At 43.3% G+C, this 57,671-nt stretch carries 38 protein-coding genes, 10 tRNA genes, 3 rRNA genes and 1 riboswitch; of the genes, 16 read left to right on the top strand and 35 right to left on the bottom strand.

All coding sequences use genetic code 11. The annotated features are described in order from the left end of the window. Positions 1 to 26 precede the first annotated feature (26 nt). Positions 27 to 2,360 (top strand): hypothetical protein, encoded by a 2,334-nt coding sequence (locus OCU78_RS00255; RefSeq protein WP_137373890.1) that lies wholly within the window; start codon positions 27 to 29, stop codon positions 2,358 to 2,360. 97 nt (positions 2,361 to 2,457) lie between these two features. Here the strand turns inward: OCU78_RS00255 and OCU78_RS00250 are convergent, their stop codons facing one another. From OCU78_RS00250 to OCU78_RS00205, 10 genes are all read right to left on the bottom strand, one after another. After that, a complete protein-coding gene (locus tag OCU78_RS00250; protein WP_373367628.1) occupies positions 2,458 to 3,450 on the bottom strand; it encodes an SPOR domain-containing protein in 993 nt (330 codons plus the stop codon). Positions 3,451 to 3,644: 194 nt separating this feature from the next. Beyond that, a complete protein-coding gene (locus OCU78_RS00245; protein ID WP_137373888.1) occupies positions 3,645 to 4,583 on the bottom strand; it encodes an ABC transporter permease in 939 nt (312 codons plus the stop codon). Positions 4,584 to 4,585: 2 nt separating this feature from the next. Continuing rightward, positions 4,586 to 5,563, bottom strand: coding sequence for an ABC transporter permease (locus tag OCU78_RS00240; protein ID WP_137373887.1), 978 nt, complete (start codon positions 5,561 to 5,563; stop codon positions 4,586 to 4,588). Between the two features lie 181 nt (positions 5,564 to 5,744). Then, positions 5,745 to 7,298, bottom strand: coding sequence for an ABC transporter substrate-binding protein (locus OCU78_RS00235; protein ID WP_137373886.1), 1,554 nt, complete (start codon positions 7,296 to 7,298; stop codon positions 5,745 to 5,747). A 103-nt stretch (positions 7,299 to 7,401) separates the two neighbouring features. Next, positions 7,402 to 9,129 carry a dipeptide ABC transporter ATP-binding protein gene (locus tag OCU78_RS00230; protein ID WP_137373885.1) on the bottom strand — a complete coding sequence of 576 codons (1,728 nt, stop codon included), beginning with the start codon at positions 9,127 to 9,129 and terminating at the stop codon, positions 7,402 to 7,404. Positions 9,130 to 9,903: 774 nt separating this feature from the next. Continuing rightward, positions 9,904 to 9,980, bottom strand: a tRNA-Pro gene (locus tag OCU78_RS00225). Between the two features lie 54 nt (positions 9,981 to 10,034). Beyond that, a tRNA-His gene (locus OCU78_RS00220) sits at positions 10,035 to 10,110 on the bottom strand. 45 nt (positions 10,111 to 10,155) lie between these two features. Next, positions 10,156 to 10,232 (bottom strand) — tRNA-Pro (locus OCU78_RS00215). A 76-nt stretch (positions 10,233 to 10,308) separates the two neighbouring features. Further along, positions 10,309 to 10,384: transfer RNA gene (locus OCU78_RS00210), tRNA-His, on the bottom strand. 50 nt (positions 10,385 to 10,434) lie between these two features. Then, a tRNA-Arg gene (locus tag OCU78_RS00205) sits at positions 10,435 to 10,511 on the bottom strand. A gap of 297 nt (positions 10,512 to 10,808) precedes the next feature. On the opposite strand from OCU78_RS00205, the gene OCU78_RS00200 reads away from it, so the two are divergent. Continuing rightward, positions 10,809 to 11,222 carry a c-type cytochrome gene (locus OCU78_RS00200; protein ID WP_137374121.1) on the top strand — a complete coding sequence of 138 codons (414 nt, stop codon included), beginning with the start codon at positions 10,809 to 10,811 and terminating at the stop codon, positions 11,220 to 11,222. Between the two features lie 97 nt (positions 11,223 to 11,319). Here the strand turns inward: OCU78_RS00200 and rep are convergent, their stop codons facing one another. Then, positions 11,320 to 13,338, bottom strand: a complete 2,019-nt coding sequence (gene rep, locus OCU78_RS00195; RefSeq protein WP_137373884.1) for a DNA helicase Rep — start codon at positions 13,336 to 13,338, stop codon at positions 11,320 to 11,322. 179 nt (positions 13,339 to 13,517) lie between these two features. Here rep and OCU78_RS00190 point away from each other — a divergent pair, with 179 nt between their 5' ends. The 4 genes from OCU78_RS00190 to ubiK all read left to right on the top strand — a co-directional run bounded on the left by OCU78_RS00190 (position 13,518) and on the right by ubiK (position 18,727). Continuing rightward, positions 13,518 to 14,099 carry a TetR/AcrR family transcriptional regulator gene (locus OCU78_RS00190; RefSeq protein ID WP_137373883.1) on the top strand — a complete coding sequence of 194 codons (582 nt, stop codon included), beginning with the start codon at positions 13,518 to 13,520 and terminating at the stop codon, positions 14,097 to 14,099. Positions 14,100 to 14,117: 18 nt separating this feature from the next. Beyond that, complete coding sequence (locus tag OCU78_RS00185; RefSeq protein ID WP_137373882.1) at positions 14,118 to 15,221, top strand: efflux RND transporter periplasmic adaptor subunit; 1,104 nt, start codon at positions 14,118 to 14,120, stop codon at positions 15,219 to 15,221. An 11-nt stretch (positions 15,222 to 15,232) separates the two neighbouring features. Beyond that, complete coding sequence (locus OCU78_RS00180) at positions 15,233 to 18,355, top strand: multidrug efflux RND transporter permease subunit (protein WP_137373881.1); 3,123 nt, start codon at positions 15,233 to 15,235, stop codon at positions 18,353 to 18,355. A gap of 120 nt (positions 18,356 to 18,475) precedes the next feature. Then, the gene (ubiK, locus tag OCU78_RS00175) at positions 18,476 to 18,727 is read left to right on the top strand and encodes a ubiquinone biosynthesis accessory factor UbiK (RefSeq protein WP_009848085.1); all 252 of its coding nucleotides are present in this window, start codon (positions 18,476 to 18,478) and stop codon (positions 18,725 to 18,727) included. 277 nt (positions 18,728 to 19,004) lie between these two features. On the opposite strand, the gene ilvC is transcribed toward ubiK, so the two are convergent. Continuing rightward, complete coding sequence (gene ilvC / locus OCU78_RS00170; protein ID WP_137373880.1) at positions 19,005 to 20,489, bottom strand: ketol-acid reductoisomerase; 1,485 nt, start codon at positions 20,487 to 20,489, stop codon at positions 19,005 to 19,007. Positions 20,490 to 20,635: 146 nt separating this feature from the next. Here ilvC and ilvY point away from each other — a divergent pair, with 146 nt between their 5' ends. Beyond that, complete coding sequence (ilvY, locus tag OCU78_RS00165; protein ID WP_137373879.1) at positions 20,636 to 21,526, top strand: HTH-type transcriptional activator IlvY; 891 nt, start codon at positions 20,636 to 20,638, stop codon at positions 21,524 to 21,526. Positions 21,527 to 21,642: 116 nt separating this feature from the next. Here ilvY and OCU78_RS00160 read toward each other — a convergent pair. The 11 genes from OCU78_RS00160 to OCU78_RS00110 all read right to left on the bottom strand — a co-directional run bounded on the left by OCU78_RS00160 (position 21,643) and on the right by OCU78_RS00110 (position 30,445). Continuing rightward, positions 21,643 to 21,733: transfer RNA gene (locus OCU78_RS00160), tRNA-Ser, on the bottom strand. 71 nt (positions 21,734 to 21,804) lie between these two features. Further along, positions 21,805 to 21,920 (bottom strand): 5S ribosomal RNA (gene rrf, locus OCU78_RS00155). Positions 21,921 to 22,046: 126 nt separating this feature from the next. Beyond that, a 23S ribosomal RNA gene (locus OCU78_RS00150) occupies positions 22,047 to 24,940 on the bottom strand. 312 nt (positions 24,941 to 25,252) lie between these two features. Next, positions 25,253 to 25,328: transfer RNA gene (locus OCU78_RS00145), tRNA-Val, on the bottom strand. Positions 25,329 to 25,359: 31 nt separating this feature from the next. Further along, positions 25,360 to 25,435, bottom strand: a tRNA-Ala gene (locus OCU78_RS00140). Positions 25,436 to 25,460: 25 nt separating this feature from the next. Then, a tRNA-Lys gene (locus tag OCU78_RS00135) sits at positions 25,461 to 25,536 on the bottom strand. Positions 25,537 to 25,538: 2 nt separating this feature from the next. After that, positions 25,539 to 25,614: transfer RNA gene (locus tag OCU78_RS00130), tRNA-Glu, on the bottom strand. Between the two features lie 91 nt (positions 25,615 to 25,705). Next, positions 25,706 to 27,260 (bottom strand): 16S ribosomal RNA (locus OCU78_RS00125). The 16S, 23S and 5S rRNA genes sit together here with 5 tRNA genes alongside, the layout of an rRNA operon. 532 nt (positions 27,261 to 27,792) lie before the next feature. Further along, entirely contained in the window at positions 27,793 to 28,320 is a 528-nt protein-coding gene (gene hemG, locus OCU78_RS00120) for a menaquinone-dependent protoporphyrinogen IX dehydrogenase (protein WP_137375455.1), read from the bottom strand. A gap of 9 nt (positions 28,321 to 28,329) precedes the next feature. Continuing rightward, positions 28,330 to 29,787, bottom strand: a complete 1,458-nt coding sequence (locus OCU78_RS00115) for a TrkH family potassium uptake protein (RefSeq protein ID WP_137375454.1) — start codon at positions 29,785 to 29,787, stop codon at positions 28,330 to 28,332. Positions 29,788 to 29,821: 34 nt separating this feature from the next. Next, entirely contained in the window at positions 29,822 to 30,445 is a 624-nt protein-coding gene (locus OCU78_RS00110) for a YigZ family protein (protein WP_137375453.1), read from the bottom strand. Between the two features lie 227 nt (positions 30,446 to 30,672). Between OCU78_RS00110 and fadB the strand changes: the two genes are divergently transcribed. The 3 genes from fadB to acuI all read left to right on the top strand — a co-directional run bounded on the left by fadB (position 30,673) and on the right by acuI (position 35,273). Further along, positions 30,673 to 32,844, top strand: coding sequence for a fatty acid oxidation complex subunit alpha FadB (gene fadB / locus OCU78_RS00105; RefSeq protein ID WP_137375452.1), 2,172 nt, complete (start codon positions 30,673 to 30,675; stop codon positions 32,842 to 32,844). Positions 32,845 to 32,870: 26 nt separating this feature from the next. Next, entirely contained in the window at positions 32,871 to 34,034 is a 1,164-nt protein-coding gene (gene fadA, locus OCU78_RS00100) for an acetyl-CoA C-acyltransferase FadA (RefSeq protein ID WP_137375451.1), read from the top strand. A gap of 258 nt (positions 34,035 to 34,292) precedes the next feature. Then, positions 34,293 to 35,273, top strand: coding sequence for an acrylyl-CoA reductase (NADPH) (acuI, locus tag OCU78_RS00095; RefSeq protein ID WP_137375450.1), 981 nt, complete (start codon positions 34,293 to 34,295; stop codon positions 35,271 to 35,273). 126 nt (positions 35,274 to 35,399) lie between these two features. On the opposite strand, the gene yiaA is transcribed toward acuI, so the two are convergent. The 3 genes from yiaA to OCU78_RS00080 form a co-directional block, all read right to left on the bottom strand. After that, positions 35,400 to 35,858 carry an inner membrane protein YiaA gene (gene yiaA / locus OCU78_RS00090; RefSeq protein WP_137375449.1) on the bottom strand — a complete coding sequence of 153 codons (459 nt, stop codon included), beginning with the start codon at positions 35,856 to 35,858 and terminating at the stop codon, positions 35,400 to 35,402. 121 nt (positions 35,859 to 35,979) lie between these two features. Next, positions 35,980 to 36,930, bottom strand: a complete 951-nt coding sequence (locus OCU78_RS00085; protein ID WP_137375448.1) for a LysR family transcriptional regulator — start codon at positions 36,928 to 36,930, stop codon at positions 35,980 to 35,982. 232 nt (positions 36,931 to 37,162) lie between these two features. Then, on the bottom strand, positions 37,163 to 37,348 hold the full coding sequence (locus OCU78_RS00080) for a hypothetical protein (RefSeq protein ID WP_137375447.1): 186 nt from the start codon (positions 37,346 to 37,348) through the stop codon (positions 37,163 to 37,165). Positions 37,349 to 37,497: 149 nt separating this feature from the next. Here OCU78_RS00080 and tusA point away from each other — a divergent pair, with 149 nt between their 5' ends. Next, positions 37,498 to 37,746, top strand: coding sequence for a sulfurtransferase TusA (gene tusA / locus OCU78_RS00075; protein WP_137375446.1), 249 nt, complete (start codon positions 37,498 to 37,500; stop codon positions 37,744 to 37,746). A gap of 97 nt (positions 37,747 to 37,843) precedes the next feature. Then, entirely contained in the window at positions 37,844 to 38,953 is a 1,110-nt protein-coding gene (opgC, locus tag OCU78_RS00070) for an OpgC domain-containing protein (RefSeq protein ID WP_137375445.1), read from the top strand. Positions 38,954 to 38,984: 31 nt separating this feature from the next. Here the strand turns inward: opgC and OCU78_RS00065 are convergent, their stop codons facing one another. The 4 genes from OCU78_RS00065 to OCU78_RS00050 all read right to left on the bottom strand — a co-directional run bounded on the left by OCU78_RS00065 (position 38,985) and on the right by OCU78_RS00050 (position 43,381). Beyond that, positions 38,985 to 40,319 carry a helix-turn-helix domain-containing protein gene (locus OCU78_RS00065; protein WP_137375444.1) on the bottom strand — a complete coding sequence of 445 codons (1,335 nt, stop codon included), beginning with the start codon at positions 40,317 to 40,319 and terminating at the stop codon, positions 38,985 to 38,987. A 106-nt stretch (positions 40,320 to 40,425) separates the two neighbouring features. Further along, complete coding sequence (locus OCU78_RS00060; protein ID WP_137375443.1) at positions 40,426 to 40,686, bottom strand: hypothetical protein; 261 nt, start codon at positions 40,684 to 40,686, stop codon at positions 40,426 to 40,428. Between the two features lie 201 nt (positions 40,687 to 40,887). Further along, complete coding sequence (locus OCU78_RS00055; RefSeq protein ID WP_137375442.1) at positions 40,888 to 42,555, bottom strand: ABC transporter substrate-binding protein; 1,668 nt, start codon at positions 42,553 to 42,555, stop codon at positions 40,888 to 40,890. Positions 42,556 to 42,826: 271 nt separating this feature from the next. Beyond that, the gene (locus OCU78_RS00050; protein WP_137375441.1) at positions 42,827 to 43,381 is read right to left on the bottom strand and encodes a TMEM165/GDT1 family protein; all 555 of its coding nucleotides are present in this window, start codon (positions 43,379 to 43,381) and stop codon (positions 42,827 to 42,829) included. 20 nt (positions 43,382 to 43,401) lie between these two features. Further along, positions 43,402 to 43,611: riboswitch (yybP-ykoY riboswitch) on the bottom strand. 209 nt (positions 43,612 to 43,820) lie between these two features. Between OCU78_RS00050 and glyQ the strand changes: the two genes are divergently transcribed. The 4 genes from glyQ (at position 43,821) to OCU78_RS00030 (ending at position 50,594) form a co-directional block, all read left to right on the top strand. Continuing rightward, on the top strand, positions 43,821 to 44,735 hold the full coding sequence (gene glyQ / locus OCU78_RS00045) for a glycine--tRNA ligase subunit alpha (protein WP_137375440.1): 915 nt from the start codon (positions 43,821 to 43,823) through the stop codon (positions 44,733 to 44,735). A 2-nt stretch (positions 44,736 to 44,737) separates the two neighbouring features. Continuing rightward, entirely contained in the window at positions 44,738 to 46,804 is a 2,067-nt protein-coding gene (gene glyS / locus OCU78_RS00040; RefSeq protein WP_137375439.1) for a glycine--tRNA ligase subunit beta, read from the top strand. A gap of 201 nt (positions 46,805 to 47,005) precedes the next feature. Next, a complete protein-coding gene (locus OCU78_RS00035; RefSeq protein ID WP_137375438.1) occupies positions 47,006 to 49,093 on the top strand; it encodes an alpha-amylase in 2,088 nt (695 codons plus the stop codon). Positions 49,094 to 49,343: 250 nt separating this feature from the next. After that, positions 49,344 to 50,594 carry a valine--pyruvate transaminase gene (locus tag OCU78_RS00030; RefSeq protein WP_137375437.1) on the top strand — a complete coding sequence of 417 codons (1,251 nt, stop codon included), beginning with the start codon at positions 49,344 to 49,346 and terminating at the stop codon, positions 50,592 to 50,594. Positions 50,595 to 50,713: 119 nt separating this feature from the next. Here the strand turns inward: OCU78_RS00030 and OCU78_RS00025 are convergent, their stop codons facing one another. The 5 genes from OCU78_RS00025 to dnaA form a co-directional block, all read right to left on the bottom strand. Continuing rightward, a complete protein-coding gene (locus OCU78_RS00025) occupies positions 50,714 to 51,148 on the bottom strand; it encodes an Hsp20 family protein (RefSeq protein ID WP_137375436.1) in 435 nt (144 codons plus the stop codon). Positions 51,149 to 51,551: 403 nt separating this feature from the next. Beyond that, positions 51,552 to 53,969, bottom strand: a complete 2,418-nt coding sequence (gene gyrB / locus OCU78_RS00020; protein ID WP_137375435.1) for a DNA topoisomerase (ATP-hydrolyzing) subunit B — start codon at positions 53,967 to 53,969, stop codon at positions 51,552 to 51,554. 17 nt (positions 53,970 to 53,986) lie between these two features. Then, positions 53,987 to 55,066 (bottom strand): DNA replication/repair protein RecF, encoded by a 1,080-nt coding sequence (gene recF, locus OCU78_RS00015; protein ID WP_137375434.1) that lies wholly within the window; start codon positions 55,064 to 55,066, stop codon positions 53,987 to 53,989. A 26-nt stretch (positions 55,067 to 55,092) separates the two neighbouring features. Then, positions 55,093 to 56,193, bottom strand: a complete 1,101-nt coding sequence (gene dnaN / locus OCU78_RS00010) for a DNA polymerase III subunit beta (protein WP_137375433.1) — start codon at positions 56,191 to 56,193, stop codon at positions 55,093 to 55,095. Between the two features lie 56 nt (positions 56,194 to 56,249). After that, positions 56,250 to 57,671, bottom strand: coding sequence for a chromosomal replication initiator protein DnaA (gene dnaA / locus OCU78_RS00005; RefSeq protein WP_137375432.1), 1,422 nt, complete (start codon positions 57,669 to 57,671; stop codon positions 56,250 to 56,252).

The raw sequence follows: 57,671 nt of genomic DNA, 5'->3' as shown, positions 1-57,671 counted from the left end.
TTTATAAACTCAAATAAAGGTATCTCATGAAAAAGGTTAGTTTATTAACAGCGTCAGTGGCTTTAGCGTTAACAGGTTGTGGTGGCGGTTCTGATGGTGGTTCAGGCACTCCAACTCCAGGTGGCGTAATCATTACAGGCTTTGATGGCTACTTTAATCAAGCGGTCGTTTTTGACGATAAAAACAACAATGGTGTTCTAGACATTGGCTCTGACGTTATTTTCGGTCTTACCAACGACCAAGGTCAAATTGAGATATCTGGCGACGTTTCAGGTGCACTAGCACTTCAAACATTAACACCTGGTGGCACAGTACAAACTGCACTAGTTAATCACGATAGCAGCAAATACGCAGGTAAATACACAATCGATATGGATCACCCAGCTCAAGCAATGGCTCATGAGCTTGTGTTCCGTGCACCAACTTCATCAGAAGTTATTTCACCAATTACTGATTTAGTTGCAATCGAAATGGCTAAAGGTACTGAAGCAGTGCCTGTTACTGAAGAAGAAGCGGTAGCGATTGTTAGCACTGCTCTAGGTGGTACAGAAGAAGCGCCTATCGACCCTTACTCAGATTTCGTTTCAGGTGCTGATGCAAATGCTGAACTACACAAAACAGCACAAATCCTAACGGAATCGAAAGCGGCTAACCCAGCTACTTATGTAGAAAAGTCCGATCAATTTGCAAAAGAAGCCGATGCGATTGTTGATACGCTAACTCCTGAAGAACTAGCAAACAACGATTTAAAACCTGTTATTGAAGATAACGCGGCTCCTGGTGAAGATCTTGACCCTGTTGTTGTAACCAACAATAAGCTGGTTGTAACTGCAAACGTTTTAGAAACAGAGCAAGGTAAAATCCCAACACTAGAAGAGAATGGTAGCTCATCAAATATCGTTCTTGATATTGCAGGCTTATTTGTTGATAAAGACCAGACTCTAATCACGCCAACTCTAACTCACAACATCCCTGCAGAAAGCGGTATTGCTGTGACTCTCAATGGCGACACATTAACTCTAGTTGCATCAGATTACATTGGTGCTTCTGGTGAGTTTACAGTGACTTTAACGGCAGAAGATAAGAACTCAACTCCAGAAGTAGTTGGCTCTGCGATCGCGACGTTCAAGGTTAAAATTGAAGCTGCGAATTCAATCCCTACTGTTGACTACACTGAATATGACGTTTTACAAGCTGAAATCAACAACTGGCAGCTAGAGGTGGGTGTTCCATTCGAGCAAACCATCAATATTGAAAACCTATTCACTGACAAAGATGGGGACATTGTTTCTTACCGCACTGGTGACATGACAATTCCAGGTTTAACTGTATCGCCACAAGAAGGTACAAACCCAATCATCACCGTTTCAGGTACACCTACAAAAGCAACAGCAGCCGGCGCTTCAGAAGCGTTCATGGTTGGTGGTGTTGATAACGAAGGCGCTGCAGCTTACCAAGAAATGTTAATGCCTAGCGTAGCAGAAGGTGCCTTACCAGAACCTGATCTTCACCCTCTTGAAGGTAAGACTTGGTACATGCTAGAGCACGGCAGTTCAAACGGTGAAAGCGAGCAAAACTACGCAAGCATCTGGTGTGATTCGATTAAGTTTGAAAATGGCATCGTTCTAGGTAATGTAAGAAGCATCGCGAATAAGACAACATGTTCTGCAGCTGATACTCAAACTGAAAACGCAACTTATGACGTTATCGACGGTAAGCTTTTTGCAACATTTGAATTTGTAGAAGATGGTCAAAACCTAGTTGAAACCTTCCAAGTAGAAGTGTTTGAAGACGCTGATGATATTTCTAGCGGTGCTAAAACTATCATTCACCGCATGAAAGACGCTACAGAAGATTCAGCAGAACGTTACACATACTTCAGCAACAAAGCAGACATCGAAAAGCGTATCAATGTGACTTCTGAAATGGGTCCCGATGCACGTTATTTCGCTGCTTACTTACCAGCAGAACAAGATCTAACGTATAACTTAGGTACTATTGGTTTGGCGTTGAATGAAAATTCTAACCCGAATGACAGTAACGCAATGGATGCAGGTTTATCCTTTGATGTTCCAAATAATGATTTTACCTGTGCGACTATTAATGAGTTTTTCTCAGGCTTTTACTTCACTGGTGAAGATATCGGTAGAATTAAATCTGAAGAATTCAATGGCTCTGCGATTGAGTGCTACACAAATGAAGAAAACGGCGTCAACTATGCGTCTGTTGACTTTGACTTACCAGCACTAACTGTTAACAACGTATACAGCATTATTGGTAAGGTAAAAGACAGCAATGGCGAATACCTAGAAGCTGTTAAGTTCAACATTGAATGGACAGGTACAGGTAACAACGAATAATTCGTTCAATAAACTGATTTAATAATGTAATACCTATAAAAAACCCCGCAATTGCGGGGTTTTCTTTTATCTGAAGGAATTACTAAATGATTAAAGCTTATTTCACACACAGCACATTCAATAATGATGAACCTTTCAATTGAGTGATATTACCATTGGTAAATAAACCTTTTTTCAACAAGCCCCAATAAGGTAAATGCATTGGCCAGTCTTCTTTTTCCATGACTTTCGATTCAAGTAGCCTCTGCCATTGCTCTTCCGTAGCCAGGCCCATTCCCAGTTCATAACACACTAATTTAGCACCATCATAATCTAAACGGCTCCACGGCTTACCTTGCTCCATATAGAACTGGTGTTCGTTATCGTTTAAGTAAGGGACTGAGTATGTTTTACCTGAGATATTGGTTTGCAGGCGAATTTGAACATTGATGTTTCCATCACCCTGTTTAGGCATTTGGGCCTTAAGTGTCGGTGTAGCAGAGATAGAAGCAACTGAGTTGGCAGCTTTAGGTTCTACTTTAGGTTTCATTGCCTCTTTCGAGTCTGTATACACTTTAGGAGAAGCTGTAGCCGTTACTACTGGTGCTTTTACCTTAGGCTTTGCTGATGATTTAGGCTGAGCTTGAGATTTTTTAGGAGCGGATTTATCAACCATTCGGATAAATGCTTCTTCATAACCTTCAACTTTACGAACACCCATTAACTCTTTTTTTGCATCAGAATAGGTTTGATACGGACCAATTAAACAGCGAAAACCTTTTGCTTCAGGTTTCATCCATACATTGGTCGAAATATTCTTATAGATAGGTTTGGCTTTTTCTAATGATAATGGTTTCGCCAACAAACCACACTGCACCCAAAATAAGTCATTTTGAGTATGCCCTTTAGGCTCAGAGCTTCCCCACAAACCTTTACCAATTGGACAAGCTTGTTCTAATACTGGCAGTTGGTTTTCACTTGCTTGAGTAGCATCACATAAAAAAGACTCTGCGTTCGCTTGGCTTGAAAGCAACATTGCAAAAGCGAACACGCCAAAGTGATAGTGTTTTCTAAACCCACATTCTATCGCTGCTGTAGTTGTCATCTTTATTCCCATCACTCTGAACCTTCAAGAGTTAAATTATTATCGATGGAGTGTCGATAAAAAATGAATTCCATTTTCTCGTCACAACTCTATTTACTATAAACTAATAAGTACTATTAACTTATAAGCAAAAAAAGAGCCGTAATTGCTTACGACTCTTAGTTTAGTGAGTTTTTTGATTAAAAATCAATTGGATCTGATCACCCTTTATAAATTTTAGGGTTAAATACGTCACGTAACCAGTCACCAAGTAGGTTGATGACCAGAACTAACGTTACCAGTAGCACACCAGGGAAAGCTGTGATCCACCATGCTCCAGAGAAAATGTAGTTAAATCCAGTACTGATTAACGCACCCAACGAAGGTTGATCAACAGGTAAACCTAAACCAAGGAAAGAAAGTGCCGCTTCCGACATAATGGCATTTGCCACTTGTACCGTAGAGATAACCAAGATAGGCGATAGACAATTAGGCAAGATATGACGGAACATAATTCGTGGAGCTTTGAAGCCCATCACTCGCGCAGCTTCCACATACTCTTTTTTCTTTTCAGCTAATACTGATGCTCGAATAGTACGTGCATATTGTGGCCATTCTGCCACACCTATGATCACCACCAGCATGACAACTGCATATTGAGCGTAAAAATCACTACCAAAACTCGCTTTGAATATGGCAGAAACAATGATCGCTACCATCATAGTCGAGAATGAAAGTTGAACGTCAGCAAAACGCATCAAGAAGCTATCAATACGACCACCGAAGTAACCCGCAGATAAACCAATGATAATACCTAGCGTTAACTGTAAGCCTACCGCTAAGAAACCAATCGTCAGAGATAAACGAGAGCCATAAAGCATAGTCGATAAAATATCACGACCTTGTTCATCAGTGCCTAAAAGAAAACGTTCTTCACCATCTTCCATCCACGACGGTGGAAGTTCAGAGTCCATAATATCAATAGACGTCACGTCATATGGATCCGTTGGTGCTACAAGAGGAGCTGCTAAAGCCATCACCAAAAAGACGGAAAAAATAGCAAAGCTCACCATCGCGACTTTATCACGTAAGAAATAGTACAGAATATCTGACTGCTTGAATCGCTCCCAGCGAGATGGCACTGTCGATGTTTGTTCCATGATTATGCTCCTTTCCCTGTGATGTTCACTGTTGGGTTAATTACGCCGTAAAGTAAATCAACAATGGTGTTAGTCACAACGAAAATCAGACCAACAAAAATAACGTATGCCGTGATAAGTGGGGTATCCACACGGTTTATTGCTTCAAGGAAAAGGAAGCCAGTACCTGGCCACTGGAAAACGGTTTCAGTAAGAATGGTGTATGCGACCATAGTACCAATTTGAACACCACCAACTGTCAATACAGGTAGCATGGTATTTTTTAAAGCGTGCTGGTAATAAATTTTATTTAACGCTAGGCCTTTTGCCTTGCCGAATTTGATGTATTCCGAGCTCAACACTTCCAACATTTCAGAACGTACAAGACGAATAAATAAAGGCAGCATGATTGAAGCTAAAGCAATACTTGGAAGCACTAGATGCGCTAAGCCATCTAGCGTTAAGAAGCCAGATTCCCAACCAAACCAGTTTGCAGTTTCACCTCGACCAAAAGAGGGTAACCAGCCTAATTCAATAGAGAATACATACATCAACATAATTGCCGTTAAGAATACTGGTACCGAAATACCTACACTACTACCGGCCATGATTAATTTAGTAAAAAAGCTTTTAGGGTGAATTGCGGAGTAAACACCTAAAGGAATAGACAAACAAACGATAATAATCGAAGCACCTAGTACAAGCTCAAGCGTTGCGACTAATTTGTCTAAGATTACATCCACAGCGGGACGTTTGAAGAAGTACGAAGTACCAAGATCACCCTGTATAGCAGCGCCTACAAAGCGAGTGTATTTTGTAACGAAGGGATCATTTAAGCCGAGTTCATCACGCAGTGCTTGACGCTCTGCCTCTGAAACAGATTGACCGACTAACTCACGTAACGGGTCGCCCAGGTTATCCTGAATGGCAAACGCCACCAAACTGATCACAAACATCACTATCAGTGCCTGAAACAGGCGCTTGACCAGAAACGTAACCATTCCTTGCCCCTTTTCTATCCATGATAATCCAACAAAACAACATAGTTGGATTCAATATTTCAGTCTTAAAAAAGGTATCTAGCCAGACTGAAAGGAAGACTAAATACCGAAACTTAATGATTTACTTATTAAAGTAATTAGAGAGCCTGAACCGACAGGCTCTCTATTCTAGCAAGCTAGATTATTTTACAACTAGGTCGCCGAAGTAAGGCATAACCATAGGGTTTACAACGTCTGCAGCACCTACGTTAGACTTTGCGCCCCACGCTTCACTTTGCCAATGTAGCGGTACGAATACAGCGTCGTTGTAAAGTGTAGCTTCAACACCTTTCAGCATTTTCGCACGCTTAGCTGGGTCAGTTTCAACGTTAGATGCTTCTACAATCGCATCCATTTCTGGATTTGAGTAACCAGAACAGTTGTATTGACCACGACCCGTTTCTTCGTTACGAGTCATTGTTAAGAACTCATTGAAGTTCGCTGAATCTTCAGTATCTGCGTGCCAACCAATCATCATCATATCAGCAGAACATAGGTCAAATTCAGGCCAGTATTGCGCTTTAGGCATCGTCTTAAGATCAACTTTGATACCAATCTTAGACAACATTGAAGCAGAAGCTTGTGCTACTTTCGCATCGTTCACGTAACGGTTGTTTGGCGCAGCCATTGTTAATGTAAAGCCTTTCTCATAGCCCGCTTCTTTCATCAGCTTCTTAGCTGCTTTAAGATCGTAGCGTGGCACTAGCTCTTCATTATGACCAGCGTAACCTGTTGGACTTTGTTGACCAGCAGCCGTTGCGAAGCCCTTCATGATCTTCTTAACAATACCTTCATTGTTAATTGCATGAACGATAGCTTGACGAACACGTACATCTTTAAGTGCTTCGTTACTATTTTGGTTCATTTGGAACGTAATGATACGAGTACCAGGCAGAGTCACTAGATCAATGTTTTTCGCTTTCTTAACACGTTTGTGATCGTTTGGCGCAACAGGGTGAATCATATCTACATCGCCAGAAAGTAGAGCAGCAACACGAGTCGCGTCTTCTTTAATTGGCACAAGTGTTAGCTTGTCTACGTTACCTTCAGTTTCTGTATCCCAGTAATCACCGAAACGCTCAAATGTCACCTTAACGCCTTGTTCACGTTGAGTCACAATGAATGGACCAGTACCAGATACGTTCGTAGATGCGAATGAATTACCGTGTTTTACAAGTTCAGACTTGTCTGCACCAGCCGCTGTTTTACCCGAGTAAAACTTGCTGTCCATTGGGAAAATGTACGTTGCTGTTTGCAATACAAGTGGGTAAGCCGCTTTTGATACTAGCTCAACCGTATAGTCATCCACTTTTACCATTTTTTCGTATGGAGAGAAGATTGACTTAAAGTCTGGAGAAGCTTGTAGACGTTCAAAAGTCCACACAACATCATCAGCTGTTAGTTCATTACCAGAGTGAAATTTAACACCCTGACGTAGATTGAAGCGGAACGTAGTGTCATCAACACGTTCCCAGCTTGATGCTAGGCGGCCTTCAAAGTCCATTTCTTGTGTGAAACGTACTAGAGGGTCAAACACCATGTGAGACATTTGCAGTGTGCCACCAGATAGCTGCTCGTGCGGGTCAAGTGATACTGGGTCAGCTGCGTAGCCAACGGTAATATCTGCTGCTGCTGCACTAAAACTTAGGCCAGCTGCCATCAAAGCTACTGCTAATTTGCTTTTCATGGTTTTCATTGCATAACTCCTTCATGCGGGAATCCAGATCCCTAGTTGTTGTATTTGCGTCTGTTATTGTTTTTCAAGTACAGCCTTGTACTTCTTGACCGCTTGAAACTTTTTATATTGCGGCTTTCGCCACTGCTTTTTCTTCTCGTAAGCCTGTAAATTCAGGCATCAAAGAAATCAGGTGTTGACTGTATTCATGCTGTGGTGAGTTGAATAACTGCTCAGTAGGGGCTACTTCCAGTAACGTCCCCATTTGCATCACACCAACACGATCACACATCTGACGAATAACCGGTAAGTCATGGCTGATAAACAACATGGTGAGATTTAGTTCGTCTTGTAGATCTTTTAATAAGTTAAGAATTTGCGCTTGTACTGATACATCCAACGCCGATGTTGGCTCATCACAAATCAATAAACGAGGACGTGTAGCCAAAGCACGAGCGATAGAAATACGCTGACGCTGACCACCAGAAAATTCGTGCGGATATTTCACACCAGCCATCACTCCAAGACCTACGTGCTCCAACAGATCATGAACAATCTGACGAGTTTCATTCTCGTTACGAGTCAGCTTATGGAAGCGAATTGGCTCTGCGACAATATCAAAAATCTTCATACGTGGATTCATTGACGTGTACGGGTTTTGGAATACCATCTGCATTTGGCGGCGCATCGGACGACGCTCTTTTTCAGATTTCAGCCCAGTAAGGTCAATACCTTCGAAGGTTACCTTGCCTGAGTTAGGTGCATATAAACCAGCAATAACACGTGCGATGGTGGATTTACCTGAACCAGACTCGCCAACTAAACCAAAAGTTTCACCTTCATGCACTTCAAAACTCACGTTGTTTGACGCCTGAACGTACTCACGACGACTCTCAAAGAAAGAGTCCTTGGTGGTAAAGCGTAAGTTTACGTTTTCAACATTCAGTAGTGGGCCAGTGTAGTCACGGTGGTCCTGACTTTGACCTAACCAGTGGTTTTTCACATCAAGAGGTTCCATCTCATGCGCTTCTTCGATGTAGCTCACAAGAGGGAAACGATCGAGTTTACGATCTGAACGGGGAACCGCTGAAATTAAGCTGTGTGTGTACGGGTGCTCAGGAGTACCCAATACTTGCTTAGTTGGACCAAATTCAACTAAATCACCACGGTACATAACCGCAACACGGTCAGTCACGTTAGAGACAACACCCATGTCGTGCGTTACCAACATGCAGCCTACGTTTTTCTTAATACATAGATCACGGATCAAACCGAGAATTTGGTCTTGAATCGATACATCTAGAGCCGTGGTTGGTTCATCAGCAATGATCAAATCCGGCTCGCCGGCTAGCGCAATCGCAATAACGACTCGCTGACGCATACCACCAGAGAATTGGTGCGGATACTGCTTTAGACGGTTTTCTGGTTGTGGGATACCCACTTGGTTCATTAAATCTAATGAACGTTGATAAGCTTCAGCGTCCGATACCTTCATATTGGCATGGATCGTTTCTTTTAATTGCTGCTCAACGGTGAATAGTGGGTTAAGCGACGTCATTGGGTCTTGGAAGATAAATCCAATTTTAGAGCCACGTACTTTCCGCATTTGTTCAGGAGATAGCCCTGATACTTTTTCACCATCAAGGAAAACTTCACCACTCGCGATGCGACCAGGAGGGCTTAATAAATCAATAACAGCGTTACCAACTGTCGATTTACCCGCTCCAGACTCGCCAACAACGCCGACAATCTCTCCACGTTCAATATTGAACGACAACGATTTAACGGCGGCATGAACTCCATGACGAGATGGGTATTCGATTCGAAGGTTTTTAACTTCTAAAAGTGACATTACCAGACCTCTACTGCTATGGCAGCTTTCTGCCCTGTCTGCAAAATTGAATCCATTCATATCAGAATATTGTTCTGATATTTTATACGGCAAACAATTTGGCAAATAATTCACACAAAAGCAACAAAATTAGGATAAAAAGTCGATATTCGACGATTTGAAAGCAAAAGCTACGCATAACTATTCAAAAGACAAACATATAATATAATTTTAGAACGACATTCCATATGCAACAAAGACTAAAGCTCAAACTATAACTGAGGCTAAACAAGTCAAATCATCGGGAAATATAAATCAGCCATCACCATTCCAATAATAAATATTCACTAACCTAAAATTTAACACAACGGAAACATCAACCACTAAACAAACACCATACGAACATAAAAACCATAAACTTGAGATTAAGCAGTTATTAAATTCATAAATATAGGTAAAAATCGGCATTTTAATTCACAGATGATTTCATGCAATAAACACCCACAATAGAGACTAGTAGGAAATGGCGATCGCGTTGAGGTATTTATCTAAAGTGTGAAATTAATCATTGGAAAGAAGAAAGAAGGAAGAAGGAATTATCAAGGAAACGAGTTGGATCTTGAAATAAATATTTGTCTCTAGAAATGAAAAAAGCCTCGTCATTTCTGACGAGGCTTCTGTAAGTGATCGGTTAAGAGACATTCTTTGAACATCAGGCGAACCCCGCTTGGGTTCCAATCTAGTGATCTATAGATGAAAAAAAAGCTCATCATTTCTGATGAGCTTTCTTAAAAGTGGTCGGTGAAGAGGGATTCGAACCCCCGACCCTCTGGTCCCAAACCAGATGCGCTACCAAGCTGCGCTATTCACCGAGATGTTTCGTTTGATTTATCAAACAGGGAACTTAAAAAAGTTACCAAAATTAATGGGGTGGCTAACGAGATTCGAACTCGCGACCACCGGAATCACAATCCAGGGCTCTACCAACTGAGCTATAGCCACCACTAATTTTTTATATAACCGCTTTAAAAGCGATTATTGAAATAGTGGTCGGTGAAGAGGGATTCGAACCCCCGACCCTCTGGTCCCAAACCAGATGCGCTACCAAGCTGCGCTATTCACCGACTAATTTTGTATTAACTCTTGGGATAGTGAGTCAACACTGGAAGCCTAAGCTACCGATATTTTGTAAAGAAAGAATGGGGTGGCTAACGAGATTCGAACTCGCGACCACCGGAATCACAATCCAGGGCTCTACCAACTGAGCTATAGCCACCATTATTTCTTTTGTTGCCAATTTCTCACTTATCGAAATAAGTAACCGGATGGCGCGCCTGAAAGGATTCGAACCTTCGACCTTTGGCTCCGGAGGCCAACGCTCTATCCAGCTGAGCTACAGGCGCATGCCCTGTCGGCGGAGTGGAATAATACGTATATCACCCTATGTCGTCTAGTACTTTTTTTACTTTTTTTATCGTTTGGTCTATTTTTCAACAGTTAATATGTGATAAACCCCTAGTTTGAGCGTGACAAAGCGCTGAAGCGTATAAGTTGTTGTTTATTGCAACAACTTATCAGGATATAATCACCCATTATTTACATTGATTTAACAGCAGCTCATGCGCAGTTGGATCAAGATGCCGCTATAACACTATAAATTGGTAAGCATGTACTTACCTTGGGAATGTAAAGTGAGTTTAATGGATATGTCTCGTCGAATTTTAACCGTTGTCATCGCAGCTTTAACTTTTTCTACTGCAGCTATGGCTTCAAACTTGAGCCAAGCTGAGCAAGATGCAATTGCTGAACGCATCAAACCAGTAGGTCAGGTCTATTTAGTTGGTAGTGAGCCTGTTAAGGCAGAGCCTACAGGCCCTAGAGATGGTGCAACGGTATACGGAACGTTCTGTATTGCTTGTCACTCTTCTGGAGTAAGCGGAGCACCTAAAACAGGTGACGCTGCAGACTGGGCTCCTCGTATTGCTCAAGGTAAAGACATCCTAAAAGACCATGCGATCAACGGCTTTAATGCAATGCCTGCTAAAGGTTCTTGTATGGATTGTTCAGATGACGAAATCGTAGATGCTATTGAGCATATGATTGCGGGTCTGTAATCCAATAAGCAAACCGCTTCTAACATAAACAGAAAAGGTGACCACAAGGTCACCTTTTTAGTATTTCACTTTTCAGCAGCACAACAGGATAAGCGCCTTACTTCTTGTTAAACATCGCCCTTATATTAGCAATATGCGCCTGCCCTTTTTCCATACGCTCTTCTGCAGTTTGCGGCTTCTTCATATTTTCCCACTCTACATCCTCAAAAGGCAGCTCATCTAAAAAACGGCTCTGCGTAGGCTTGATTAGCTCACCATATTGTCGACGCTCACGGCATTTAGTAAATGTCAGCTCTTTTTGAGCTCGAGTAATACCGACATACATAAGGCGACGTTCTTCTTCTACATTGCCTTCATCCACACTCGTTTGATGAGGTAAAATACCTTCTTCCGCCCCCATTAAATAAACATAAGGGAACTCTAGACCTTTAGAGGCATGCAGTGTCATTAATTGAACCTGATCAGAATCTTCATCATCTTCACCGCGCTCCATCATGTCCCGCAGGGTTAAGCGCTGAACCACTTCTCTTAATGTTTTCTCTTCTTTATCGTAATTGTCACCCTCTAAATCAGCGACAATCCAGCTATATAGATCCGACACGTTTTTCATTCGCATCTCAGCCGCTTTCGGGCTAGCTGAAGTTTCATATAACCAGTCTTCATAGTTGATGTCTCGAACCAAAGAGCGTACTGCATCAACAGTATTGCCGCGTTCAGCATTATCGGATATACGAACAATCCAATCAGTAAAGCGGCGCAGATTTTCTAACCCTCGACCAGTCAGTGTTTGTTCCAATCCCATTTCAAAGCTGGCTTCAAATAAGCTTTTACCACGCATATTGGCGTAACTGCCCAACTTCTCTAACGTAACAGGGCCAATCTCGCGACGCGGGGTGTTCACAATACGTAGGAAGGCATTGTCATCATCCGGATTCACCAATACTCTCAGGTAAGCCATGATGTCTTTAATCTCAGCACGAGCAAAAAATGAAGTACCACCGGAGATTTTGTAAGGAACCCTATTTTGCATTAAGGCCTTTTCAATCAAACGGGATTGATGATTTCCACGGTAAAGCACGGCATAAGCCTTGTAATCCGTTCGATTTAAGAACTTATGTGCGATGATTTCACCGGTAATACGTTCGGCTTCGTGCTCTTCATTCTTGGCGTTAAGTACTTTGAGTTTTTCGCCATCCGGGATCTCAGAGAACAGTGACTTTTCATAAACGTGCGGGTTATTAGCGATCAAGATATTCGCAGCTCGTAAGATCCTGCTGGTTGAACGGTAGTTTTGTTCTAGCTTGATCAATCGAAGATTTGGGTAATCCTCACCGAGTAACACTAAGTTTTGAGGCTTTGCGCCACGCCAGGAGTAAATGGATTGATCATCATCGCCTACTACCGTCAAGCGACCACGCTCTCCCACAAGTAAACGAACCAGTTCATATTGGCTTGTGTTGGTATCTTGGTATTCATCAACCAGCAAATAGCGAATACGTGACTGCCAACGTTCACGTACTTCCTGATTTGTTTTCAGCAGTAATACAGGCATCGCGATCAGATCATCAAAATCTAGAGCATTATAAGCTTTCATCTGTTTTTGATACATCTCAAAGCAAAATGCGAACAACTGTTCTTGTTCACCTTGAGCACGTGCTTTCGCCTGATCTGGCGTCAACATGTCATTTTTCCAGTTAGAGATGGTGCTCATTAATGCGCGAAGCAGATCTTTATCGCCATCAATTTGTGTTTCAGTCAGTTCTTTCAATAGTGCTAACTGATCTTGGTCATCAAACAATGAGAAGCCAGCTTTCAACCCAAGTGCCTTGTACTCTTTTCGAATAATGGTTAAGCCCATTGTATGAAAGGTAGACACTATCAAACCTTTAGCTTCATTTTTGCCAAGAGTTTGCCCTACCCGCTCTTTCATTTCGCGAGCGGCTTTATTGGTAAAGGTTACCGCGGCTATATTTCGAGCTTTATACCCACACTGCTGAACCAAGTAAGCTATTTTATTAGTGATTACACGTGTTTTACCTGAGCCAGCGCCCGCTAGAACGAGGCAGGGACCAGAAACGTATTTCACGGCTTCATCTTGTCTTGGATTCAGTTTCATTGAGTTCTCAACATAATTTAACGAGGTCTTATTGGGTACATTCCTATAATAATGCTGCAACACAGGGAATGCTATGTTCTCTTTTACAAGTTTTTTACGAATATTATGAAAAACTATGTTGCATGAATGTATGGTTCTTAAGCTATAATGAATGAACGTTCATTCACTGGTGATGCTTTATGACCATTAATACATCTCAGGATAAACGTCTTCAGATACTCTCTGCTGCTGAAGCTCTTATTGCAGAAGTAGGCTTTCAAGGCTTATCCATGCATAAACTAGCGAAAGAAGCAGGAGTCGCCGCAGGTACTATTTATCGCTATTTTGATGATAAAGAACACCTAATTGAAGAAGTTCGAGTACAAGTTACTCAACGAGTAGCGAATGCTGTACAAGAAGGCGTTGATGATTCACAACCAATAAAACAACGCTACCGAACCATGTGGTTAAACATATGGGACTTAGCTGGGACTAACCTTGCTGCAATCAAAAATCGAATTCAATACGATTCTTTACCAACAACACATTGCACTCAATTTAGGGAATTAGAACGAATCATGTTTTCCCAGGTCGAACTGCTATTCAATGAAGGTAAGGAGCAAGGACTTTTTAAACCACTTGATAATGAAGTTTTAAGTGGTCTGAGCTTAGCCGCTAGTGTTTCACTAGCACGTAAGCATTCTTTAGGCTTTTACCAATTGGATGATGCTGCATTAGATGCCGCTATTGAAGCCAGTTGGGATGCAATAATTAAACACTAACTTGGAGTTCAAATAAGAATGAAAAAGTGGATTATCATGCTATCAATTGTACTTGTACTATTCGGTAGCGTTTTTGGATATCGAATGCACGATATCCAACAAAAAATGGCAGCGTTCGCAAATATGCCAGAACCTGCTTTTCCAGTAACCGCTATGGAAGTGGACACCGTTGACTGGGTTCCAGTTATTGAGGCAATAGGTTTTATTGAACCAAACCAAGGTGTGACTCTTGCAAATGAAACTGCTGGTATCATTGACCAAATTTCTTTTGAATCTGGTACTGACGTTAAAAAAGACCAACAACTTGTACGTTTAGATTCAGAAGTAGAAAAAGCGAACCTGAAAAGTACTCAAGCTCGTTTACCTGCAGCTGAAGCTAAATACAAGCGATACAAAGGTCTATTCAAGAAAGGCTCTATTTCTAAAGAAGCTTACGATGATGCAGAAGCTAACTTTTTCTCATTATCAGCTGATATTGAGAGTTTAAAAGCCTCTATTGAACGCCGCCAAATTCGTGCACCTTTTGATGGCAAAGTGGGTATTCGTAATGTTTACCTAGGTCAATACCTACAATCTGGCACTGATATCGTTCGTTTAGAAGATACAACCGTGATGCGCTTACGCTTTACTGTTTCTCAAAATGACATCTCTCGAATCAACGTTGGTCAGGCAATTGATATTTATGTTGATGCTTACCCTGAACGCCCATTCCAAGGTTCTATCAGCGCAATTGAACCAGCCGTAAGTGTTCAAAGTGGTCTTATTGAAGTTCAAGCCGACATTCCAAACAATGACGGTAAACTTCGTAGCGGTATGTTCGCTCGTGCCAACATCATCCTACCGAAGCTTGAGAACCAAGTAACACTTCCTCAAACTGCAATCACATTCACTCTCTACGGCGATAATGTTTACATTATTTCAGATGTGGACGGCGAAATGCGTGTTAAACAACATGTAGTTAAAGTAGGTGAAAGAGCAAAAGATAAAGCGCACATCCTTGAAGGAGTGAAGCCGGGCGATATCGTCGTGACTTCAGGTCAAGTTCGCTTAAGTAATGACGCAAAAGTTAAGATCGTTGAAAGCGACTCTCTAACTCCACCGTCTGAAACACCAATGCTGTAATTGGAGGCACAATGCGCTTTACTGATGTTTTCATAAAACGTCCAGTTCTAGCGGTATCCATCAGCTTTTTGATTGCATTACTTGGTTTACAAGCAATCTTCAAAATGCAGGTGCGAGAATACCCTGAAATGACGAATACCGTAGTAACAGTCTCAACTGGTTACTACGGTGCAAGTGCCGATCTTATCCAAGGCTTTATCACTCAACCTCTCGAGCAGGCAGTGGCACAAGCAGATAATATCGACTATATGACTTCTTCTTCTGTATTAGGTACTTCTACTATTACGGTAAATATGAAGTTGAACACCGACCCCAATGCAGCTCTGTCGGACATATTGGCTAAAACTAACTCTGTACGATCTCAGCTTCCTAAAGAATCTGAAGATCCAACAGTAACCATGTCAACAGGTTCGACTACGGCTGTACTCTACATTGGTTTTACCAGTGATGAATTGGTTTCAAGCCAAATTACCGATTACCTAGAACGAGTAATTAACCCGCAGCTATTTACGGTTAATGGTGTGTCTAAGGTTGACCTTTATGGTGGCATGAAATACGCGCTTCGCGTATGGCTAGATCCAGCAAAAATGGCAGCTTTAAACTTGACTGCTTCGGATGTTATGACGGTCTTAAATGCCAATAACTACCAATCAGCAACAGGTCAAGCAACGGGTGAGTTTGTTCTTTATAACGGCAGTGCCGATACTCAGGTATCAAACACTGAAGAATTAGAGAACTTAGTAGTAAAGAGTGGCGAAGGTGAAATCATTCGTCTCTCTGACATAGCTAAGGTTTCTTTAGAGAAAAGCCACGACGTTTATCGAGCAAGTGCGAATGGTCAGGAAGCCGTTGTTGCTGCAATTAATGCAGCCCCGAGTGCAAACCCAATCAACATCGCAGCCGACGTTCTTGAGCTTCTTCCTCAACTAGAGAAGAACTTACCAAGCAACATATCGATGAATGTCATGTATGACTCGACTATTGCCATTAATGAATCTATTCAAGAGGTTATTAAAACTATTCTTGAAGCAGCGTTAATTGTATTAATCGTAATTACCTTGTTCCTTGGTTCATTCCGAGCAGTACTTATCCCTATCGTAACTATCCCACTATCTCTGATTGGTGTGGCAATGGTAATGCAAGCGATGGGCTTCTCATGGAACTTGATGACACTACTGGCGATGGTACTGGCTATCGGCTTGGTGGTTGATGATGCAATCGTTGTACTTGAAAACGTCGACCGGCATATAAAGCTCGGAGAGTCCCCTTTCCGCGCCGCAATTATCGGTACCCGTGAAATTGCCGTACCAGTTATCGCAATGACACTGACACTAGGCGCAGTTTATGCCCCAATTGCTTTAATGGGTGGCATCACCGGTTCGCTATTTAAAGAGTTTGCTCTTACATTAGCGGGAGCCGTTTTCGTATCAGGTATTGTCGCATTAACACTATCACCTATGATGTGTTCAAAAATGCTTAAGGCTAACGCGAAACCAAGTAAGTTCGAGCAAAAGGTCCATAACGGCCTAGATGCAATGGCTAATGGCTATGTGAAGATACTTGGTGGCATCATGAAGAGCCGACCAGTGGTTATTGTTTTTTCACTGATCGTGTTCGGCACACTACCGTTGCTGTTTAAGTTTATCCCAAGTGAACTCGCACCTTCAGAAGATAAAGGTGTAATCATGCTGATGGGTACTGCGCCTTCTAACGCCAACTTAGATTTCATGCAGAACACCATGAATGATGTGAATGCGATTCTTTCAGATCAACCTGAAGTAAAGTATGCACAAGTATTTACAGGTGTGCCTAGTTCAAACCAAGCCTTTGGTATTGCATCAATGGTTCCTTGGAGTGAGCGAGAAGCAAGCCAATCTGAAGTAGCAAACCGTGTTACTGGTCTCGTAAGTGGTGTACCTGGAATGGCAGTGACTGCATTCCAAATGCCAGAGTTACCTGGTGCAGGTTCAGGTTTACCAATTCAGTTCGTTATCACAACTCCGAACTCGTTTGAGAGCTTGTTTACGATCACCACTGATATTCTTGCCGACGTGAAATCGAGTCCTCAGTTTGTCTACTCTGACCTCGATTTAAACTATGACTCTGCCACGATGAAAATTAACATCGACAAAGACAAAGCAGGGGCATATGGAGTGACGATGCAAGACATTGGTATCACTCTTGGCACAATGATGTCTGATGGCTACGTAAACCGCATTGACTTAAACGGTCGTTCATATGAGGTAATTCCTCAGGTTGAGCGTAAATACCGTCTAAACCCAGAATCAATGAACAATTACTATGTTCGTGCAGCTGATGGTAATGCAGTACCACTTGGCAGCTTAATCACTATTGATGTTGTTGCTGAGCCACGCTCATTACCACACTTCAATCAGCTGAATTCAGCTACCATTGGTGCCGTTCCAACACCTGGAGTGGCGATGGGTGATGCTATTGCTTGGTTTGAGAATATTGCAAATACCAAATTACCAAGTGGTTACAACCACGATTATATGGGTGAAGCACGCCAATACGTAACAGAAGGCAGCGCTTTGTATGCTACTTTTGGTCTCGCATTAGCGATCATTTTCTTGGTTCTAGCCATTCAGTTTGAATCATTAAAAGATCCGTTGGTTATCATGGTGTCCGTTCCACTGGCTATTTGTGGAGCCCTTGTCGCACTGGCATGGGGAACCGCATCGATGAACATTTACTCTCAGGTAGGATTAATCACGTTGGTTGGTCTCATTACTAAACACGGTATTTTGATTTGTGAAGTAGCGAAAGAAGAACAGCTTCACAATAACAAATCGCGTATTGATGCAGTAATGGAAGCGGCTAAAGTTCGTCTTCGTCCAATTCTAATGACAACAGCAGCAATGATTGCAGGTCTTATCCCACTAATGTACGCAACAGGTGCGGGTGCAGCTCAGCGTTTCAGTATTGGTATAGTAATTGTGGCTGGTCTTGCGATTGGTACGCTATTTACTTTGTTTGTTCTGCCTGTAATCTACAGCTACTTGGCAGAGAAGCATAAGCCTCTACCAGTGTTCGTTGAAGATAAAGACCTAGAAAAACTAGCTCGCGTCGATGAAGCAAAAGCGGCTCACAGAGAATTAGCTGATAATAAGTAATCTCTAAGTCGTATTAACAATTAAAAAGGCTACTTCGGTGGCTTTTTTTTATACGCCAGAGGCGACTTCTTCTGTGTGATTAAATAGAATAGTAGGAAATATTCAGGAGTTTTAATTGATATGTTTGATCCAAAAAAACTAGAGCAAATTGCTAAGCAGATCCACGACTCAATGCCTCAACCAGTTAAAGAGCTGGGTTCAGACGTAGACCAAAAAGTTCGCCAAGTTATCCAAGGTCAACTAAACAAGCTCGACGTTGTGAGCCGCGAAGAGTTTGATGTTCAAACACAGGTACTTCTACGCACTCGTCAAAAGCTGACAGAGATGGAACAAAAGCTAGCGGATTTAGAAGCAAAGATTGCTGATAAGTAAGCCTCAAAGCAAGAAAACTGAAAGGGTTGGTGTGAAAGCACCAATCCTTTTATTTTTCTGAGACTCAATAAAAACTGAAAATCAACGGCGGCGATGTCCTAACAATTAATGTTCATTTTCAAGTTATAAGACTTAGGTCCTAAAAGCAAAAAGGCTTGGTCAACGGCGACCAAGCCTTTTATTAAATGTTGTGTTGCTTGTTCATAACTCCAGCCTATAAGGAGCTAGTGATACTGCTTTGCTTTTTCTACAAATTTATCAGTATCTAAGCGACTAATTAACCGCCAACAGCGATACGCTTCATGTCACTCATGTAGCTACGTAGCTCTTCACCAATGTACTCTACAGGGTGGTTACGGATAGCTTCGTTTACTTCAATTAGCTTCGCGTTATCTACGTGGTTAGATGCTTCACCTAGACCGCGACCAATTACATCAGTTGCAACTGAAGGCATGAACTGCTCGCGTAGTAGCGGTGTTGCTACGTTAGCGAATAGGTAGTTACCGTACTCAGCTGTATCAGAGATTACAACGTTCATTTCGTAAAGACGTTTACGAGCAACTGTGTTTGCGATTAGCGGAAGCTCATGTAGAGACTCGTAGTAAGCAGACTCATCGATGATGCCAGATGCTGTCATTGCTTCGAATGCTAGCTCAACACCCGCACGAACCATAGCAACCATAAGGATACCGTTATCGAAGTACTCTTGCTCTGAGATTTCTACGTCAGAAGTTGGGTAGTTTTCGAATGCAGTTTCGCCAGTCTCTTCACGCCAACCCAGTAGGTTCACGTCATCGTTCGCCCAGTCAGCCATCATAGTGCTAGAGAAGTGACCAGAAATGATGTCATCCATGTGTTTGTTGTAAAGCGGACGCATTAAGTCTTTTAGCTCTTCAGAAAGCTCAAACGCTTTAACTTTAGCTGGGTTAGATAGACGGTCCATCATGTGAGTTACGCCACCGAACTTAAGTGCTTCAGTAATCGTTTCCCAACCGTATTGCAGAAGTTTACCTGCGTAGCCTGGTTCGATGCCATCAGCAATCATCTTCTCGTAAGATACGATAGAACCGGCTTGTAGCATGCCACATAGAATTGTTTGCTCACCCATAAGGTCAGATTTAACTTCAGCTACGAATGAAGACTCTAGGCAACCTGCACGGTGACCACCAGTACCTGCAGCCCAAGCTTTAGCGATATCCCAGCCTTCACCTTTAGGGTCATTTTCTGGATGAACAGCGATCAGTGTTGGAACACCGAAACCACGCTTGTACTCTTCACGAACTTCAGACCCTGGACACTTAGGTGCAACCATTACAACGGTAAGGTCAGCACGTAATTGCATGCCTTCTTCAACAACGTTGAAACCATGAGAGTAACCAAGAGCAGCACCTTCTTTCATTAGAGGCATTACTGTCTCAACAACATTGGTGTGTTGCTTATCTGGAGTAAGGTTAATAACTAGGTCTGCTTGAGGAATTAGCGTTTCATAGCTACCCACAACAAAGCCGTTTTCGTCAGCGTTCTTGAATGATTGACGCTTCTCATCAATTGCAGCTTGGCGTAGAGCGTAAGATACGTCTAGACCAGAATCACGCATGTTCAGACCTTGGTTTAGGCCTTGAGCACCACAACCAACAATAACGATTTTCTTGCCTTCAAGATATTCAGCTTCTGTCGCGAATTCTTCACGATCCATGAAACGGCAGCGACCTAATTGGTCTAGTTGCTCACGAAGGTTTAATGTATTGAAATAGTTAGCCATTGTAGGGCACTCCTTTAAAAATAAGTCCGTAAGGTCGATATCTCTCTATCGAATGACTTCATACTAAAACAGACACTCCGTTGCTGAAAGTGATATATTCACAATTAGTTATTGCAATAAATGCAACATGGAAACGCTCACAGAACATGAACATAAAATCTCTACAATTATTTATACATTTATGTGATAGCAAGAGTTTCAGCAAAACAGCTGCTGCTATGCACGTCAGTCCTTCTGCTCTTAGTCGTCAGATACAAAAGCTTGAAGAAGAAACAGGGCAAGAACTGCTTATCAGGGATAATCGAAGTGTTGACCTCACACCGGCAGGGAAACATCTGTTGCCTGTGGCATTGAGCATCGTTGGCGAGTGGCAGCAATATAATCTTCATCTAAAAGGCGGAGAACAGGAGCTCAAGGGTGAGATCCGTATTTTCTGTTCTGTAACAGCAAGCTACAGTCATCTTCCTGAACTCATTACCGAATTCAGAGCAATTCATCCGTATATTGAATTTAAGCTCTCTACCGGTGACCCGGCTCAATCTATCGACAAGATTCTAAATGATGAAGCGGATATTGCTATCTCAGCGAAGCCAGACATCCTTCCTTCAAGATTAGAATTCGAAACCATCAGCGATATACCACTATCAGTCATCATCCCGTCAGGGGTCAGCAGTTTTAGTCAGCAACTGCAATCAGATAAGCCAAATTGGAATAAAGTGCCTTTTATCATCCCAGAAGCAGGGACTGCTCGAGAACGTGCGAACGCATGGTTCAAAAAGATGAAGATAAAGCCCAACATTTACGCTCAGGTATCAGGTCATGAAGCGATCGTAAGTATGGTAGCACTGGGGTGTGGGGTAGGTATTGCTCCGGATGTTGTGATTAATAACAGTCCAGTAAGGGATAACGTCGACCGCTTAAAGATAGAACCAATCAAGCCCTTTGAATTAGGTGTTTGCTGTAAGCGATCTCAACTGGAGAACCCATTGATTAGAGCTTTTTGGCAAGTAGCCGAAGGAAAGTATCTCCCTGACTAGTTAACTTTAGATATGCTGGTTAAGAAAATAATAGAGAGCACATTAGTGCTCTTTTTTGTTTTTCTAAATAGCAGATATGAAAAAGCCCGCTGATTTCTCAGCGGGCTTTTCAATGGTGGTGGAGGGATAGGGATTTGAACCCTAGAACCGCTATTAACGGTTGCCGGTTTTCAAGACCGGTGCTTTCGACCACTCAGCCATCCCTCCAACAAATTGTCATCAATAGATTAGTACACTAATGATGTTGTTAATTGCTAATGCAAGTAACGATATTTAAAGCCTGGCGATGTCCTACTCTCACATGGGGAAGCCCCACACTACCATCGGCGCTATTGTGTTTCACTTCTGAGTTCGGCATGGGATCAGGTGGGTCCACAATGCTATGGTCGCCAAGCAAATTTTGCTTTTACTTTCAGTTTAAAAACTGAAGGCAAAATAATCTGGAAAGCTGTTTTTGTTCTCTTCAAACTCATTCAAGGTCTGGTATTTCTATGAGTCCACAAAACCCCTTGGGTGTTGTATGGTTAAGCCTCACGGGCAATTAGTACAGGTTAGCTCAATGCCTCGCAGCACTTACACACCCTGCCTATCAACGTCGTAGTCTACGACAACCCTTAAGGACGCTTAAAGCGTCAGGGAAAACTCATCTCAAGGCTCGCTTCGCGCTTAGATGCTTTCAGCGCTTATCGATTCCGAACTTAGCTACCGGGCAATGCCATTGGCATGACAACCCGAACACCAGAGGTTCGTCCACTCCGGTCCTCTCGTACTAGGAGCAGCCCCTTTCAATTTTCCAACGCCCACGGCAGATAGGGACCGAACTGTCTCACGACGTTCTAAACCCAGCTCGCGTACCACTTTAAATGGCGAACAGCCATACCCTTGGGACCGACTTCAGCCCCAGGATGTGATGAGCCGACATCGAGGTGCCAAACACCGCCGTCGATATGAACTCTTGGGCGGTATCAGCCTGTTATCCCCGGAGTACCTTTTATCCGTTGAGCGATGGCCCTTCCATTCAGAACCACCGGATCACTATGACCTGCTTTCGCACCTGCTCGAATTGTCATTCTCGCAGTCAAGCGGGCTTATGCCATTGCACTAACCACACGATGTCCAACCGTGTTTAGCCCACCTTCGTGCTCCTCCGTTACTCTTTGGGAGGAGACCGCCCCAGTCAAACTACCCACCAGGCACTGTCCGTAATCCCGATTCAGGGACCGACGTTAGAACATCAAGCATACAAGGGTGGTATTTCAAGGACGACTCCATCACATCTAGCGACGCAATTTCATAGTCTCCCACCTATCCTACACATGTAGGGTCAATGTTCAGTGCCAAGCTGTAGTAAAGGTTCACGGGGTCTTTCCGTCTAGCCGCGGGTACACTGCATCTTCACAGCGATTTCAATTTCACTGAGTCTCGGGTGGAGACAGCGTGGCCATCATTACGCCATTCGTGCAGGTCGGAACTTACCCGACAAGGAATTTCGCTACCTTAGGACCGTTATAGTTACGGCCGCCGTTTACCGGGGCTTCGATCAAGAGCTTCGACCGAAGTCTAACCCCATCAATTAACCTTCCGGCACCGGGCAGGCGTCACACCGTATACGTCATCTTACGATTTTGCACAGTGCTGTGTTTTTAATAAACAGTTGCAGCCACCTGGTATCTGCGACTCTCGTCTGCTCCATCCGCAAGGGACTTCACTGATAAGAGCGTACCTTCTCCCGAAGTTACGGTACCATTTTGCCTAGTTCCTTCACCCGAGTTCTCTCAAGCGCCTTGGTATTCTCTACCCGACCACCTGTGTCGGTTTGGGGTACGATTTCTTATAATCTGAAGCTTAGAGGCTTTTCCTGGAAGTATGGCATCAATGACTTCACTACCGTAGTAGCTCGACATCGTATCTCAGCGTTAATGAAAGTCCGGATTTACCTAAACTTTCCGCCTACGTACTTGGACCTGGACAACCGTCGCCAGGCTCACCTAGCCTTCTCCGTCCCCCCATCGCAATTATAAGAAGTACAGGAATATTAACCTGTTTCCCATCGACTACGCCTTTCGGCCTCGCCTTAGGAGTCGACTTACCCTGCCCCGATTAACGTTGGACAGGAACCCTTGGTCTTCCGGCGAGGGAGTTTTTCACTCCCTTTATCGTTACTCATGTCAGCATTCGCACTTCTGATACCTCCAGCAGCCCTTACAGACCACCTTCAACGGCTTACAGAACGCTCCCCTACCCCACATACCCTAAGGTACGTAGCCGCAGCTTCGGTGTATAGCTTAGCCCCGTTACATCTTCCGCGCAGGCCGACTCGACCAGTGAGCTATTACGCTTTCTTTAAATGATGGCTGCTTCTAAGCCAACATCCTGGCTGTCTGAGCCTTCCCACATCGTTTCCCACTTAGCTATACTTTGGGACCTTAGCTGGCGGTCTGGGTTGTTTCCCTCTCCACGACGGACGTTAGCACCCGCCGTGTGTCTCCCGGATAGTACTTACTGGTATTCGGAGTTTGCAAAGGGTTGGTAAGTCGGGATGACCCCCTAGCCTTAACAGTGCTCTACCCCCAGTAGTATTCGTCCGAGGCGCTACCTAAATAGCTTTCGGGGAGAACCAGCTATCTCCAGGTTTGATTGGCCTTTCACCCCTAGCCACAAGTCATCCGCTAATTTTTCAACATTAGTCGGTTCGGTCCTCCAGTTGATGTTACTCAACCTTCAACCTGCCCATGGCTAGATCACCTGGTTTCGGGTCTAATCCTAGCAACTGTACGCCCAGTTAAGACTCGGTTTCCCTACGGCTCCCCTAAACGGTTAACCTTGCTACTAAAATTAAGTCGCTGACCCATTATACAAAAGGTACGCAGTCACACCACGAAGGTGCTCCTACTGCTTGTACGTACACGGTTTCAGGTTCTATTTCACTCCCCTCACAGGGGTTCTTTTCGCCTTTCCCTCACGGTACTGGTTCACTATCGGTCAGTCAGTAGTATTTAGCCTTGGAGGATGGTCCCCCCATATTCAGACAGGATATCACGTGTCCCGCCCTACTCGATTTCACTGATTATGATGCGTCGGTTACGGGGCTATCACCCTTTGTTGCGACACTTTCCAGAGTCTTCACCTGCATCATTAAAAGCTTAAGGGCTAATCCAATTTCGCTCGCCGCTACTTTCGGAATCTCGGTTGATTTCTCTTCCTCGGGGTACTTAGATGTTTCAGTTCCCCCGGTTTGCCTCCTGTTGCTATGTATTCACAACAGGATACTTACTTATGTAAGTGGGTTTCCCCATTCAGGAATCCCAGACTCAAAAGGTTATTACTACCTAATCTGGGCTTATCGCAAGTTATTACGCCTTTCATCGCCTCTGACTGCCAAGGCATCCACCGTGTACGCTTAGTCACTTAACCATACAACCCGAAAGGGTCTTAGTGTATGGCAACTAACCAAGGTTTTGGTTGTCATCAAGAAGGGTTAATTCTTGATAACTGTTTGCCGGACTCAATTGTGAATCAAACTAAAGTTTGATTCGAATACAAGACACTTGAATGTGTTTGTTGTGTTTATCTAGTTAAAGATAAACATTGAGAACTTTTAAATTTGATTGAATTACTCGTAAGTAATCAATCAGTCAGCTTTCCAAATTGTTAAAGAGCAAGAGTTTTTAAGCGTTAAACTTTCAAAACCATTTTTAAAAATTCTTAAGGAAGAACTCTTAAAGATGGTGGGCGATACCGGGCTCGAACCAGTGACCCCCTGCTTGTAAGGCAGGTGCTCTCCCAACTGAGCTAATCGCCCACGAAAGTTTTAATTCCTTCGTGAGAAAGAATGGTGGAGCTATGCGGGATCGAACCGCAGACCTCCTGCGTGCAAGGCAGGCGCTCTCCCAGCTGAGCTATAGCCCCATATTTTTATTTCCTTGGGAGGAAATGGTGGGTCGTGCAGGATTCGAACCTGCGACCAATTGATTAAAAGTCAACTGCTCTACCAACTGAGCTAACGACCCAATGGTATCCCGTAGGGGAGTCGAACCCCTGTTACCGCCGTGAAAGGGCGGTGTCCTAGGCCTCTAGACGAACGGGACACTGGATATTGAAGAACTTGGGAGTTCTTCGTCTCTTTTACTTTCTAAACCTAATCAATCTGTGTGGGTACTCATCAACGATATCTTCGTATAAGGAGGTGATCCAGCCCCAGGTTCCCCTAGGGCTACCTTGTTACGACTTCACCCCAGTCATGAACCACAAAGTGGTGAGCGTCCTCCCCGAAAGGTTAAACTACCCACTTCTTTTGCAGCCCACTCCCATGGTGTGACGGGCGGTGTGTACAAGGCCCGGGAACGTATTCACCGTGACATTCTGATTCACGATTACTAGCGATTCCGACTTCATGGAGTCGAGTTGCAGACTCCAATCCGGACTACGACGCACTTTTTGGGATTCGCTCACTATCGCTAGCTTGCTGCCCTCTGTATGCGCCATTGTAGCACGTGTGTAGCCCTACTCGTAAGGGCCATGATGACTTGACGTCGTCCCCACCTTCCTCCGGTTTATCACCGGCAGTCTCCCTGGAGTTCCCGACATTACTCGCTGGCAAACAAGGATAAGGGTTGCGCTCGTTGCGGGACTTAACCCAACATTTCACAACACGAGCTGACGACAGCCATGCAGCACCTGTCTCAGAGCTCCCGAAGGCACACCTGCGTCTCCGCTGGCTTCTCTGGATGTCAAGAGTAGGTAAGGTTCTTCGCGTTGCATCGAATTAAACCACATGCTCCACCGCTTGTGCGGGCCCCCGTCAATTCATTTGAGTTTTAATCTTGCGACCGTACTCCCCAGGCGGTCTACTTAACGCGTTAGCTCCGAAAGCCACGGCTCAAGGCCACAACCTCCAAGTAGACATCGTTTACGGCGTGGACTACCAGGGTATCTAATCCTGTTTGCTCCCCACGCTTTCGCATCTGAGTGTCAGTATCTGTCCAGGGGGCCGCCTTCGCCACTGGTATTCCTTCAGATCTCTACGCATTTCACCGCTACACCTGAAATTCTACCCCCCTCTACAGTACTCTAGTTCACCAGTTTCAAATGCAGTTCCGAGGTTGAGCCCCGGGCTTTCACATCTGACTTAATGAACCACCTGCATGCGCTTTACGCCCAGTAATTCCGATTAACGCTCGCACCCTCCGTATTACCGCGGCTGCTGGCACGGAGTTAGCCGGTGCTTCTTCTGTTGCTAACGTCAAGAGATAAGCGTATTAAGCTTACCCCCTTCCTCACAACTGAAAGTACTTTACAACCCGAAGGCCTTCTTCATACACGCGGCATGGCTGCATCAGGCTTTCGCCCATTGTGCAATATTCCCCACTGCTGCCTCCCGTAGGAGTCTGGACCGTGTCTCAGTTCCAGTGTGGCTGATCATCCTCTCAGACCAGCTAGGGATCGTCGCCTTGGTGAGCCATTACCTCACCAACTAGCTAATCCCACCTAGGCGTATCCGGTAGCACAAGGCCCGAAGGTCCCCTGCTTTGCTCCATAGAGATTATGCGGTATTAGCCATCGTTTCCAATGGTTATCCCCCTCTACCGGGCAACTTCCTAGGCATTACTCACCCGTCCGCCGCTCGACGCCCAACAAATCATCCGAAGAATCAATGTTGTCGTTTCCGCTCGACTTGCATGTGTTAGGCCTGCCGCCAGCGTTCAATCTGAGCCATGATCAAACTCTTCAATTTAAGATTTTGTCGGCTCAATGAATACTGACTTCAAAACTAATATTTACCGAAGTAAACATGTAATTCTAAAGCTATTACCATTCCAACAGAATGATAATGAATTGACTGTGCCAAAATTAAGTAAACTTAATTTTGTATTGGTCACTCAGTTCATTGAAACCAAATTGATTTCCGAGGAAATCTTGCTTTGCTATTGCAAAACAAATTTTGATATTCATCAACGAGTGCCCACACAGATTGATAGGTTTAAATTGTTAAAGAGCTTTTCCTTTTTGAGCTTCGCTCAAATCGGACGGTCATTTTAGCTATTTGAGCTTTAGTGTCAACCACTTTTTTCAAAACTCTTTCAAGCGCTTGGCTTGGCTAATTTGACTAGTTAATTCGTTCTGGTTTCCTAAGAAGCCTTCCCGTTTCAACGAGGTCGCATTATAGAGATCGGCGTCACGTTGGCAAGGCTTTTTTTACGTTTTTCTTATCTTTTTATCTGTTCGACTAAAAACCAGTCAAAACGCCTTATAAATAAGCTTTACCACTACAGATTTCGAAATTTATCGGTAAAAAGAGAGACCTTATTCCAATTTGTATACTCAACTTCTTTGGTTGTATCCGTTTCCCCACCCGTCATATTCATAATAAAGCGAATCATCACTCTGTCGAACCATTTATAACGCGGGTAATAAAGGGCTCCTGCAAATATGCCTATTAATGCGGGCTGCCACGGCGACTTTTTAAGAAACGTCTTTATATACGCACTTCCTTCTGGTGTATCTTTACCTTGGTCCTCTTTACGAGCAGTTAAATTGACACAGAAGAACGCAACATTATGCGTTTGGAGCTGCTTTAAGTTCTTTCCAATAAACTGGTACAGCTTTTTGTTCAAATGGCCATAACGAATAGAGGCACCAATCAGCACTCTGTCATAGTGTGTAAAATCAATCTCATCGACCAAATGCAAATCCATCACTTCACATTCAAAGTCTTTTAATTCTTCTTCTATATAGTGCAGAATTTTTTTAGTCTGACCTTCTCGGCTTGAATATAGAAATAAAGCTTTTTCCACAATGGTTCCTTAGCTACGCCAAAACGTAGGTGTAAGTAGAATTAATAGAGTAAATATTTCCAAGCGCCCAAAAAGCATAGAAACAATCAATACCCACTTTGCTTTGTCATTAACATCGCCAAAGTGAACAGAAACCTCGCCAAGACCAGGACCAAGGTTATTCAATGTTGCCGCTACAGCAGAGAAAGCACTCAGCTCATCCATGCCTGTTGCAATAAGGGCCAACATACAAACAACAAAAACAAGTGCATAAGCAGAAAAGAAACCCCAAACTGCATCCACCACTCGTTGTGGCAATGCTGAGCCTCCAACTTTGATTGTATAAACGGCTCTAGGGTGAACAAGACGTTTCATTTCACGAGCGCCCTGCAGAGTCAGGAGTAAAATACGTATTACTTTCATGCCACCGCCCGTTGAACCTGCACATCCTCCTATAAAAGAAGAAAAAAGCAAAAGCACCGGTAAGAATAGTGGCCATTCGGAAAAACCTGTCGTCGTAAATCCAGCCGTGGTTGAAATGGAAACGGTTTGAAAAAGTGCCTGATCGAACGCATCATAATAAGAGTCATAGGAATGATGATTAAGTAGCAGCAAGAAACAGACAAGAAACAAGACAACTTGTATGAAGATAAAAGCGCGAAACTCTGGATCTTTCCAATAATATTTAGGGTGTACACCACCAGAAGCAAAAGCCGCAAAATGTAGTGAATAGTTACACGCAGATATAAGAAGGAACACCACGGTAATCATATTAATAGCAGGGCTATTAAAATATCCCATACTCGCATCGTGAGTAGAGAACCCACCAATCGCGATAGTTGAGAAGCTATGGCTGATCGCGTCAAACGCACTCATTCCCGCTAACCAAAATGCAACCGCACAAGCAATAGTCAAACTTAGGTAGATATACCAAAGCGCTTTAGCTGTTTCTGCTATTCGCGGAGTCATCTTGCTGTCTTTTACTGGACCGGGGATTTCAGCACGATATAGCTGCATACCACCGATACCCAAAACAGGCAAAATAGCGACGGCAAGTACAATGATCCCCATACCACCAAACCACTGCAAAAACTGGCGATAGAAAAGAATCGCTTTAGGGAGGTCATCCAGCCCTACAATGACGGTTGCCCCTGTCGTTGTTAGAGCAGAAAAAGATTCAAAAAAGGCATCAGTAACTGAAACGTTGGGGTTATCAGCAATGAGGAAAGGTAAAGCACCCGCGCTGCCGATTACCGTCCAAAATAAAACGACGATCAAAAAGCCATCTCGAGCTTTTAATTCATGTTTATGTCGGCGGTTGGGAAACCAACTTAATGCACCGAAAAATAGCAGTACAAAGAAAGTAGTAACAAAGGGAACACCAGCACCATCTCGGTAGATCAACGCAACCAAAGCTGGCGCGAGCATTGAAACACTAAAGAGAGCGAGCAGTAACCCGACGATTCGAATAATTGAACGAAATTGCATGAGTGATTAACCGAAGCGAAAAGCTTCAAACTTCCTAGTTATCTTTGATTTTCGAGACCAGTGCCTTAGCACCACTTTTATTAATCACGGTCTGCGTAAACGCTTCAACCTGACGAAGTTCTATTTCAACCACCAACTCAACTTGAACTCCGTAATTCGCTTGCACTTCTTGTGCATCATATTGAGTCATTATTGATTGTGCGATTGGCATGAATCCATAGTCTAACTCTAGCCGTAGATTTGTGGTTATTTTTTTCTCGATAGTTTGAAGCAGCTTGAGAGCTTGTTGCACTCCACCACCATACGCTTTCACTAAACCACCCGTCCCAAGTTTGATTCCACCTGAATATCGCGTGACTACGGCAGTCAGTTCTCCGACACCAGAACCAGACAACTGAGCCAAAATAGGCTTGCCTGCAGTACCTGACGGCTCACCATCATCACTGAAGCCCCATTTCATTGAATCTTCTGGGCGACCCGCGACAAAACCCCAACAATTATGTCTTGCTGATGAGTGTTCTTGTTTGATTTGCTCTATAAATTTTTTAGCAACTTCTACACTTGGTGTATGGGCTAAATGAGTGATGAAAACACTCTTCTTTATTTCTTCTTCAAAACGCGCGGATTCCAAAGGCACGAGAAACGGCTGGTCATTCATATTGTTGGCTTTTTCACTAAGGTCGGCAAAGTGTATCACGCAGAAAAGATAACAGTTAGAGATCTGTCCTAACGCACAATGTTAAACAATTGTTTAAAAAATGTATTGAATTTAACCAATCTCAAGTTCACACTAAAAACACTGGTCTAACCAGAAGAGCAGTAACGTAATCAATATAACAAAAATTCTCTCACGCAATCACGAATTGTATGTCATGGAGATAGACAATGATTTACCAAGCTAACACCCTACAGGTAAAGGAATTACAAGATGGAATAGCAGAGCTGAGCTTCTGCGCTCCAGCTTCCGTAAATAAGCTCGACCTTGCTACTTTAGAATCCCTAGACCAAGCACTAGACGCCCTAAAAGCCCACTCTGGCTTACGCGGTTTGATATTAACTTCAAACAAAGATGCGTTTATTGTCGGTGCTGATATCACTGAATTCCTAGGCTTATTTGCTAAGCCAGAAGCAGAACTTGATGAATGGTTAAGATTCGCCAACTCAATCTTTAGCAAACTCGAAGACCTTCCTGTTCCAACCCTTTCAATGATGCGCGGTCATGCCCTTGGCGGCGGATGTGAGTGTGTACTTGCCACTGACTTCCGTATCGGTGACAAGACCACCAGCATTGGTTTACCCGAAACAAAACTGGGCATCATGCCTGGATTTGGTGGTTGTGTAAGATTACCTCGAGTTATTGGCGCAGACAGCGCAATGGAAATCATCACTCAAGGTAAAGCATGCCGAGCAGATGAAGCACTCAAGATTGGCTTGCTCGATGCAATAGTCGAAACAGACCAATTACTAGAATCAGCAATCAATACCGTTTCTTTGGCTGCAAACGAACAACTGGATTGGCAACTTCGCCGTAAGCAAAAAACATCGGCACTGTCATTAAGCAAACTCGAAGCCATGATGAGTTTCACCATGGCGAAAGGTCTTGTTGCTCAAAAAGCAGGTCCTCATTATCCAGCCCCTATCACTTCGGTTATTGCTATTGAAGAAGCCGCTCGAAGCGATCGCGATGCTGCTCTTGATATCGAACGCAAACATTTCGTGAAACTGGCTAAGTCCGAAGAAGCAAAAGCATTGGTTGGCTTATTCCTAAATGACCAGTACATCAAAGGGCTTGCTAAGCAGGCAGGAAAATCAGCAAACAAAGCTACAGAACGCGCTGCCGTACTAGGTGCTGGCATCATGGGTGGCGGTATTGCTTACCAGTCAGCGCTAAAAGGCGTGCCTGTGATGATGAAAGATATCGCACAAGCATCGCTTGATCTCGGCATGAATGAAGCTTCTAAGCTGCTAAACAAACGCTTATCACGCGGTCGCTTAGACGGGTTCAAGATGGCAGGTATTCTGTCTTCTATTACTCCAAGCCTACATTATGCCGGCATTGAACAATCTGACGTGATTGTAGAAGCCGTGGTTGAAAACCCGAAAGTAAAAGCAGCGGTGCTTAGCGAAGTAGAAAACCACGTGAGCGAAGACGCCGTTCTAACATCGAATACCTCAACAATTCCGATTAACTTACTGGCGAAGTCGCTGAAGCGCCCAGAAAATTTCTGTGGCATGCACTTCTTCAACCCAGTACATCGCATGCCTTTGGTTGAGATAATCCGTGGTGAGCATACTTCAGAAGAAACAATTAACCGTGTAGTTGCTTACGCAGCGAAAATGGGTAAATCACCTATCGTTGTTAATGACTGCCCAGGATTCTTTGTTAACCGCGTACTTTTCCCATACTTTGGCGGCTTTAGTATGTTGCTACGTGATGGTGCAGACTTCACTAAAGTAGATAAAGTGATGGAGCGTAAATTCGGCTGGCCAATGGGACCTGCTTACCTACTTGATGTGGTTGGTTTAGATACTGCGCATCACGCGCAAGCTGTAATGGCTCAAGGTTTCCCTGAGCGCATGGGCAAAGAGGGTCGTGATGCCATTGATGCTCTATTCGAAGCTGATAAATATGGTCAGAAGAATGGCAGCGGCTTCTATAACTACAGCGTAGATAAACGCGGTCGTCCTAAGAAAACCTTCTCTGCAGACATTCTTCCAGTACTCGCTGATGTTTGCCAATCACCACAAGAATTTGATGACCAAACCATTATCCAGCGCGTGATGATTCCAATGATCAATGAAGTAGTGCTGTGTTTGGAAGAAGGCATTATCGCCTCTCCACAAGAAGCAGATATGGCATTGGTTTACGGTTTAGGCTTCCCTCCATTTAGAGGCGGCGTATTCCGCTACTTAGACAGTGTGGGTATTGGTAACTTCGTTGAAATGGCGAAGAGCTACCAAGACTTAGGTGCTATGTACCAGGTTCCTCAACTATTGCTTGATATGGCAGCGAAAGGTGAAAGCTTTTATGACGCCCAACAAGCCAGTTCTCTGTAACCCACATTTGGAAAAGGAATAACAAAATGAATAATGTAGTTGTTGTTGATTGCCTTCGTACCCCAATGGGACGCTCCAAAGGTGGAGCTTTCCGTCACACTCGTGCTGAAGACTTATCTGCGCACTTGATGAAAGGCATTTTAGAACGTAACCCAGAAGTTAACCCTTCAGAAATCGAAGACATTTACTGGGGTTGCGTACAACAAACCCTTGAGCAGGGCTTTAACGTTGCACGTAATGCGGCGCTTCTAGCTGGCTTACCGATTGAGATTGGCGCAGTAACAGTAAACCGTTTATGTGGTTCATCTATGCAAGCTCTGCATGATGCAACCCGTTCTATCATGGTGGGTGATGCTGAAATCTGCCTGATTGGCGGTGTGGAGCACATGGGCCATGTCCCAATGAATCACGGTGTAGATTTCCACCCAGGTATGTCAAAGAATGTAGCAAAAGCCGCGGGTATGATGGGCTTAACCGCAGAAATGCTAGGTAAAATGCATGGCATTAGTCGTGAAGACCAAGATGCATTTGCGGCGCGTTCACACGCTCGCGCACAAGCTGCAACTGTCGAAGGTCGTTTCAAAAACGAAATCCTACCAACAGAAGCTCACGCAGCAGACGGATCACTGTTTACGCTCGATTACGATGAAGTAATTCGTCCAGAAACTACCGTTGAAGGTTTATCACAGCTTCGCCCAGTATTTGACCCAGCTAACGGGACAGTAACAGCAGGTACTTCATCAGCATTGTCCGATGGTGCTTCTGCAATGCTTATTATGAGCGAAGAAAAAGCCAATGCCCTTGGTCTTAAGATTCGAGCTCGAGTAAAGTCGATGGCAATTGCAGGTTGTGATCCATCCATCATGGGTTATGGTCCTGTTCCTGCAACTAAGAAAGCACTTAAGCGCGCAGGCTTGAGCATTGAAGATATGGGCGTTATCGAACTTAACGAAGCATTTGCTGCTCAGTCTCTACCTTGTGCGAAAGACTTAGGCTTACTGGATGTGGTTGACGAGAAAGTAAACCTTAACGGCGGTGCAATTGCGCTGGGTCACCCACTAGGTTGTTCGGGTTCTCGTATCTCAACGACCTTGATTAACCTTATGGAAGCACAAGACGTGAAGTACGGCTTAGCAACTATGTGTATTGGTTTAGGGCAAGGCATCGCAACGGTATTTGAACGCCCTTAGTTCACATGCCCTTCGCAAATCCACGCTTAAGTTAAACTGCACTTAAGCTAAGCAGCACGGATAAATAAGGCTTCACTGCAAGCCACATCGAGAGCGCAACTCATGATTACATGGTTGCGCTTTTTATTAGCCATATTTATCCACTTACACTCTATGCATAAAACGCATAGATCTAATGTTGAAGTTTCATTATTTTTTCTCTGATTTGTCGTCTAAAGTTATTGGCAGATTCCTAATATTCCTCCCATGGAGCAGATCATGTTTAAAGCACTTGTATTAAACCAAGAAGATAAAAAAACCATCGCGGCAGTTTCTCAAATTGATGAAGCACAGCTGCCGGAAGGTAACGTAAAAATTGACGTTAACTACTCTTCTCTTAACTACAAAGATGGCTTAGCAATAACAGGCAAAGGGCGCATTGTTCGTAACTTCCCGATGGTTCCTGGTATTGACCTTTCTGGTGTGGTTTCTCAATCAGATGACCCTCGCTACAAAGAAGGCGATGAAGTCGTTCTAACTGGTTGGGGGGTAGGCGAAGGTCACTGGGGTGGCATGGCTGAAAAAGCGAGCTTAAATGGTGATTGGTTAGTACCAATGCCAAAAGGGCTAGACGCTAAAAAAGTAATGGCGATTGGTACCGCTGGTTTTACCGCGATGCTTTGTGTTCAAGCGATTGTGGACGCAGGTATTAAGCCAGAAGATGGTGAAATCTTAGTTACAGGTTCAAGTGGTGGTGTTGGCAGTGTGTCTATTACTCTACTAAATCAACTCGGTTATAAAGTTGCCGCGGTAACGGGTCGAGCTTCAGAAAATGGTGAATTACTAAAATCACTAGGCGCTTCTCGCATTGTTGAACGTGCAGAGCTTGAAGAACCAGCAAAACCATTAGAGAAACAATTATGGGCTGGTGCTATTGATACTGTAGGCAGCAAAGTGTTGGCAAAAGTATTGGCTCAAGTGGACTATAACGGTGCAGTAGCCGCTTGTGGTCTAGCTGGCGGATTCGACTTACCAACAACCGTAATGCCATTTATCCTACGTAATGTTCGCCTACAAGGTGTGGACTCTGTTATGTGTCCACGTGAAAAACGCATCAAAGCTTGGGAACAACTGGCTGAGCTTTTACCTGAATCTTTCTACGCTCAAGCGACTAAAGAAGTTTCTTTAGATGAAGCGATTCAAGCAGCAGAAGACATCACTAACGGTCAAATTACTGGTCGCGTTGTTATTAAAATCTAGCGTTATCAAGATCTAGAGCTACTAAGACCGAGTTCTATTAAGATCTAGAATCTAGTCCGCTCTAAAAGATCAAGGCTAAGCAAAACAGTACTTAGCCTTAATAATATCTCTATTGAATTAAGCAGCTTAATCGCTGCTTTTTTGTGGAGCCTGTTCAGCCTCATCATCAAACATTGTTACTTTTTTCTCTGGGCAAGCGGCAATATCTCGAACATTCTTCTGAATCGTAATCACGGCAAACAAAGCCAACGTAAAAGCCATGGCAAAAAAGCCTTTCTCACTTAATGCCAACTCTGCATTTCTCAATCCAATTGCAAACAAAATAATAGCTGCCGCCAAAGCCACTCGACAGCTCATGACATACATAGCAGTCACATGGATCCCTTCTAATTTGTCACGCACCGTCTTTTGCAATGAAATTGCAGCAAATAAGCCAAACAGCAATAACGATAAATAGTATCCCTTTTCATTCAGCTCCATCGCGGAGTACCACAAACCAAATAAGTAAGCTCCTGCACCAATAATAAACGCACCCCATGCCGACGCAACAAAAGCAGCCGTTGGTTTTTGATATGGTTGTTCCATTACACATCTCTCCTTAGAAATGAGTAAATTAGGCAGCTAGAAAAACAAAATCAAATAACCTTACCAACTCTGGGAAACATTAATCATTATTAATAATGTCAATTACATATATAGACATGCCCTAGTTGCGATTAAAAAAACCTATATCTTCGATACGCTTTTCAATTAGCTCCCCACACTCTTCTTTGAGAACACGCCTTAACCACTGCTGTGAATCAGAGGAATCACAACGTGAATGCCAAATGAGTGAATAATCAAACGGCACAAATTCAAAGGGCAGAGGCTTAATCACTAAGTCATAACGATCGGCAACTAGATACGCTAGATCCGCAGGAACAGTGATAACTAAAGGCATCTTGTCGACAATCGCTAACGCAGCTTCAAGGTGGTAAGCACGTAGCGCCATTTTTCTTGGTCTTTGATTAACTAGAGCATTATCTAGCAAGGATTTTACCCCATCACTGATGGCTATCATCGCATGTGGCAAAGAAACATAATCTTCTAACGTTAAAGCACTATCGGCTAACGGATGATTTTTAGATAACAAACAAGACACACCAACAGGACCAAGAATTTCTTGATGTAAAGGCGTCACGGGGCCTGTTGGACGGCAGATCGCCATATCCACACGCTCTGTACTTAATTGCTTGAATAAGTGCTCATGTTGAAGCGGGGCAAACTCTAAAGAAATGTTAGGGGCTAACTCATAAATCTTCGGCAATGCGTAAGGCAAAATGGTCTGCATTGCATAATCGGTCGTCGCAATAACAAATCTTTCATCGCAATAGTATGGGTTAAAGTCACTTGGGGTCAGTAATTGGCGAAACGATTCCAAAGGTTGATCAATACGCTGGCTGATCTCTAGTGCTTTTTTGGTTGGAATTAAACGCTGACCTTGGCGAGTAAATAAAGGGTCATCGAGTAAATCTCGAAGCCGACCTAGAACTCGGCTGGTCGCAGATTGGCTCAAGTTCAGGCGAACAGCAGCTTGGCTTACACTGCCTTCTTCAATTAAGACCTTCAAAGCCACAAGCAAATTTAAGTCTCGACGATAAATATCTTCTAGTTCCACACTCAATTACCTAAATGCATACACCAGTCTTTTATAGCATGCTTTAGATAAAAAAAATCCCGCATTTAAGCGGGGAAGCCCAAGAAAACTGGGGATAGTGTCGGAATGTAGTCGTATCGGAATTAAGTTAAATCGCTGTAGCTTTAAATATCTAAAATCTGCCTTCAATGCTTTAAAAACGGTTTTTAAAAAAGACTTCAAAAATCAGCTTTTAAAAACAAAGTTTATTAAATTAATGTTCTTGCTCTTCTGGCGTACTCTGCCAGCGGCGCATTTCAACCCAAATGCCACCAAGCGTTACCACCACACCAATTAAAGGTGTAAGTGAAGCCTCTGCAGGTGTGCGTAAAACTAATGCACAAAAAGAAATAAAGCAGAGAACCGAATAAATCGTAAGTCTGTCTAGTGCTGTCAACATCGCCACTCCTTAGCTAGTTGTCATTGTTGCAAGTTGTTATCAACTTGTTAATTAATTTATAGGAAATAATTCAGCTTGCCAAGCACTTATTGCATATTTTTTCTGCGGACGTATCATTCTCTGCTCAGAAGCACATAGAGAAGCAAACCATGATATTCAACCCTGAACTCGCAACACACACTTTAGAAGCTGAAGGGCTACGTTGCCCAGAACCAGTCATGATGGTCAGGAAGACGATTCGAAATATGCAGGATGGCGATGTGTTACTGGTCAAAGCGGACGACCCTTCAACTACCCGAGACATTCCAAGCTTTTGCCGATTTATGGATCACCAACTTGTTGGCGTACAAACGGAACAATTGCCTTATCAATATTTGATTAAGAAAGGAATGCTATAAAGTTTCGTTAGTATCGCGATTCATTCAAGCACCACACAATTAGTCAGTTTTTTTATGTTCCTCCCCATACTCTGTCATGACTAAGGGAGGAAACACTATGCAACGTAACCATTCAATCGACACCATTCGCGGCGCTTTGCTGTTCATCATGACTATCAACCACTTTATTTGGATAACCGTTGGTTGGGCTAATATTCAACTCATAACTTTGCAGCCTTTTGGTCAAGTCGGGGCTGCGGAAGGATTTATTTTAGTTTCAGGGCTGATGGTCGGGCTGATCTATACCGGTGCTGATGCCGCATCAAACAAAAAGAAATTACTAACACGAGCGAAGCAGCTTTATATCTATCACTTGATAGCGATTCTTGCTGTTCTCACTATCGCTTACTGCTATATCTCTTTTTCACAACCCGCCAATACTTTTTATAGTGAGCTGTTTCCAGGGTTAATCGGGAATACACTACCAACACTGGTCGCCAGTTTTACGCTGCTGCATAAGCCTCCATATTTCGACATCCTACCTATGTACGTCGCTTTCTTACTGATATCGCCATTAATCATCAGCCAATTAAAGAAAAAGCGTATTTATTGGGTAATCACAATCAGTGTGTTGTTGTGGCTAGGCAGTCGTTACTTTGATCTCTCCACATTGCTGACTCTTTATTTCGCGAAAGGTACGATTAACACAGGCTATTTTAGCTGGCTGGCATGGCAACTGCTATTCGTCGCGGGGATATGCCTTGGTTACTGCTCACGACATCAACCTATCAATTGGTTTAAACACCCAGCAATTACCTTTTTAGTCAGTATCATAGCTCTAGTATTATTTCTTTTTCAGCGAAATATTTTTGCTCAGTATGGCATTCATCAAGGAACCCTGTACGAACTAGCAGATAAGCCTTTACTGGGCTGGCTGAGAATCTTTAACCTTTTCTTACTGGTGTACTTATTCGGTTATATTATTCACCGTTGGCCGCAAGCTTTAACCTTTAAACCATTAGCTTTACTCGGTAGGCATTCGCTTTATGTTTTCTCATGGCATTACGTTGTTATTTTTTCTGTTGCCCCAATTGCATTAGGCTTCTTTGATTTCCAGCCGAACACCACTGTGTGCTTAGTTATCGTTTCATTGCTTATTTTCGTGCCAGCCTTAATCAGAGAACGAAATAAAAGCCCCAAATTAGTCGTAGAGAAAGAAAGCAACTAACATCGACTATTTCAATCAGCAATTATCCCAGTTAGCGCTTTGCAACTGGGATAAGTAACTCGATATACCATTCATGGTTTGATCTTTCTTCGGCACAGGTTATCCACTCAAAGCCTTGTACCAAAACATATCTCGACTCCGTCAAATGAGAGTAATAAAGACTATCCAAGCTTTCCCCTATATTGGCTAATGTCCCTATCAAAACGCACTTCAAGTATTTTCCCGCTTCCACCTTTACGGCACGATCGGATTTTTCTTCTATAAAACGACTCACTTGATAGTCATGGCTGGTTGTATAGCCATCACTGTCAGCACGACCAATAAGCAACTGCACTTGTCCTGTATTCACAGCAGATAAGCAGTCACTATATTTTTCAAGGATGTAAGCTAAACGCTGGCTCTTTTGCACAAAATTGCCAGGAATAGTATGAATATCTAAACAACCAGATTGTTCAGGTTTTAAGGTCAAATCCTTGTCTAGGTGATGAAAACTTGATGGGAGATCGATTAACTCTAAGGTAGGTTTCAACTCAACGCGAAATTGTAAACTACCTGACTGTTCCAATTTCCAAACATAAGGGAGTCGATTTAAAGTCAATTTATGTTGGTAGCAATAGACATGGTGAAGGTAAATAAACAGCGAAGAAATATACATGCTATTAGGTAGGGAGAAGCGCCACATTGTCCGAGCTGTTAACTCAATACTCGCTAATGGTTGATTAGATGGCTCTTCATCGCCATCACACACCGCTAGCATTTGAAATTGCCCTGACCGCCCAGAACAATTATTACGATACTCCAAAACATAATATTGGCGACCTTCATGCCGCCAATCGTGCGTGGCTTTATTGAAGTTATCCCACAATAGAGTCACCTTGGTGGATAAGGCTTGAGAATTAAAAAACACCGAAGAGAAGTTTTGCTGAACACCCACGAGTTCCTGCGACTCAAACATTTCTTCCACTGGAGGGTGTTCTGACATCATTTGGAAAAATCGCAGGTAGTTTGAATCGATCTTAGGAATCCCGACAAGTTTAGCTAAGGTAGGATCGCGCTTAAAATGTTTAGGAGAAACGGTAAACGCCTGCTTCACCGCACGATAAAATGCTTCTTGCGATTCAAAACCGAAATCAAGCGCGATATCGATAATTCGACGGTCAGAGTGAGCAATCGCTTCTATCGCTAACGTGAGTAAGCGCAGCCGGTAATAACGCCCAACACTGATCCCAGTGAATCGTTTAAACTCGTGCTGTAAGTGCCATCGACTGACTTTGAGTATTAATGACAACGCATCAATATCCAACTTTTTAGGTAGCTGAATTTCTACGGCTTCTAAGATACGAAAAATGAAAGGGAACTGTCGCATAACAGCAGTATCAGCAAAGCAATAGCCTCAAGCAATCTCACTGAAAACACTTTACGAAACACTTCAAAATTTATAATAAAAAGACAGCCCTAAGGCTGCCATTCATTTATTCATTGTCTTCTAAGTTACGCACTTGTGATTGAAGCTTTTCAATCTGTTTATTCATTGAGCGTAATTCTTGGTGCATTGGAATAATATGCGCAACCCGAATCCAAGCTTCTACTGCTAAGCCCGTCATGATCATCGAGCCCGCTACCATTGGTAGCCACATATCAGTCAATACCATACCCAATAACGTCAGACTAAGACCAAAAGTAAACAAATAACTTTGGCTCTGTGGAGTCATTCCCATATAACGTGTAAGCATAATTAAAGCCCTCTCGCTGCTAGGATTATTGAACTATTTCTGCTTCTAATCTACCACGCGAATCATGACAATTATATGTCAGCCATCACGTTCGAATACTCCTTATTTCGAATATTTGATAACACTAATTTACCCTAATTTATCTCCAAGCCTCAAGGCGATTTTGAGGCTCAAAGATAATACTTTACTGATATTTTTAGCTTAAGACCTTGGTTTTAAATCTAAAACATGCAGCAAACGTTCAGGAGTACCTTCCCAAACCATTGGACGACCTTTAGGGTTATCCGCAGTCCACCAGCCAGTGAACCTAAGGGTATTATATTGATAGAAGTTCGAGCCAGAAATCACCGGAACCGTTACTTGGTTTTCCGCAATCAACGCTTGAATATCATGAGCAATATCTTGCTGCTTCGAGTGATCATCTGTTTTGTAAAAGCTATCTAGCAAGGTATCAAGTCGATCATTTTTCCAATGGTGCATGGCAAACCTTGGCATACCTTCAGACTCTTGAAGTCGAGAGTGGTATGCACTGTCCCAATATTTATGCGGTGTAGGTCCATGGAAATAGTTGGTGTAAGCCACATCATATTTAGCAGACAGCATCGACTGATTGTAAATAGAAAAATCTGGCGTTCTTGCTTTGGCATTGATGCCAACTTGATGCAGCTGCTCGGTAGAAAGCATCACGGTATTATTAAAATCCGTCCAACCTTGTGGAGACTGAATCAATAGCTCGAACTTTTCACCTTGAGGGGTTTCAACAAAGCCATCGCCGTTAATGTCTTTATATCCAGCCTTTGCTAATAATGCCTTCGCATTCTCTTGCGAGAAGGTCATGAAAGGTTTGAATTTAGCGTGTACCGCTTCATCAGACCAAGCTTCAAAGGCATAGCCTAGACCTGAAGCAAAATCATTCACTACACCGTTACCGTAGTTAGCAATATCGATAAGCGACTGACGATCTAACGCCATAGAAAACGCGCGGCGGAATTGAACGTCATTCAAAACTTTGTGTTTAACTGGATCTTTCGAAGCATAATTGAACATGAAAGATTGGGTGCCCGCTGGCGGGTACCAAAAACCATGGTTAGGGGAGACATCGACAAAGGTTTTCTCAATATCAGGAACAAATGAACCCGCCCAATCAATTCGAGAGTTAACCAACTCACCCAAGACTTGGTCATTGTGGTTCATTTGAGGAATACGCAAACAATCTACATCCAAGTTCGCATTATCCCAATAATTCGGGTTTCGACATTGTACAAAAAGCGTTGGAGTGAACACTGGCAATTCAGTAAAAGGACCAGTACCAATCGGGTTTGGATTCAAATATTCAGCAGGGTCTTTTACTTCTTTCCATTGGTGTTCAGGAACAACTGGAACCTGAACTATTTCATAAGTACCGTTGGTATTCACTTCTTTCATATGGAAGCGAACTTGATACTGATTCAACTTCTCAACGGATTTAATTTTATTGTTAATACCGCGGTCATCAAGTGATGGGTAATTTCGAACCATATCAAACGTGAAGACAACATCGTCAGCATCAAACGTTTCACCATCAGACCATTTCACACCTTTACGCAAATCAAACGTAATGCTTAACAGATCTTCACTCATTCGGAAGTCTGTGGCTAAGCGGTATTCAGGAACGTTGCCTTTTAACTCATTAAACACGACTAATGGTTCGTACATGAAATCCCGAGCAGTATGCATACGAGAAACAGCATAAGGGTTAAAATTGCGGATTAAAGAAGCGTTGTGGTTGGGAATAATAGTGAGTTGCGACAGGTTATCGAGATCTGGACTTGCCTGCGCAGAAAAAGCAAAAGCAGACATGATGGCACTAAACAGGAGTGTTTTTTTCATAATGATATTCCGTTATTCAATTGCATGAAAAATAACCACAATTCAATAGCGTATCAATTAGATCACCCTCTATAAAAAACAGCAACTAATTGTAAGTTATAGATTTAATAATTATTTGATATGAAATCCACACCATTTCACAACAGACTAGAAGCGCTTCATCGACTCAGTTCAAGTATTGCAAGGTCAACGGTGTAACCTTACAACACTTGTAACAAAGTTTAACTCACCCATGAATAATTCAAGATGCGAGTGACCACAAAATAGCAGATTACAGAACAGCCGCACCAATGGCTAAGGCAATAAATAAACTAGCGGTGATCTTACGAATTAAGTCGAGTGGTAATCGATCTGCGGACATTTTTCCAAGCACGACTACGGGTACATTGGCTAATAGCATGCCAATCGTTGTACCAATAATGACGAGCAACAACGCATCAGAATATTGAGCTCCAAGAATCGATGTCGCGATTTGAGTTTTATCACCTATTTCGGCAATAAAGAAAGCAATAAAACTCGCCACGAATGGACCGCGGTTAGAAATACTTTCATCGTCATCCAACTTATCTGGAATGAGAATCCAGCCCGCCATGATGACAAAGCTCACCACTAAGACCCATTTCAAAATTTCAGGAGATAAGTAATCGGCAACAACAACCCCTAGCCATGCAGCAAGGGCATGATTAGCGATGGTTGCTAAGAAGATTGCCGCAATGATCGGAAAAGGCTTCCGGTAACGGCTGGCTAATAAAAGGGATAATAATTGAGTTTTATCACCGATCTCGGCCAAAGCCACGGTGGTAATTGAAATTGCTAAAACGCTCACGACATGCTCATTGGGGCGAGGATTATTATATTAAAACCAAAGACAAACCTCGCGCCCCACCCCGGTTCACGATGTTTGTCTAAGGTCTTGCTAAACGGTATCGACGTTTTTGTATTTTTATCATCGATATATCGTCTCGAACGCCATGGTGATGTGCACCAATTATGTTGACGAACGAACCTACTCAATTAGGAACATGAATAAGTAAGCTACTCCCCAAAGACCGCGCGATTTTAATCACCCAAGCATTCAAAAACAAGCATCAAACTCGCTAAAAAATCCTCTTAACCCGAAAAACGAAGATTAAAGGCAAAAAAATCCACTAAACGACATTTTAGACCACTAATTAAACAGGATTACCCCTACTCGCATTACCAATATCTGGTTATACTCAATAGCTATTTTTATTAATTATTCAGAAGAATCGCGCGAACTGACTATGCAAAAATTCGATATCAAAACCTTCCAGGGAATGATCCTCGCGCTGCAGGATTATTGGGCTCAAAACGGCTGTACTATTGTACAACCTTTGGATATGGAAGTAGGTGCTGGCACCTCTCACCCAATGACATGTCTACGTGCACTTGGCCCAGAGCCAATGTCTACGGCATACGTTCAACCTTCTCGTCGTCCGACCGATGGTCGTTACGGTGAAAACCCGAACCGTCTGCAGCACTACTATCAATTCCAAGTAGCTCTAAAACCTTCTCCAGATAATATCCAGGAGTTGTACTTAGGTTCTCTTGAAGTGCTAGGTGTCGACCCATTAGTTCACGATATTCGTTTCGTAGAAGACAACTGGGAAAACCCAACATTGGGTGCTTGGGGTCTTGGTTGGGAAGTTTGGCTAAACGGTATGGAAGTGACTCAATTCACTTACTTCCAACAAGTTGGCGGTCTTGAGTGTAAGCCAGTAACTGGCGAGATCACTTACGGTATCGAGCGTCTAGCGATGTACATCCAGGAAGTAGACTCTGTTTACGACCTAGTATGGAACGTAGCACCAGACGGTTCTAACGTGACTTACGGTGATATCTTCCACCAAAACGAAGTTGAGCAATCAACGTACAACTTCGAGCACGCAGACGTAGATTTCCTATTCACTTTCTTCGATCAGTGCGAGAAAGAGTGTAAAGAGCTACTTGAGCTTGAGAAGCCACTTCCGCTTCCAGCTTACGAGCGCATTCTAAAAGCAGGTCACGCATTCAACATCCTGGATGCGCGTAAAGCTATCTCTGTAACAGAGCGTCAACGTTACATCCTTCGAATCCGCAACCTGACTAAATCAGTTGCAGAGGCGTACTACGCGTCACGTGAAGCGCTTGGCTTCCCAATGTGTAAGAAGGATAAATAATCATGGCGAAGAATTTTCTAATTGAACTGGGTACAGAAGAGCTTCCACCAACAGCACTTCGTTCTCTAGCAGAAGCCTTTGCTTCTAACTTTGAAGCGGGTCTTAAAACTGCTGAGCTTTCTCACGAAGGCATCAAGTGGTACGCAGCACCTCGCCGTCTAGCACTTAAAGTAACTGCACTGGCTGAAGGTCAAGCAGATAAAGTGGTTGAGAAGCGTGGTCCTGCTATTTCTGTAGCATTCGATGCAGAAGGTAACGCAACTAAAGCTGCACAAGGTTGGGCTCGTGGTAACGGTATTACTGTTGAGCAAGCTGACCGTCTGAAAACAGACAAAGGCGAGTGGCTTCTTTTCAAACAAGAAGTGGCTGGTAAACCAGTTCAAGAATTGGTGATGGACATTGCTGCGAAAGCACTAGCTGGTCTACCGATTCCTAAAGCAATGCGCTGGGGTAACTCAGACATTCAATTTATCCGTCCAGTGAAAACACTGACAGTACTATTAGGTGATGAGCTTGTTGAAGGCGAAATCCTAGGTGTAGCTTCTGCTCGTACTATCCGTGGTCACCGTTTCATGGGCGAACAAGAGTTCACAATCGACTCTGCTGACCAATACCCTGCGATCTTAGAAGAGCGCGGTAAAGTAATGGCAGATTACGAAGCGCGTAAAGCAATCATTCTTGCTGATGCTAAAAAAGCAGCAGACGCGGTTGGCGGTATTGCTGACCTAGAAGATGACCTTGTTGAAGAAGTCACCTCTTTGGTTGAATGGCCTGTTGTTCTTACTGCTAAGTTTGAGCAAGAGTTCCTAAAAGTTCCTTCTGAAGCTTTGGTTTACACCATGAAAGGTGACCAGAAGTACTTCCCAGTGTATGACGCTGATAAGAACCTTCTACCAAACTTCATCTTCGTTTCTAACATCGAGTCTAAAGAGCCTCGCCACGTTATCGAAGGTAACGAGAAAGTTGTACGCCCGCGTCTAGCGGATGCTGAATTCTTCTTCAACACAGACCGTAAGCGTCCGCTTATCGACCGTCTTGCTGAACTAGACCAAGCTATCTTCCAGAAGCAACTGGGTACTATCAAAGACAAAACAGACCGCATCACAGAACTTGCTGGCTACATTGCCGAGCAAATCGATGCTGACGTTGAGAAATCTAAGCGTGCTGGCCTACTGGCTAAGTGTGACCTAATGACATCAATGGTATTCGAATTTACGGATACTCAAGGTGTGATGGGCATGCACTACGCAACTCACGATGGTGAAGACGAGCAAGTTGCACTAGCACTTTACGAGCAGTATATGCCTCGTTTCGCTGGTGACACACTACCAAGCACAGGTATCTCTTCTGCAGTCGCAATGGCAGACAAGCTAGACACTATCGTAGGTATCTTCGGTATTGGCCAAGCACCAAAAGGTTCTGACCCATTCGCACTACGTCGTGCATCACTAGGTGTGCTACGTATCATCGTTGAAAACGGCTACAACCTAGACCTAACCGATCTTATCGGTAAAGCTAAAGAACTACTAGGCGACAAGCTGACTAACGAAAACGTAGAAGCTGACGTTATCGACTTTATGCTAGGTCGTTTCCGCGCATGGTACCAAGATGCTGGTTTCAGCGTTGATATCATCCAAGCAGTACTAGCACGTCGTCCAACTAAGCCAGCTGACTTTGACCAACGTGTTAAAGCGGTTTCTCACTTCCGTGAACTGGAAGCAGCAGAAGCACTAGCAGCAGCGAACAAGCGTGTAGGTAATATCCTTGCGAAATTCGATGGCGAGCTACCAGCAGAAATCGACCTAACTCTTCTTCAAGAAGACGCAGAGAAAGCACTGGCTGAAAACGTTGAAGTAATGACGGAAGCACTAGAACCAGCATTCGCAACAGGCAACTACCAAGAAGCCCTAAGCAAGCTTGCTGATCTACGTGAACCTGTTGATGCATTCTTCGATAACGTAATGGTTATGGCTGATGACGAAGCGCTTAAGAAGAACCGTCTAACGCTACTGAACAACCTACGTAACCTGTTCCTACAGATTGCTGACATCTCTCTACTGCAAAAGTAAGCACGAAAGAGACCGTTGATCGAAGCTATGCTTTAAGCAACTAAAGATAAACACCCAAAGGGAAGCGAAAGCTTCCCTTTTTGTTTTTGTGAACTGAGTAATTATTTGTAGAGGTAATATTAGATAACCGAATGAATTAGCACTCAGACTGTAGGTCCCCTTATTTGTTATAAATGTCCTGTTTATTCGGGGAAGGACACAATGAAAAAAACAACACTCGCGCTTTCAATTCTCGCACTCAGCGCATGCAGCCAAACCACAGACAACAACTTATTACTCACCATAGTTAACGAGACTCTTACCTTTCAGTCGACAGGACAAGGCACGTTATTAGCAGAACATGAGCTAGCAAAAGGCAGTTATGCTTTTTCTATCGGTGATGCTCAGCAAACCTGTGGTACCAACTACGCTCTAGCTGAAGAAAGTCGCATCAAGTTCAATAAACCCCTTCGCTTAGACGATTGCGCCGAAAAATCTGAAATCAACATAAAAGTATTTCGTCCTAATACCTACCAGTTCACATTAAACCCACAAACTAATGAACTCACGGTTAAGATCAAACCAAAACAGAAAGAAGTCCAAAGCTTCACATGCCCCGTTCCAAATGATTCACCCACCACTATCAATGTGGCAAAAACCTTTGATGACGGCATCCTAGTGAGAGACGCACTTTCTGGTACACAAGCTACTGTAACCAATGGTAGCGTCACCATGCAGCCAGCAGAAGACAGTCAAGGTGTATTACTACTAGAAAAAGTAGAAACCAAAGCCAAGCCGGATTTTAGTTGGGATAACGCCATGGTTTACTTTGTCATGACCGACCGTTTCCACAACGGCAACCCAGACAACGACAACAGCTATGGTCGCAGCCAAGATGCTCAAGATGAAATAGGTACTTTTCATGGTGGTGACTTAGCAGGTTTAACAGAAAAGCTCGACTACATAGAATCACTTGGTGCAAACGCTATTTGGATAACCTCTCCTTTAGAGCAAATTCACGGCTGGGTCGGCGGTGGTGACAAAGGTGACTTCAAACACTATGGTTATCACGGCTACTACCATCAAGATTGGACCAAACTTGATGACAACATGGGCACTGAAGACGATCTAAAAACTTTCATCGATACCGCGCACAGTAAAGGTATCCGCGTAGTTTGGGATGTGGTCATGAACCACACGGGCTACGCCACGCTTGCCGATATGCAAGAATTCGACTTCGGTAAACTGAATTTAACAGATGCTGAAGCTCGCAAAGCACTTGGTGAAAAATGGACAGATTGGCAGCCAAAAGAAGGACAAAATTGGCACTACTTCAATAACTACATTTCTTACAGCGATAAAGAAGCATGGGAGAAGTGGTGGGGTAAAGCATGGTTACGTAGCGATATTGGAGCTTATGATTCTCCAGGTTACAACAACATCACCATGTCATTAGCACACCTACCAGATCTAAAAACAGAATCAACGGAAAAAACAGGGCAGCCGAATTTCTTCGCCAATAAACAAACCAATGCGAGCAACGATCTACAAACACCGCGTGAACACCTTATTACTTGGTTGTCTGACTGGGTACGTGAATACGGAGTCGATGGCTTTAGAGTTGATACAGCCAAGCACGTAGAGCTAGAGGCGTGGGCTGAATTAAAAGAAAGTACCAACCAAGCACTAGCAGAGTGGAAACAGAACAACCCAGAGAAAGCGCTGGATGACTTACCATTTTGGATGACGGGTGAAGTATGGGCTCACAGTGTTGTGAAATCAGATTATTACGATAATGGTTTTGACTCGATCATCAACTTTGAATTCCAAAGTGATGTAGCACCAAAAGCACTCAAATGTTTATCTGACCTTGATAATGATTACCGTCGTTATGCAGAAAAGATAAACGGCGACAGTCAGTTCAACGTACTCAGCTATCTATCATCGCATGATACCTCACTATTCTGGACACAACACGGCAGTGATTTCGCTAAACAAACCAAGGCAGCCAATGCCTTAATGCTGACACCTGGTGCGGTACAGCTTTATTACGGAGATGAAATTGCTCGCGATTTTGGTCCGACAGGTTCAGATCCTATGCAAGGTACTCGCTCGGATATGCCATGGGATCAAATCACGGGTAAAAGAGCCCAGTTACTGCAACATTGGCAAGCACTTGGTCAATTCCGTCAACGTCACCCAGCCGTAGCTCAAGGAAAGCATATTATTCGTAACCACGAAGGGTACTACGCCTTTGAAAGACAGTATAAAGATGACAAGGTATTAGTTGTTTATACAGGTTCAAAATAGCGGAACCAGAGTAAAACACACGAAATTTAAAGGAGAAGCTTTGGCTTCTCCTTTTTTTTATCCAAAGCCTTTCTCGCACAGTAAACAAACCTTCAAAACCTACCATATAGAAATTTTTTACGTGTTAGAGCATTTCGGGCTTTGCGTCGCAAAAGCATTGCGGTATGTTCAAGGATTACACTGATGGCAGACATTTGGTCTGGCAAATAAAATATAACAAGCAATCACAATGAATTAGGTATAAAACGCAATGCAATTCTCTAAGTTTGGTGAAAAATTTAATCGATATTCTGGTATTACGCGTCTAATGGACGACCTAAATGATGGTCTACGAACTCCTGGCGCCATCATGCTCGGTGGTGGTAACCCTGCCGCCATCCCAGCCATGCTCGATTACTTCAACCAAGCCAGTGCAGAAATGCTCGCCAGTGGAGAGCTTGTTGCAGCAATGGCAAATTACGATGGTCCTCAAGGAAAAGACGTCTTCGTAAAGTCATTAGCTAAATTACTTAAAGACACTCATGGCTGGGATATTAGCGAAAAGAATATCAGCCTAACCAACGGTAGCCAAAGTGGCTTCTTCTACCTATTTAACTTATTAGCCGGTCAGCAAACCGATGGATCTCATAAAAAAATACTGCTGCCTTTAGCGCCTGAATATATTGGATATGGTGATGCTGGTATTGATGATGATATTTTTGTGTCATACCACCCTGAAATTGAGCTGCTCGATAATGGCTTATTTAAATACCATGTAGATTTTGAAAAGCTAAAAGTGGATGAGTCAGTCGCTGCAATTTGTGCTTCTCGCCCAACCAACCCAACGGGTAACGTTTTAACAGACGAAGAAGTGCATAAACTCGATAAGCTGGCACGCGAGAATAACATCCCGCTGTTAATCGATAACGCTTATGGTCTGCCGTTTCCAAATATCATATTTGAAGACGTTGAACCCTTTTGGAATGAAAACACAATTTTATGTATGAGCTTATCTAAGCTTGGTTTACCTGGCGTGCGCTGTGGCATTGTTATCGCGAATGAAGAAGTCACTCAAGCACTGACTAATATGAATGGCATTATTAGCTTAGCACCCGGTAGCTTAGGACCAGCTATTGCTAATCATATGATTGAAAAAGATGACTTGTTACGGTTAAGTACAGATGTCATCAAACCTTTCTATAAAGAAAAATCCTTACGCGCTGTCGAGTTATTGCAACAAGCGATTACTGATCCGAGATTTAGAATCCATAAACCAGAAGGCGCTATATTCTTGTGGCTATGGTTTGACGAACTACCAATCACTACCATGGAACTATACGATCGCCTGAAAGCTCGTGGCGTCTTAATCGTACCTGGGGAGTACTTCTTCATTGGTCAAAAGGACGACTGGGAACACGCACACCAGTGTCTAAGAATGAACTACGTGCAAGACGATGAGGCTATGCAAAAAGGCATTGCTATTATTGCTGAAGAAGTGAAAAAAGCTTATCAACAAGTCTAAGTTTTCTTGTTGGACCTAACCTATATAAATCAAGATTATAGAAATTAAAAAGAGCACCTACATGGTGCTCTTTCACTCTTATTTCCCGATACGTTTTAGTTCAAATGAACGTATAACACTTAGCCTTCTAGTAAACTTTTACCATTGATAGCAATCTTACGTGGTTGCATTGCTTCAGGGATTTCACGTTCTAGGTCGATATGTAGAAGACCATTTTCCATACTTGCGCCTACCACTTTTACATAATCAGCCAGTTGGAATTTACGTTCGAAATCACGCTCTGCGATACCTTGATAAACGTAAGTTTTCTCTTCTTCTGTTTTGCGCTCACCTTTTACAATCAGCATGTTCTCTTTCTGAGTCAGATCTAATTGCTCATCAGCAAAACCAGCAACCGCCATGGTAATACGGTATTTATTCTCGTCTTTTTGCTCGATGTTATATGGCGGGTAGCCACCAGAAGTGTTCTTTGAAGTATTTGCTTCCATCATATTTACTAGACGATCGAAGCCAATTGCGTTGCGGTATAGTGGAGTGAAATCTACAGTTCTCATAATGCTATCCTTTTAGTAAGCAATAGTCTTAGCTGTGAATATTACTGGGATCGAGTCTGTGCGTGATCCAGTAATCAACTAAGAGATTCAGTTGGCATTCCACGGGTTTCACTTTCTTTAGTGACAACTCTGAGACATGTCCGTGAATCAATATCTAAATTGTGTGCTGCTAAAGTTATCCTCTCTTGAGCGATACTTCGTCAGCGGCTATGAAGGTTCTGTTTCTTCTCTTGTTGAGCAAGACAGTCATCCTCTTCACAAATAGATATGTGGATTGAGCAAATCAGTTTCAAGGGATTATTTTCAATTATTTTTATAATCTAATATTTTTCAAACAGTTACAGACATAAAAAAGCACCACCAATAGGCAGTGCTTTCAATTATTTAATCGTTTAGATTTGGACTACACATCCAAATTAGCAACTTTCAATGCATTCTCTTCGATAAAGTTACGACGAGGTTCAACTTGGTCACCCATTAGTGTCGTAAACAATAAATCTGCACCAACTGCATCTTCAATGGTTACTTGCATCATACGACGAGTTTCAGGATCCATAGTTGTTTCCCAAAGTTGATCTGGGTTCATCTCACCTAGACCTTTGTATCGCTGTAGGCTTAGACCACGACGAGACTCTTTCACTAACCAGTTCAGAGCTTCAACAAAAGTAGAAACGGCTTGAGTACGCTCGCCACGCTTAATGTAAGCACCTTCTTCAATCAAACCTTCAAGAGCTTCAGATAGCGCAGCTAGTTTACCAAACTCTTTTGAGTTAATTAGGTCGATGCTTAGTACGTGCTCATGAGTTACGCCATGTGTACGAACTACAATCTTAGGAACACTTAAGCCTAGCTCTTCGTGCTTTTCAACTTCAAGAGAATATTGGCTCGCACCTACTTCTTTAGCATTTAGCTGCTCAACAAGCTGCTTACCCCAAGCTTCTACTGCAGCTTCATCATGACACTGCTCAGCAGTTAAGCGAGGCACATAAATCATTTCGTGAATCAGTGCGCGTGGGTAACGACGGCTCATACGATCAACAAGCTTAATACCAGCATTGTATTGATGAACAAGTTTCTCTAGACCTTCACCTGCAAACGCTGGTGCTTCAGGGTTTACATGCAATTCTGCGTTATCTAAAGCCAAAGATACTTGATACTGGTTCATTGCATCTTCATCTTTGATGTACTGCTCTTGCTTACCCTTCTTCACTTTGTAAAGCGGCGGCTGAGCAATGTAGATGTAACCACGTTCAATCAGTTCAGGCATTTGACGGTAGAAGAACGTCAGTAGCAGCGTACGGATGTGAGAACCATCGACATCGGCATCGGTCATGATGATGATGTTGTGGTAACGCAGTTTATCTGGGTTGTATTCATCGCGGCCAATACCACAGCCAAGAGCTGTGATTAGCGTTGCTACTTCTTGAGAAGAAAGCATTTTATCGAAGCGCGCTTTCTCTACGTTAAGGATTTTACCTTTAAGCGGTAAGATTGCTTGGTTCTTACGGTTACGTCCCTGCTTAGCTGATCCGCCAGCAGAGTCCCCTTCCACAATATATAGTTCAGACAGTGCAGGATCTTTTTCCTGACAGTCAGCAAGTTTACCTGGAAGACCGGCTAAATCTAATGCGCCTTTACGACGAGTCATTTCACGAGCTTTACGCGCTGCATCACGAGCACGTGCTGCATCGATAATTTTCGAACAAACGATTTTCGCTTCACCTGGGTTCTCAATTAGGAACTCAGACAGTTTCTCACCCATTGTAGACTCAACGGCAGACTTCACTTCTGAAGAAACTAGCTTGTCTTTGGTTTGGCTTGAGAACTTAGGATCTGGCACTTTAACCGAAACAATCGCCGTCAAACCTTCACGAGCATCATCGCCTGATGTTGAAGTCTTCGCTTTCTTCGAGAAGCCTTCTTTGTCCATGAAGCTATTCAAGGTACGCGTTAGTGCAGCACGGAAACCAGCTAAGTGAGCACCGCCATCGCGTTGAGGGATGTTGTTAGTGAAACAGTAGATGTTTTCTTGGTAACCATCATTCCACTGCATCGCAACTTCAACGGTAATACCGTCATCACGCTCTGAATCAAAGTGGAAAATCTTCTGGATGATTGGTGTTTTGTTGGTGTTAAGGTGTTCAACAAACGCCTGGATACCGCCTTCGTATTCGAAGTGATCCATTTTGTCTTCTTCGCGTTCATCAATTAGCTTGATTGAAACGCCAGAGTTCAAGAATGACAATTCACGTAGACGCTTAGCTAAAATATCGTAATGGAACTCGATATTTGTGAAGGTTTCTTCACTTGGCCAGAAACGAATCTCTGTACCTGTTTTATCCGTGTCACCTACAACTGCTAGTGGTGCCTGAGGCTCACCGTGGCTGTATGTTTGAGTGTGAATTTTGCCACCGCGGTGGATAGTAAGAGTAACTTGCTTAGATAATGCGTTTACTACTGAAACACCAACACCGTGCAGACCACCAGAAACTTTGTACGAGTTATCATCGAACTTACCACCAGCGTGAAGAACCGTCATGATTACTTCTGCTGCTGATACATTTTCTTCTGGGTGCAATTCAGTTGGGATACCACGACCGTCATCGCGTACTGACACAGAACTATCTTCGTGGATAGTTACAATGATGTCATTACAGTGACCAGCTAGTGCTTCATCAATAGAGTTATCTACCACCTCAAAAACCATGTGGTGCAGACCGGTACCATCATCCGTGTCGCCAATGTACATTCCAGGACGCTTACGTACCGCATCCAGACCCTTCAGTACTTTAATACTCGATGAATCGTAATTATCTGACATAGTTACTCTCTGACTAATTATCCTTGCTCTATTTTGCCATGTTCCACATGAAACATCTTGCTGTTTTCTTCATGCATGTCTGCAATCTGCTCAGCAGTAATAGAGCTTACAAAAACTTGAGCCCCCGTCTTTTTAAAGCAATCCGCTAAACGGGCGCGACGTTGGCTATCTAATTCGGAAGCGAAGTCATCTATCAAATAGATGCACTGCTTACCAGTCATTTCTGTTAAATGTTGACCTTGCGCGACACGCAATGCACACACCATTAACTTCAACTGACCTCGTGAAAGTACATCTTCAACAGGTGTACCATTCACTTTAATCTTTAAATCCGCTTTATTTGGTCCACTAAACGTGTAACCAAGTTGCTGATCTCTTTCAAAATTCTTCTCTAATATTTCGGCATAGGGCGTATCTTTATCCCAGCCTCGATAGTAGTTCATCTGAATGTCGTATTCAGGCAGAAAGGTCGCACAAATTTCTTGAGCGATATTCTTAAGTTGCTCGATGTAATCTGATCGCCACTGGCTAATATTTTCAGCTAAACGTGCTAACTCTTGATCCCAGTAACTAAGCTCTCTGTAGCCAGTCGCCGTTTTCAATAACGCATTACGTTGTTTGTTTAGACGCTTTACTCGACCCCACGCTTCGTAAAAAGCAGGTTCACTATGAAAAACACCCCAATCAATATAAGCACGGCGGTTTTTCGGACCGTCGGTTAGTAAATCAAACCCTTCGGTATGAATCAATTGCAAAGGTAATACTTGGGCTAATTGAGCGAGTTTTTGCCCAGATTGACCGCTTATTTTAACCTCTGTCGTACCATCACGCTGCTTATTAATGCCTATTGGTAGCTCAAATTGATCCGATGTCATAAAACGACCATGTACGAACAACTCGCTACAATCATTTTGAATGATGCGTCCAGTTAACGAGCTCTTGAAAGAACGACCATGTCCGAGCAAATAGATCGCTTCAAGGACACTGGTTTTTCCACTTCCGTTAGGGCCTATAAGAAAGTTAAAGCCTGATGACAGTTCAACGTCACAGGCTTCAATATTTCTAAACTGCTTTACGATTAAGCGCGATAACGGCATGAAATCATCATATTCTGACTAAACCTTTACAGACGAATCGGCATAACAACGTACATTGCACTGCTATCTTGAGCATTCTCTATCAGCGCACTGGCATTGGCATCTGACATCGAAATACGGACCTGCTCACAACGCAATGTATTCAAAACATCCAATACATAACTTACGTTAAAGCCAATCTCTAATGCATCGCCATCAAAGCTCACATCCAATACTTCTTCAGCTTCTTCTTGTTCTGGGTTATTCGCCGTAATACGCATTTCACTATCAACTAAGTTAACACGTACACCACGGAACTTCTCATTAGAAAGAATAGCGGCACGAGAAAAGGCTGAACGCAGTTCATCACAACTTGCTTCTAGTGTTTTAGTCGTGTTTTGAGGCATAACTCGACGATAATCAGGGAAACGACCATCAACAAGCTTAGAGGTGAATACGTAATTATTTACTTCTGCACGCAGGTTTGAAGAACCAATTTGCAAAGTCACCGGCTGTTCTGGTGAATCCAGTAATTTCACTAATTCTTGCACGCCTTTACGTGGCACGATGATCTGCTTTTGAGCAAAATCTGCGCCTAATGCGGCTTCAGATACCGCCATTCGGTGACCATCGGTTGCTACACTGCGTAAAATTGAACCTTCAATTTCAAACAACATACCATTTAGGTAATAGCGTACATCTTGGTTGGCCATTGAGAATTGAGTCTTCTCAATCAAGCCTTTTAATTCAGCTTGAGTAACTGATACTTCCACTTCGCTTTGCCAATCTTCAATATTCGGGAAATCAGCAGCAGGTAATGTCGCTAAAGAGAAGCGGCTACGGCCAGAGCGTACTTGAATGCGATCGCCTTCTAACACAACGGTAATAATTGAGTTATCCGGAAGCCCGCGGCAAATATCTAAAAACTTACGAGATGGAACAGTAATGTTGCCTGCTTCAAAATCCCCTTCAAGAGTGACACGGCTTACCAGTTCAACTTCAAGATCCGTCGCTGTCATCGACAAAACATTGTCTTCTACTTTAATCAGTAGATTCCCTAAGATAGGGAGCGTTGGTCTGCCGCCTAATGCGCCTGATACTTGCTGAAGTGGCTTAATTAAGTGACTACGTTCAATGGTAAATTTCATATCTAACTCTTAACGGTATAAATAATTCGGTCTTAGGGTGGTAAGAATACTTCGAATTAAGAAGAAAGGGTACGAATCAAATTCGAATAGTCTTCTTTAATGTCGTGGCTCTCTTCGCGTAACTGAGCAATCTTACGACAAGCGTGTAATACCGTTGTGTGGTCGCGACCACCAAATGCATCGCCAATCTCAGGCAAACTATGGTTAGTCAGTTCTTTTGCGAGTGCCATCGCTAATTGACGCGGACGAGCAACAGATCGTGAACGACGCTTAGACAATAAATCCGCCACTTTGATTTTGTAGTATTCCGCGACAGTCTTTTGAATATTATCAATGGTGACCAGCTTTTCTTGCAGAGCAAGTAAATCACGCAGTGCTTCACGAACAAAATCTATGGTAATAGGACGACCAGTGAAATTCGCATTCGCGATAACACGGTTCAATGCGCCTTCAAGCTCACGAACATTGGATCGCAGACGTTTAGCGATAAAGAATGCCACTTCATCTGCCAAGTGAATTTGGTGGTCTTCCGCTTTTTTCATCAAAATAGCAACACGCGTTTCTAATTCAGGCGGTTCAATAGCAACCGTTAGACCCCAACCAAAACGAGATTTTAAACGATCTTCAACACCGTTGATCTCTTTCGGATAACGGTCAGAAGTAAGAATGATCTGCTGATTACCTTCAAGAAGAGCGTTAAACGTATGGAAGAATTCTTCTTGAGATCGTTCTTTATTAGCAAAAAATTGAATGTCATCAATAAGTAATGCATCAACACTACGGTAGTAACGTTTAAATTCTTCAATCGCGTTATTTTGAAGTGCCTTCACCATATCTTGAACAAAACGCTCGGAGTGCATGTAAACCACTTTAGCATTCGGTTTATTATCGACAATGGCGTTACCCACCGCATGCAACAAGTGCGTTTTACCTAGACCAGTTCCACCATATAAGAACAATGGGTTATAAGCCGTTCCAGGGTTATCCGAAACCTGACGAGCCGCCGCCAAACCAAGTTGGTTTGATTTACCTTCAACAAAGTTGTTGAACTTGTGTTTCGGGTTTACGTTTGAACGGTGGTTTAGATCCACCGCTACAGGCTCTTCATCACGCCATATATTGTGAACTGGTTTGCGAGCCTGTAATTGGGCAGGTGCAGATGACTCAGCAGCCACATCCGCAGCCGTTCGCGCGCGAGTTGGGGTTGCTGGTGCGGGTGTCGGCGCAATAACGCGTTTACTGCCAATCTCAAAATGGAGGTGTGGGATATCATTACCACAATACTCTTGGAGTAAGCGGTTAATGCTATTTAGGTACTTATCACGTACCCAATCCAGTACAAAACGGTTTGGGGCAAATAGAGTTAGAGTATTGTCATTGAGTTCCGCTTGTAACGGACGTACCCACATACTAAATTCTGTAGCTGGTAACTCTTCTTGAAGCTGTTGCAGGCATTGCAACCAAAGCGAAGACGACAC

It is taken from the genome of Vibrio gallaecicus (assembly GCF_024347495.1).
GTDB lineage: Bacteria > Pseudomonadota > Gammaproteobacteria > Enterobacterales > Vibrionaceae > Vibrio > Vibrio gallaecicus.
The sequence above is the reverse complement of the archived record's forward strand: the minus strand, read 5'-3'. Positions and strand labels throughout refer to the sequence as shown.

Bases quoted from the DNA above. Each gene is read 5' to 3' on its own strand.
- OCU78_RS00255 (WP_137373890.1), top strand. From the start codon at position 27: ATGAAAAAGGTTAGTTTATTAACAGCGTCAGTGGCTTTAGCGTTAACA.
- OCU78_RS00245 (WP_137373888.1), bottom strand. From the start codon at position 4,583: ATGGAACAAACATCGACAGTGCCATCTCGCTGGGAGCGATTCAAGCAG.
- OCU78_RS00240 (WP_137373887.1), bottom strand. From the start codon at position 5,563: ATGGTTACGTTTCTGGTCAAGCGCCTGTTTCAGGCACTGATAGTGATG.
- OCU78_RS00235 (WP_137373886.1), bottom strand. From the start codon at position 7,298: ATGAAAACCATGAAAAGCAAATTAGCAGTAGCTTTGATGGCAGCTGGC.
- OCU78_RS00230 (WP_137373885.1), bottom strand. From the start codon at position 9,129: ATGTCACTTTTAGAAGTTAAAAACCTTCGAATCGAATACCCATCTCGT.
- OCU78_RS00200 (WP_137374121.1), top strand. From the start codon at position 10,809: ATGGATATGTCTCGTCGAATTTTAACCGTTGTCATCGCAGCTTTAACT.
- rep (WP_137373884.1), bottom strand. From the start codon at position 13,338: ATGAAACTGAATCCAAGACAAGATGAAGCCGTGAAATACGTTTCTGGT.
- OCU78_RS00190 (WP_137373883.1), top strand. From the start codon at position 13,518: ATGACCATTAATACATCTCAGGATAAACGTCTTCAGATACTCTCTGCT.
- OCU78_RS00185 (WP_137373882.1), top strand. From the start codon at position 14,118: ATGAAAAAGTGGATTATCATGCTATCAATTGTACTTGTACTATTCGGT.
- OCU78_RS00180 (WP_137373881.1), top strand. From the start codon at position 15,233: ATGCGCTTTACTGATGTTTTCATAAAACGTCCAGTTCTAGCGGTATCC.
- ubiK (WP_009848085.1), top strand. From the start codon at position 18,476: ATGTTTGATCCAAAAAAACTAGAGCAAATTGCTAAGCAGATCCACGAC.
- ilvC (WP_137373880.1), bottom strand. From the start codon at position 20,489: ATGGCTAACTATTTCAATACATTAAACCTTCGTGAGCAACTAGACCAA.
- ilvY (WP_137373879.1), top strand. From the start codon at position 20,636: ATGAACATAAAATCTCTACAATTATTTATACATTTATGTGATAGCAAG.
- OCU78_RS00115 (WP_137375454.1), bottom strand. From the start codon at position 29,787: ATGCAATTTCGTTCAATTATTCGAATCGTCGGGTTACTGCTCGCTCTC.
- OCU78_RS00110 (WP_137375453.1), bottom strand. From the start codon at position 30,445: ATGAATGACCAGCCGTTTCTCGTGCCTTTGGAATCCGCGCGTTTTGAA.
- fadB (WP_137375452.1), top strand. From the start codon at position 30,673: ATGATTTACCAAGCTAACACCCTACAGGTAAAGGAATTACAAGATGGA.
- fadA (WP_137375451.1), top strand. From the start codon at position 32,871: ATGAATAATGTAGTTGTTGTTGATTGCCTTCGTACCCCAATGGGACGC.
- acuI (WP_137375450.1), top strand. From the start codon at position 34,293: ATGTTTAAAGCACTTGTATTAAACCAAGAAGATAAAAAAACCATCGCG.
- yiaA (WP_137375449.1), bottom strand. From the start codon at position 35,858: ATGGAACAACCATATCAAAAACCAACGGCTGCTTTTGTTGCGTCGGCA.
- OCU78_RS00080 (WP_137375447.1), bottom strand. From the start codon at position 37,348: ATGTTGACAGCACTAGACAGACTTACGATTTATTCGGTTCTCTGCTTT.
- tusA (WP_137375446.1), top strand. From the start codon at position 37,498: ATGATATTCAACCCTGAACTCGCAACACACACTTTAGAAGCTGAAGGG.
- opgC (WP_137375445.1), top strand. From the start codon at position 37,844: ATGCAACGTAACCATTCAATCGACACCATTCGCGGCGCTTTGCTGTTC.
- OCU78_RS00065 (WP_137375444.1), bottom strand. From the start codon at position 40,319: ATGCGACAGTTCCCTTTCATTTTTCGTATCTTAGAAGCCGTAGAAATT.
- OCU78_RS00060 (WP_137375443.1), bottom strand. From the start codon at position 40,686: ATGCTTACACGTTATATGGGAATGACTCCACAGAGCCAAAGTTATTTG.
- OCU78_RS00055 (WP_137375442.1), bottom strand. From the start codon at position 42,555: ATGAAAAAAACACTCCTGTTTAGTGCCATCATGTCTGCTTTTGCTTTT.
- glyQ (WP_137375440.1), top strand. From the start codon at position 43,821: ATGCAAAAATTCGATATCAAAACCTTCCAGGGAATGATCCTCGCGCTG.
- glyS (WP_137375439.1), top strand. From the start codon at position 44,738: ATGGCGAAGAATTTTCTAATTGAACTGGGTACAGAAGAGCTTCCACCA.
- OCU78_RS00035 (WP_137375438.1), top strand. From the start codon at position 47,006: ATGAAAAAAACAACACTCGCGCTTTCAATTCTCGCACTCAGCGCATGC.
- OCU78_RS00030 (WP_137375437.1), top strand. From the start codon at position 49,344: ATGCAATTCTCTAAGTTTGGTGAAAAATTTAATCGATATTCTGGTATT.
- OCU78_RS00025 (WP_137375436.1), bottom strand. From the start codon at position 51,148: ATGAGAACTGTAGATTTCACTCCACTATACCGCAACGCAATTGGCTTC.
- gyrB (WP_137375435.1), bottom strand. From the start codon at position 53,969: ATGTCAGATAATTACGATTCATCGAGTATTAAAGTACTGAAGGGTCTG.
- recF (WP_137375434.1), bottom strand. From the start codon at position 55,066: ATGCCGTTATCGCGCTTAATCGTAAAGCAGTTTAGAAATATTGAAGCC.
- dnaN (WP_137375433.1), bottom strand. From the start codon at position 56,193: ATGAAATTTACCATTGAACGTAGTCACTTAATTAAGCCACTTCAGCAA.